34 protein-coding genes are annotated in these 40,759 nt (G+C 50.6%); 17 read left to right on the plus strand and 17 right to left on the minus strand.

Translation table 11 applies throughout. From position 1 onward, the window contains the following. Positions 1-261 precede the first annotated feature (261 nt). Positions 262-1,098, minus strand: coding sequence for an S-formylglutathione hydrolase (gene fghA / locus BZG14_RS06945; protein WP_077608340.1), 837 nt, complete (start codon positions 1,096-1,098; stop codon positions 262-264). Positions 1,099-1,136: 38 nt separating this feature from the next. Beyond that, positions 1,137-2,285, minus strand: coding sequence for an S-(hydroxymethyl)glutathione dehydrogenase/class III alcohol dehydrogenase (locus tag BZG14_RS06950; RefSeq protein WP_077608341.1), 1,149 nt, complete (start codon positions 2,283-2,285; stop codon positions 1,137-1,139). A gap of 142 nt (positions 2,286-2,427) precedes the next feature. On the opposite strand from BZG14_RS06950, the gene BZG14_RS06955 reads away from it, so the two are divergent. Next, positions 2,428-3,327 carry a LysR family transcriptional regulator gene (locus tag BZG14_RS06955; protein WP_077608342.1) on the plus strand — a complete coding sequence of 300 codons (900 nt, stop codon included), beginning with the start codon at positions 2,428-2,430 and terminating at the stop codon, positions 3,325-3,327. A 78-nt stretch (positions 3,328-3,405) separates the two neighbouring features. On the opposite strand, the gene BZG14_RS06960 is transcribed toward BZG14_RS06955, so the two are convergent. The 4 genes from BZG14_RS06960 to BZG14_RS06975 all read right to left on the minus strand — a co-directional run bounded on the left by BZG14_RS06960 (position 3,406) and on the right by BZG14_RS06975 (position 7,876). Then, positions 3,406-5,010, minus strand: coding sequence for a methyl-accepting chemotaxis protein (locus tag BZG14_RS06960; RefSeq protein ID WP_077608343.1), 1,605 nt, complete (start codon positions 5,008-5,010; stop codon positions 3,406-3,408). A gap of 257 nt (positions 5,011-5,267) precedes the next feature. Then, complete coding sequence (locus BZG14_RS06965) at positions 5,268-6,305, minus strand: DUF2955 domain-containing protein (protein ID WP_069362292.1); 1,038 nt, start codon at positions 6,303-6,305, stop codon at positions 5,268-5,270. 13 nt (positions 6,306-6,318) lie between these two features. Next, positions 6,319-7,377 (minus strand): HlyD family secretion protein, encoded by a 1,059-nt coding sequence (locus BZG14_RS06970; protein ID WP_077486760.1) that lies wholly within the window; start codon positions 7,375-7,377, stop codon positions 6,319-6,321. A gap of 25 nt (positions 7,378-7,402) precedes the next feature. After that, on the minus strand, positions 7,403-7,876 hold the full coding sequence (locus tag BZG14_RS06975) for a MarR family winged helix-turn-helix transcriptional regulator (protein WP_077486761.1): 474 nt from the start codon (positions 7,874-7,876) through the stop codon (positions 7,403-7,405). Between the two features lie 203 nt (positions 7,877-8,079). Here BZG14_RS06975 and BZG14_RS06980 point away from each other — a divergent pair, with 203 nt between their 5' ends. Together BZG14_RS06980 and clcA are read left to right on the plus strand one after the other, a co-directional pair. Beyond that, positions 8,080-9,369 carry an alpha/beta fold hydrolase gene (locus BZG14_RS06980; RefSeq protein ID WP_077608344.1) on the plus strand — a complete coding sequence of 430 codons (1,290 nt, stop codon included), beginning with the start codon at positions 8,080-8,082 and terminating at the stop codon, positions 9,367-9,369. Between the two features lie 417 nt (positions 9,370-9,786). Further along, a complete protein-coding gene (clcA, locus tag BZG14_RS06985; protein WP_077608345.1) occupies positions 9,787-11,181 on the plus strand; it encodes a H(+)/Cl(-) exchange transporter ClcA in 1,395 nt (464 codons plus the stop codon). Here clcA and BZG14_RS06990 read toward each other — a convergent pair. After that, the gene (locus tag BZG14_RS06990) at positions 11,175-11,861 is read right to left on the minus strand and encodes a substrate-binding periplasmic protein (protein ID WP_198532028.1); all 687 of its coding nucleotides are present in this window, start codon (positions 11,859-11,861) and stop codon (positions 11,175-11,177) included. The two genes, clcA and BZG14_RS06990, sit on opposite strands and share 7 nt — an antisense overlap. 80 nt (positions 11,862-11,941) lie before the next feature. After that, the gene (locus BZG14_RS06995) at positions 11,942-12,850 is read right to left on the minus strand and encodes a LysR family transcriptional regulator (RefSeq protein WP_077608347.1); all 909 of its coding nucleotides are present in this window, start codon (positions 12,848-12,850) and stop codon (positions 11,942-11,944) included. Positions 12,851-12,952: 102 nt separating this feature from the next. Here BZG14_RS06995 and BZG14_RS07000 point away from each other — a divergent pair, with 102 nt between their 5' ends. From BZG14_RS07000 to BZG14_RS07015, 4 genes are all read left to right on the plus strand, one after another. Continuing rightward, on the plus strand, positions 12,953-13,453 hold the full coding sequence (locus BZG14_RS07000) for a lactoylglutathione lyase family protein (RefSeq protein ID WP_077608348.1): 501 nt from the start codon (positions 12,953-12,955) through the stop codon (positions 13,451-13,453). A gap of 507 nt (positions 13,454-13,960) precedes the next feature. Next, complete coding sequence (locus BZG14_RS07005; protein WP_077608349.1) at positions 13,961-15,931, plus strand: PTS mannitol transporter subunit IICBA; 1,971 nt, start codon at positions 13,961-13,963, stop codon at positions 15,929-15,931. A 67-nt stretch (positions 15,932-15,998) separates the two neighbouring features. Next, complete coding sequence (locus BZG14_RS07010; RefSeq protein ID WP_077608350.1) at positions 15,999-17,147, plus strand: mannitol-1-phosphate 5-dehydrogenase; 1,149 nt, start codon at positions 15,999-16,001, stop codon at positions 17,145-17,147. A 61-nt stretch (positions 17,148-17,208) separates the two neighbouring features. Further along, the gene (locus BZG14_RS07015; RefSeq protein WP_069362281.1) at positions 17,209-17,739 is read left to right on the plus strand and encodes an MltR family transcriptional regulator; all 531 of its coding nucleotides are present in this window, start codon (positions 17,209-17,211) and stop codon (positions 17,737-17,739) included. Between the two features lie 303 nt (positions 17,740-18,042). Here BZG14_RS07015 and BZG14_RS07020 read toward each other — a convergent pair whose 3' ends face one another. The 3 genes from BZG14_RS07020 to BZG14_RS07030 form a co-directional block, all read right to left on the minus strand. Beyond that, the gene (locus BZG14_RS07020; RefSeq protein ID WP_077608351.1) at positions 18,043-19,230 is read right to left on the minus strand and encodes an acetate kinase; all 1,188 of its coding nucleotides are present in this window, start codon (positions 19,228-19,230) and stop codon (positions 18,043-18,045) included. Positions 19,231-19,376: 146 nt separating this feature from the next. Continuing rightward, positions 19,377-19,760, minus strand: coding sequence for a hypothetical protein (locus BZG14_RS07025; protein ID WP_077486837.1), 384 nt, complete (start codon positions 19,758-19,760; stop codon positions 19,377-19,379). A gap of 321 nt (positions 19,761-20,081) precedes the next feature. Next, the gene (locus tag BZG14_RS07030) at positions 20,082-20,564 is read right to left on the minus strand and encodes a TetR/AcrR family transcriptional regulator (protein ID WP_158074899.1); all 483 of its coding nucleotides are present in this window, start codon (positions 20,562-20,564) and stop codon (positions 20,082-20,084) included. Between the two features lie 363 nt (positions 20,565-20,927). Here BZG14_RS07030 and BZG14_RS07035 point away from each other — a divergent pair, with 363 nt between their 5' ends. Continuing rightward, complete coding sequence (locus tag BZG14_RS07035) at positions 20,928-22,583, plus strand: AMP-binding protein (protein ID WP_077608352.1); 1,656 nt, start codon at positions 20,928-20,930, stop codon at positions 22,581-22,583. Between the two features lie 245 nt (positions 22,584-22,828). After that, positions 22,829-23,125, plus strand: a complete 297-nt coding sequence (locus tag BZG14_RS07040) for a DUF406 family protein (protein ID WP_077486834.1) — start codon at positions 22,829-22,831, stop codon at positions 23,123-23,125. An 81-nt stretch (positions 23,126-23,206) separates the two neighbouring features. Here BZG14_RS07040 and BZG14_RS07045 read toward each other — a convergent pair whose 3' ends face one another. Then, on the minus strand, positions 23,207-23,821 hold the full coding sequence (locus tag BZG14_RS07045) for a DNA-J related domain-containing protein (RefSeq protein ID WP_077486833.1): 615 nt from the start codon (positions 23,819-23,821) through the stop codon (positions 23,207-23,209). Between the two features lie 397 nt (positions 23,822-24,218). On the opposite strand from BZG14_RS07045, the gene BZG14_RS07050 reads away from it, so the two are divergent. Continuing rightward, the gene (locus BZG14_RS07050) at positions 24,219-24,992 is read left to right on the plus strand and encodes an EAL domain-containing protein (protein ID WP_077608353.1); all 774 of its coding nucleotides are present in this window, start codon (positions 24,219-24,221) and stop codon (positions 24,990-24,992) included. Positions 24,993-25,120: 128 nt separating this feature from the next. Further along, complete coding sequence (locus BZG14_RS07055) at positions 25,121-26,521, plus strand: multicopper oxidase family protein (protein WP_077608354.1); 1,401 nt, start codon at positions 25,121-25,123, stop codon at positions 26,519-26,521. 77 nt (positions 26,522-26,598) lie between these two features. Here the strand turns inward: BZG14_RS07055 and BZG14_RS07060 are convergent, their stop codons facing one another. After that, positions 26,599-28,554: a methyl-accepting chemotaxis protein gene (locus tag BZG14_RS07060; RefSeq protein WP_077608355.1), complete on the minus strand. Its 1,956-nt coding sequence runs from the start codon at positions 28,552-28,554 to the stop codon at positions 26,599-26,601. A 240-nt stretch (positions 28,555-28,794) separates the two neighbouring features. Between BZG14_RS07060 and BZG14_RS07065 the strand changes: the two genes are divergently transcribed. Continuing rightward, the gene (locus BZG14_RS07065) at positions 28,795-29,142 is read left to right on the plus strand and encodes a carboxymuconolactone decarboxylase family protein (RefSeq protein WP_077457262.1); all 348 of its coding nucleotides are present in this window, start codon (positions 28,795-28,797) and stop codon (positions 29,140-29,142) included. A 94-nt stretch (positions 29,143-29,236) separates the two neighbouring features. On the opposite strand, the gene gcvT is transcribed toward BZG14_RS07065, so the two are convergent. Together gcvT and BZG14_RS07075 are read right to left on the minus strand one after the other, a co-directional pair. Continuing rightward, positions 29,237-30,364, minus strand: a complete 1,128-nt coding sequence (gcvT, locus tag BZG14_RS07070) for a glycine cleavage system aminomethyltransferase GcvT (protein ID WP_198532029.1) — start codon at positions 30,362-30,364, stop codon at positions 29,237-29,239. Between the two features lie 52 nt (positions 30,365-30,416). Further along, positions 30,417-31,019: a helix-turn-helix domain-containing protein gene (locus BZG14_RS07075; protein WP_077608357.1), complete on the minus strand. Its 603-nt coding sequence runs from the start codon at positions 31,017-31,019 to the stop codon at positions 30,417-30,419. Positions 31,020-31,599: 580 nt separating this feature from the next. On the opposite strand from BZG14_RS07075, the gene BZG14_RS07080 reads away from it, so the two are divergent. The 4 genes from BZG14_RS07080 (at position 31,600) to gcvP (ending at position 37,748) form a co-directional block, all read left to right on the plus strand. Further along, complete coding sequence (locus tag BZG14_RS07080) at positions 31,600-33,000, plus strand: L-serine ammonia-lyase (RefSeq protein ID WP_077608358.1); 1,401 nt, start codon at positions 31,600-31,602, stop codon at positions 32,998-33,000. Between the two features lie 26 nt (positions 33,001-33,026). After that, the gene (locus BZG14_RS07085) at positions 33,027-34,325 is read left to right on the plus strand and encodes a serine hydroxymethyltransferase (RefSeq protein ID WP_077608359.1); all 1,299 of its coding nucleotides are present in this window, start codon (positions 33,027-33,029) and stop codon (positions 34,323-34,325) included. A 165-nt stretch (positions 34,326-34,490) separates the two neighbouring features. Next, positions 34,491-34,868: a glycine cleavage system protein GcvH gene (gene gcvH / locus BZG14_RS07090; protein ID WP_069361007.1), complete on the plus strand. Its 378-nt coding sequence runs from the start codon at positions 34,491-34,493 to the stop codon at positions 34,866-34,868. Positions 34,869-34,883: 15 nt separating this feature from the next. Next, positions 34,884-37,748, plus strand: a complete 2,865-nt coding sequence (gene gcvP / locus BZG14_RS07095; protein ID WP_077608360.1) for an aminomethyl-transferring glycine dehydrogenase — start codon at positions 34,884-34,886, stop codon at positions 37,746-37,748. A gap of 203 nt (positions 37,749-37,951) precedes the next feature. Here the strand turns inward: gcvP and BZG14_RS07100 are convergent, their stop codons facing one another. After that, on the minus strand, positions 37,952-38,386 hold the full coding sequence (locus tag BZG14_RS07100) for a hypothetical protein (protein WP_077457274.1): 435 nt from the start codon (positions 38,384-38,386) through the stop codon (positions 37,952-37,954). A 196-nt stretch (positions 38,387-38,582) separates the two neighbouring features. On the opposite strand from BZG14_RS07100, the gene BZG14_RS15400 reads away from it, so the two are divergent. Then, positions 38,583-38,756 carry a DUF6435 family protein gene (locus BZG14_RS15400; RefSeq protein ID WP_106406585.1) on the plus strand — a complete coding sequence of 58 codons (174 nt, stop codon included), beginning with the start codon at positions 38,583-38,585 and terminating at the stop codon, positions 38,754-38,756. On the opposite strand, the gene BZG14_RS07105 is transcribed toward BZG14_RS15400, so the two are convergent. Then, the gene (locus tag BZG14_RS07105) at positions 38,753-40,564 is read right to left on the minus strand and encodes an ABC transporter transmembrane domain-containing protein (protein ID WP_077608361.1); all 1,812 of its coding nucleotides are present in this window, start codon (positions 40,562-40,564) and stop codon (positions 38,753-38,755) included. The two genes, BZG14_RS15400 and BZG14_RS07105, sit on opposite strands and share 4 nt — an antisense overlap. Positions 40,565-40,759 lie beyond the last annotated feature (195 nt).

Genomic DNA, 40,759 nt, shown 5'->3' on the forward strand with positions numbered 1-40,759 from the left:
CATTGTGACCTTGATAAATAACTGTTATAAAAAGAATTTATTACATATCATGCATGTCTCTTTTACGCGATAGTATGCATGCCGCCGATCAGTTGTCGGCACCCAACACGCCATATTATTGGCTATTTTGCGGGTAGTGTATCAAGCGCTGTTTCGCTTTTCGTGCGCTATTATCCAAAGTGTTAGCCAAACCATGTTTTGTGAGACGGGTACAAAAAAAGCGGCCTGGGTGGCCGCTTGGGGTCTCGACGTGGTTTGTGCCTACCGCGCAAAGCGGGTGGCGTGAAAGGCGAGGTGTTCATCAATAAAGGTACTGATGAAAAAGTAGCTGTGGTCGTAGCCGGGTTGCATGCGCAAGGTCAGCGGGGAGTTGTGTTTCTCGGCCGCTTGTTTCAGGGCTTGCGGGTTAAGCTGCTCGGCCAAAAAGCCGTCTTTGTCGCCTTGGTCCACCAGCATCGGCATGGCGGTGGGGCCTTGGGCGAGTAACACGGTGGCATCGTAGGCTTGCCACGTTTGTTCGTCATCGCCTAAATAGGCGCTAAAGGCCTGTTTGCCCCACGGGCACTCGGTGGGATGACAAATCGGGCTAAACGCCGAAATACTGCTGTAGCGCGATGGGTTACGCAAACCAATCACTAGCGCGCCGTGGCCGCCCATGCTGTGTCCGGCAATCGCGCGCTGGTTGTTGACCGCAAAGTGCGATTCAATCAGCTCCGGCAGTTCGTGAGCAACGTAGTCGTACATCTGGTAGTGCGACTGCCACGGTGCTTGGGTGGCATTAACATAAAACCCCGCCCCTTGGCCGAGATCGTATTGATTGGCGTCGGCCACGTCCTCGCCGCGTGGGCTGGTGTCCGGTGCCACAATCGCCATGCCCAAGGTGGCGGCTTGTTTAAACGCGCCGGCCTTTTGCATAAAGTTTTCGTCGGTGCAGGTCAGGCCCGAGAGCCAATAAAGCACCGGCACAGGTTGTTCTTTCGCTTTCTCTGGCAGAAAGATCGCAAACGTCACTTTGCCGTTGATGGCGCTCGAGTCATGCTGCCAACGTTGGTGCCAACCGCCTGCGACTTTGTTTTCGCTTATTTTTTCTAGTTGCATGGTTATCTTACCGCCGCGTTGCCACGGCGGCCGTCCTGTTATTGGTCCATGTGGATCACGCTGCGAATGCTTTTTCCTTCGTGCATCAATTCAAAGGCACGGTTCACTTCATCAAGGCCCATGGTGTAGCTGATAAATTCTTGCAGGCCAAACTCACCATCGAGGTAACGCTCGACAATACCGGGCAGCTCTGAGCGGCCTTTTACGCCACCAAACGCCGATCCTTTCCAGACGCGCCCTGTCACCAGCTGAAACGGACGGGTCGAAATCTCTTGGCCTGCACCGGCAACACCAATGATCACTGACTCGCCCCAGCCTTTGTGGCAGCACTCGAGCGCTTGGCGCATCACATCGACATTACCGATGCATTCGAATGAGTAATCGACGCCGCCGTCGGTCATCTCGACAATCACTTGCTGGATAGGTTTGTCGTAGTCTTTCGGGTTAATCACATCAGTGGCACCCAACTGCTTGGCAAGGGTGAACTTGCTTTGATTGATATCAATGCCGATGATGCGACTTGCGCCGGCCATACGGGCACCGATGATCGCTGACAGGCCAATGCCCCCCAAACCGAAAATCGCCACCGTGTCGCCTTTTTCTACTTTGGCAGTGTTCATGACTGCACCCATGCCGGTGGTCACGCCACAGCCGAGCAAGCAAACTTCTTCTAGCGGTGCGGCTTTGCTCACTTTCGCCAGTGAGATCTCTGGCAATACCGTGTATTCCGAGAAAGTCGAGCAGCCCATGTAGTGGAAAATGGTCTCGCCGTTGATAGAAAAGCGTGAGGTGCCGTCAGGCATCAAGCCTTTGCCTTGGGTTTCACGCACTGCGCCACACAGGTTGGTTTTGCCAGATTGGCAGAATTTACACTCGCCACATTCGGCGGTGTAAAGCGGGATCACATGGTCGCCCACGTCCACGCTGGTCACGCCCTCGCSGACCATTTCAACAATCCCACCGCCTTCATGGCCGAGAATGGAAGGAAATACCCCTTCAGGGTCGTCGCCCGATAAGGTGAACGCATCGGTATGGCACACACCGGTAGCGACGATTCTGACCAACACCTCTCCCGGCTTAGGCAGTTCAACGTCAACCTCTTCCATTTTCAGTGGTTGACCGGGTCCCCAGGCAACCGCGGCTTTAGATTTGATATGTGTTTGTCCTGTCTGGATTGAGAGTGCCATTGGAGGTTCCTTTCTGTGCTTGTTAATTGCGTACTTGGCTATGCTAACCAAGTTAGTTTTAGTTATAATCCCGTAAATTTGAAAATTATTATTTCACTCACGTAATAATGTGTATGGGTGAATAATGACAGGATAGACAGTCATGGCGCCCCATTGGGAAGGACTTAACGAATTTTTATCCGTCGCCGAGCATGGCAGTTTTACCCAAGCGGCCAATAAACTCGATACCACTGTGGTGTCAGTCAGTCGCCGGGTGGCTGCGCTCGAGGCGTATTTAGGGGTGAAGCTGTTTCATCGTACTACCCGCAAAGTGTCACTCACCGACGAGGGGGAGCTCTATTATCAACGCTGCCGACCGCTGATCGCGGCGTTGGTGGATGCCGAACAAACCATTACCCAGGCGCAGTCGTTACCCGCGGGGCAAATTCGTGTCACCGCACCGGTTAACTTTGGTGAGCAATATATCGCCCCACTGCTCGCACCATTTATGGTGGCGTATCCACAAGTGGCGGTGGATTTGCATCTAACCAACCGGCGAGTGGATATGACAGATACCGGCACCGATGTAGCGATCCGGATTGGCCACTTGCCGGACTCAAGCCTGAAAGCTAAGCGACTGGGGTCGCGACAATTAACCATCTGCGCCAGTCCAGGCTACTTGGCCTTAAATGGCCGCCCCGAGTCGCCCAGTACGCTCAGTCATCACAGCTGCTTAGTGGGATCGAACGAGCATTGGCACTACCAAAGCGGCGGCAAGGTGCGCACGTTAACCGTGTCAGGCCGATTGCGCTGCAATTCAGGCGTGGCGCTGCTCAATGCCGCCAAGCACGGTTTAGGATTGGCGCAACTGCCACATTATTACGTGCAATCCGCGTTGGTAAGCGGCGAGTTGGAAGAAGTATTAACCGATTATCGGGTGGACGATGAGGGCATTTGGGCGCTGTATCCAAGTGGGCGTCAATTGCAACCCAAGATAGCCGCCTGGCTGGCATATCTTGCCGAGCACTTACCCGCCCAGCAGCTACGAACCGGTGTTTACTAACCTCTGCTTTTTTGATGATTACGCAAAAAAATCGCCAGCACAGGGCTGGCGATAAAGGTGACTGGGGTACACGCTGAATTAGTCGCGCGCCGCCCGCAATGTGTTCTCGGTGGGTTTAATTGCCGAGATTTTGAATGCGCCAACATGGTGGTCCAAGGTGCGTGCCAAACCGGCCAAGTCTTGGCTGCTGGCCTCAAGGCTGTGGCTATCATCCAGCCCGGCTTGCGCCGCTTGGTTAACCGTATCCATATTAACGTTGATTTCATTGGCCACGCTCGATTGCTCTTCGGTCGCCGTCGCCACATGGGTGTTCATATCCAAGATGGTGCTGACTTGCGTGGCAATGCTTTCCAGTGCGGTCAGTGCTTGCTCAGTAGCACGGTTGCCCTCGGTAGTCAGCGCTTTGCTGGTATCCATGGCATCAACGGCGTTTTTCGCTTCTTGCTGAAGCTGATCAATGGTTGATTGAATTTCTTCGGTCGATTGCGAGGTTTTAGTCGCCAGGCTGCGCACTTCATCAGCCACCACCGCAAAGCCACGTCCCGCTTCGCCCGCACGTGCCGCTTCAATGGCTGCGTTTAGGGCAAGCAAGTTCGTTTGCTCAGAGATCCCGCGAATCACATCCAGAATCGAGACAATCGACTGAGTTCGCTCGGCCAACGAGGTGATCACCGTTGACATGTTATCCATCTCAGTGTCGAGTTGGTTAATCGTCGCGGTTGCCTCGGTCAAGGTTTGCTTGCCGGCTTCGGTTTCGCTGTTCGCCGATGAGGCCGAGTCCGCCGCGCTAGACGCACTTTGCGAGATCTCATTAATGGTGGCGATCATTTCGTTCATTGAGGTGACCACCAGCAAGGCTTGCTCGCTTTGTGACTCACCGCGCTTTAATGACTGCGCTGCTTTATCGCGCAATGATCCCGCCGAGCGGCCAAGCTCTTCACCGGTTTCGACCACGTTAGCAATGATTTGGTCGATTTTATCCACAAAGGTGTTAAACGCCTCTGAAATGTGGGTAATTTCGTTATTGCCGGTCACGGGCAAACGCACGGTAAGGTCACCATCGCCTTTGGAGATATCTGCCAGCGCATGTTCTAAGCCTTTTAGCGGCGCGAATAAACGGCCGAGTAGCCACACCAGTACCAAGGTACAGCCGATAAAAATCAAGCCAATCGCGGTAAGCTGGGCGATGGCGATACCATTGGCGGCAGCATCGACTTCGGTGATCGGGATGCCGACATCAAACGCGCCCCAAAGACGACCATCGACATACACCGGCATCATGATGTCGTACACCCATACATCTTGCACATCGGCGTACCAGCGCGAATGCTGGGGTTGCCCCTGGCCGGCACCGGCGACGGTATAATTATCGCTGTACACCTTATCAATTTTCTGTCTATCGCTATGAGCAATGGCTTTGATATTTTTATCAATCATCACTGCGTAGCTGATGTCGTCTCGACCTTTAAGATCGGACACCATGTCTTGCAGATCAGCGGTAGGCGTGGAGGAGTTTTCTAAGATGTATTCCGCACGGTCGGCAAGTAGCTCAGCCTGTGCTTGCGAACGTTTAAGAATAATGTTGTCTATCTCGTCATGCGAGATAAAGGTAGTGGCCGTGATGCTTGCAATGGCGGCCACCGCAAACATGGCACAGACCACGATCAAAATGAGTTTTTTCACTACGCTGCCTTGTTAAATGATGGGGAAGGACTAAAGCCGTCACAACCGGCGCGTAATGTGCCGAAAAATTCAGTGTCGAACAGTATGAGAGACGGCTGACTTCCTCTCTGTACATAATTGTTAAACAGAATCATAGCGACAGGTCGGAGGAGAAACAAGCGATACCTCGCAAAAGTCAAATTAGGATGAGATGTTTACCGCAAAAATAATCACTATTAATTGACTAAAGCGAGGAAGGTATTCGGTCGTTCATACGCTTACGCGGCACCAAACCGGGTCGCGGAAAAGCAGTTAAGCAGCTTATGCACCATAAAACACAACATCAAGGTGAGCACAATCGCTACCAGGTTACTACTCACTCTGTATAAGGCATCATACATAAAGTCTTGGTTGGGGCTTAAGTATTGCCCGAATAAGATCCCAAGCGTAGCCATGGCACCAAACCCCACACCTGAGCCCCCGGCCTCTTTTAAGTGCGCTTTGGCAAACAGCATGGTGCCTATCCATAACAGCGGGATCACTAAAATCAGCACGTTAAACCAATCATATAAAATGACTTGGCAGCCAATGCCGTAAGCGACGCCGAGCACTGTGCCTATCGCCCGTTTTCGGGCATAGCTGAGCGAGCCATTCCAGTGCATCGGAAACAGCAACAACACAGTGGTGGCTTGCGCTGAAATCGAATCGCGCAAATCAAATAACTGAAAGATGAAAAACGAGACCGTCGCCAAGGTCGCGCCCATTAGCGCTTCGTGGCGCATCCGGTGCGATTGTTTTCCCCCTGCCGGTGCAGCTGGTGGCTGACGCGGCGTCACATCGGGAATTAACCAGGTCACTAAATACGCCACCGCGACCGATAACACATTGGCGCCCAGGTTACCAAAGATTAAGGTGTTAATGGGTAAATCGGGATAGCTGGCAAAGTGCAGCATAATGCTGAGGCTTAAAACACTGTTGGCCCCAAAGAGGAAAAAGCGCCCTTTGGACATACAGGCAAACTTATAGGTGAAGAGCAAGAACACCAGCGGTGTCATTAACCCAGGATGCGCGCCAAACAATCCCCCTAGCAGCCCGACCTCTATCCCACTGATCACCGCCGAGGCGAGCAATTGCCGTGCCGCGCGACCGTTAATCACTGGGACAAGCCCAAGCAACAACATCGGCGTGACAGTAAAAAACACTCCGAAGCTAAAACCGAAAAACTTACACACCGCAAAACCGAGCGTCGCACCTGTGGCAATGCGCGCGCACTGGCGCACATCGTTATCGCTTAAGGGGTGATGCCATAACCTCATCGTCAGCTCCCCCTTAGTAGATGTAGTGCAGCATACTCAAAAAGCCGACTTGCGCGCTGGCCAGCCACTGCGTCACCGCGCTTTCAGGCATTATCTGAACCGTGGCGCGTGCGCCTGTTGGCAAGGCGTGATCAGGCCATTCGTCGAGTTGAATGTGTAGACGCATTCGCTGTGCATCACGCACCCAGCGGTTGGAGTTTGAAGGCGACGCCAGTTGGCCATTGGCGTCGATTTGTCCGGCACTGACTCCGGCATCAACACTGCTCACGTGTCCCGCGTACAGTTTGCCCGGCTCGCTATCAAATGTGACATTCACTGCGGTACCCGTCTGTACATCGCGCACACTTTTTTCACGAAAATCGGCAATCACATCGGCGCGCTCAGACACCAAGGCCATCAGCGGTTTGCCCGCACTGGCATACGCCCCCACATCCAGCTGCAAGTTCGTCACCACCCCATCATGGCTGGCTTTAACGGTAGTGTAGGATTGATTCAATTGCGCTTTCTTTAACTTACTCAGCGCCACTTGTTCAGCGATATTGCTCGCACCATCGCCACCGCGTTGGATCTGGAGGGCACTCACACGCGCTTTCGCCGCTTCCCATTTGGCGCGAGCGGTATTAGCGGCGCTGATCGCATCATCACGCTGCTGCTGAGAGACGCCATTTTTGGCAAACAAGGCTTTTAAACGTTTGGCTTCACGCGCTTTTTGTGCCAAGACCGATGCCAACGCTGAGACATCTTGCCGCGCAGCCATTAGTGAGGCATCCAACTGGGCGTTCGTTTGTCTCGCTTGGGCCAGGGCGAGCTTGGCTTGGTCGACGGCGATACGATAAGGCGCACGCTCAATTTTAAATAGTACATCGCCTTTTTGAACGCGCTGGTTGTTTTCTACTGCCAAGGCGCTAACCGGCCCACTGACTTGCGGGGCCACTTTAGTCACGGTGCGTGTCACCATCGCATGGGGCGTTAGTGGCATCAGGTTATCTGCCGCCAAAAAGTAGCCAAAGATCAACACAAAACTGAGGGCGGCCACTTTTACCCAACGCGCAAATTTTTCATCTGGTGTCATTCGTCTTTCTTACCTCTATTACTTATTATTCTGTGCCGTGGTCATCTGCGGTGGTGGCGGTATAGTCCATCGCATTTTGATTAATAGTGACTAACACCCGCTCCAAGGCATCAAAATCTTCAGCCGCGATACCCGAGAGCAAATGCTTGCGCACCCGCAATACCCGCGCTTCGATGCGAGACATGAGTTCACTGCCACTGGCGGTGACATGCACGGTACGGGTGCGCTTATCCTCGGGCGAGCAGCGCCGTGTGATCAGCCCCTGCGCTTCCAAATGCTTCAAGGTGCGCATTAACGAACCCAGTTCAATTTCCAGCGCCAGTGCCAATTCACTTTGGCTGATGCCATCTCCCAATCGACGCAACATCCAAAGCGCACTCCAGCGCGGATAGCTCAGCCCCAGAGGTTCAAGCTCTGAATTCGCCACACGGCGCCATAATCGCGCCGTGCGCCCTAAGTGCTCAGCGATAGACATGTGTTCGGGATTGGGCGATGTCATCGAGTTTTCCTTCCATCGTGAAAATACTTAGCAGGCTAAGTAATACCAGGCTGGTACTATAAAATAGTTAGCAGGCTAAGTAAATAGAAAGGTGATGTGCATCACAAAAAAGTGACAGGCTGGCTGAGGGAAACGTGCTCGCTGCTCCCCGCCATCTCTGGTAATCTATCGTGCGTCATCTTTTTGTTTGTAAAGGAATTACCATGCACGATTTGTGGGATCGCCACCTCCGTTATCGCAGCCATCATGTTGATGTACCGCTGGATCATAGTGACATTGATAGCCCCTCAATCTCGATTTTCGCCCGCGAAGTGGTTGATACACGTAAAAATGAACAAGACTTACCCTGGCTGGTGTATTTCCAAGGTGGTCCTGGCATGGAGTCACCCCGCCCTAATGGTGCGAGCGGCTGGTTAAAACGGGCACTAGACGATTACCGCGTGTTGTTGCTCGACCAACGCGGCACGGGCTTAAGCTCGCCGGTGAATCACCAAACGCTTGCCCACCTCACAGCCGCCGAACAAGCGGACTACCTGAGCCATTTTCGTGCCGATAGCATCGTGAAAGACGCCGAGTGTTTACGTGAGGCGTTAGGCATCAAGCAATGGGCGATCCTGGGTCAAAGCTTTGGTGGGTTTTGTGCGCTTACCTATTTGTCGTACTTTCCGCAATCGCTGTCGCGCGCGTTCGTCACTGGCGGCATTCCACCGCTCGAGGGACACGCCGATGCGGTGTATCAAAAAACCTATCAGCGCGTGGAGGACAAAAACCAGCAGTTTTTCGCCCAATTCCCGGACGTACAAGCCCGCTGTCACGAGATTGCCCAGTATTTGCAAAACAATGCGGTGACACTGCCAAACGGTCAGCCGTTTACGGTGGAGCAGTTCCAAACCATTGGCCTGAACCTAGGTCGCGGTCATGCCGGGCTGCCGCTTTACTATTTATTGGAACGAGCCTTTATTGAGGTGAATGGTGAGCGTGTGCTGAGCTATCCATTCCTTGATGCGATGCAGGCAGAACAAGGGTATTTAACCAATCCGTTCTACGCTATTTTGCATGAATCGATTTACTGCCAGCAGCAGGCGTCGCAGTGGTCAGCCCATCGGGTACGCGATCAGTTCCCGCAGTTCCACTACCAGCCCGACCAACCTTTCCGCTTTACCGGTGAAATGGTCTATCCATGGATGTTTGACCAACTCGCCACGCTCAAACCACTCAAAGACGCCGCCATGCTACTGGCGGGAAAAACCGATTGGCCGGCGCTTTATGATCTCGAGGTGCTCAAGCGCAACACAGTGCCGCTCGCCTGTGCCACCTATGTGGATGATATGTTTGTCGAGTTCGATTATTCCCGTCAAACCTTGGCGAAAATTGCTAACAGCCAAGCGTGGATGACTAACGAGTACGAGCACAATGGCATTGGCGTCGATGGCGAGCGTATTTTGGATCGATTAATCGATATCGGCGATAACCTAGCTGCCCTTCATGGTTAATGACGTCTTACTTTAGCGATAATGACGGCCATGCCTCAACGACTCAGGCATGGCCACACCGCTATCTACTCTTCGATCAGGTCAGAGCAGAAATTTTCAGCGCAACAAACTGTGATCTAATTCAAATCAATTATTGGCGCTGATAAAGCTGATACGCTAGTTGTTAATACGGTGCACACCGGTTAAACGTATAAAAATGTTCGCTTACGACTGTCTCATTAATGTATCGCTTACTCCCGCGGGTTTTGTCTTTATCACTGGGCAATGAAGCATCTGTCAAGCGCTTGCATGTTCCGTTAATTGGCGTAGTATAAATGCGTTCTCTCAGGGAACAGGACGTTCCCAGCACGATGTTGGCGTAGGAAGTCGTGCCACCGTACATCGTCACTTTTCTTTTCACACTTTGCGTTCACACAGATGAAAATTGTAAGTAAAACAGGCAAGAAGAGAGCCATCTTTTACAAATCTAGTGTTTTCTTTGATAAATTATGGTCTCGCGACAAAACGCCCGTTTCTATCCTTTTACTCGCGGTAGTCATTGGCTTTTTAGGCGGCGTGGTAGTCACCCTATTCGAGCTCGCCATCCACTCACTGTCTCAGTCCAGAACCGAATGGTTAGACAGTAACATCAACTCGATGATTCCATTGGGTGTGCTCGCGTTTTTTATTAGCGCGGGGCTCGCCTTACTCGGCTATTGGCTTGTTCATCGTTTTGCCCCTGAAGCGGCAGGCTCGGGGATCCCAGAGGTTGAGGGCGCGATGGAAGGCATCCGTCCCTCACGATGGTGGCGAGTTATTCCAGTGAAGTTTTTTGGTGGTTTAGGCGCGTTAGGTTCGGGGATGATTCTCGGCCGCGAAGGCCCAAGCGTGCAAATTGGTGCCAATATTGGCCGAATGGTCACCGATACCTGCCGCATCAAAGACAGAAACAGCAATCAAACACTGCTGGCCTCCGGTGCTGCAGCGGGGCTGGCGGCGGCTTTTAATGCTCCACTGGCGGCTATCATGTTTGTGGTTGAGGAAATGCGACCACAATTTCGCTATACCTTAATTTCAATTAAAGCGGTGATCATTGCTGCGATTATGGCCGATATCGTCTTTCGCTATATCAATGGCCAAGAGGCGGTAATTGTATTACCACAATACGAAACGCCGCCACTTATTTCGCTGTGGTTCTTTCTCGTTCTGGGCTGCTGTTTTGGGGTATTTGGCGTACTGTTTAATTTTCTGATTATGCGCTTTCAGGATTTTTTCCAACGCTTTTATCAGAAAAGCCAAAAACGGATCTGGTTAGTGGGTGCCACGTTAGGCGGCTTTTTTGGCTTACTACTTATCTACGCCCCTGAGCTGACCCATGGTGGCATTAATTTAGTGCCAGATTTCGTCACCCTCAATTATTCAATCAGTGCCCTGCTGTTTATCTTTATGGCACGCACATTACTGACAGTGATTTGCTTTAGCTCGGGTGCGCCTGGGGGCATTTTTGCGCCCATGCTGGCGCTAGGAACCTTGTTGGGCACAGTGTATGGGTTAGTGGTTGCCAATATGTACCCAGAGATGGGGATAGAGCCGGGTATGTTTGCGATTGCGGGCATGGGCGCTCTGTTCGCCGCGACCGTGCGCGCGCCGATTACCGGTATTTTGTTGGTGATTGAAATGACCAACAACTATTATCTGATTTTGCCGTTAATCATCACCACCCTCGGTGCCACCTTGGTCGCACAGTTGCTTGGTGGACAACCAATTTATACGGAGCTATTGCGTCGTAAAGTACGCGAGCAGAAACTTCGGATAGAAAATGCATCTCAATGAGGGATGCCGTGTTTTTCGAGTAGAGCGGTTATTTCTCCGCTCTTTTTCATTTTGCGTATACTAGCGTTCAGTGGCTCAATAAGAGCTTGATGCCGCTGATGAATCGCCAAATAAATGGGAATGGATTCGACAGGACTGTCTGCCATGCGTACGGTCGTCAGTTGCTCTTTTTCGAGCATACTTGCGATGCCCACATAGCCGACCATCGCCTGTGCACGATTACTATTCACCATGTTTAACGCAGCCCGTTCAGTTCTTACGAGCACCATATCCCACTGATATCTATCCGCAATCATCAGCGCCAATTGATCACCAATCACCCCCACCACACGTTGATAATCTTCAGGATTAAGCACATACGTGTGCCCAAACAAATAATAGTCAACGGAGAACAGTGATTCAGTGGGATAAAGCACCTGAGGCGTGTCTTGGTAGACCAACCGCGTGCGTCCAAAATCAATATCAATGATCCCTTTAGCCAGTGCATTCTCTGCCCGTGCTAACGGCATTTCTATCCAAGCGAGTTCGATTTGTGGGTCAACCGAGTCAAAAACCCGCTCGACGATCGCTTTGGTCGCGGATGACATTGCACCCGTATGATCGCGATATGCAACAGTGAGTGTGTTTGCCAGTCCACTCAACGGCAACCAGCAAACCATTAATATCCACCATCTCGTCACAGTGCCACCTCAAATCGTTTTCGCACTCTTAGAGATTAGAAGACAGGAGAAGCGTCGTCCATGCGCAGCACGTGATGCTGTCACTCTTTGCTTTTATCATGCATATCGATTGAATCAACCTGCTCTTTAATAACGTTAGCAACATTGATAGCGCGCTGGGGCAGCTGGCGTCCGGCAAAAGCGCAGAGATATAAAGTTTCACTGACCGGTATTGGTAAATAGTGAGCTTTGATGGCCGCTTGTTGAGCAAAAGCGGCGACGGCATTGGCGGGTAACACGGTAAAGCCGAGTCCGCGTGCAACGGGTAGTAAGATAAGACCAATTTGATTAGAAAAGCCAGATTGCTTGATGGGGCGCAACTGCGCCGTTTGGTATTGCTCGAAGTTCGCTCCAAGTAATAACTCGGCGTGATGCCTCGCATCTGGATGATCAATGAATCCTAGCTGGCAGAGTGTTTCCCAAGTCGGGGATTTAACATGGCGCGGTGTCACCAGCAACAAAGGCTCTTCCCCGATGGGTTCAGACTGAATATTTGGATTAACGGGACATGCGGTTGTCAGGCCAATATCAATGGTGTTGTTCAAGATGGCATTATGAATATCGCCATTTGGCGCAAAGCGATAGTTAATCGTAAGTGTCGGATACGTCACCTGGAGATCGAGCAAATGAGGATATAAACGGAGACCAACACTTCCCGGCGACATGATGCGCACCTCGCCTTCATAGCCGGGATCGTGACTGATGGTTACAGCAAGATTATCCAACGTTTGTAGCACGTCCTTCCCTTGACGGTAGAGTTGTTGGCCTGCTTCTGTCAGCACCACGCCTTTCTTTCCTCGAATGACCAATGTTGTAGATAACAAGTCCTCGAGCTTTCGCACGTGTTGGCTTACGCCTGATTGGGTCATAAAGCATTTGTCAGCGGCCTTGGTAAAACTGCCAACATCTACCAGCGTGCAAAAGGTTTTCAGCCAAACAGGGTTAACCATAACAAAGTGTCATCATAATCATTGAAATCCATAATTTAACATTATGGTTTTGATGCCTCATGCTTGCAAACACTGACAACGTAATCTTATGAGGAGCTATGCATGACAACCCCTTATCCACGTACATTTTCACACATTGGTATTTCCGTCCCTGACTTAGACAAAGCCGTTGAGTTTTACACGCAGGTGCTTGGTTGGTATCTCATCATGGCACCTACTGAGATTGTTGAAGACGATAGTGCAATTGGAGAGATGTGTACCGATGTGTTTGGTCAAGGTTGGGAACGCTTCCGCATTGCCCACTTATCGACAGGCGACCGCGTGGGTGTCGAGCTATTTGAATTCAAAGATCAGCAAAACCCTGACAACAATTTTGAGTATTGGAAAACGGGCGTCTTTCACTTCTGCGTGCAAGACCCAAATGTTGAAGCATTGGCTGAACGTATTGTTGAAGCTGGCGGTAAGAAACGCATGGAGAAACCACGCTATTACTATCCTGGAGAGAAGCCCTATCGCATGATCTATATGGAAGACCCATTTGGCAATATCTTGGAGATCTACAGCCACAGTTACGAGCTTATCTACAGCGCAGGAGCGTATTAACTCTCTTGTCTGTAATGGCTACCTTGGCATTTTAACTCACCAGGCTCAACGCGATTGAGCTTGGTTTCTACCTCACACGACACCGACCTTATTCGTAATAAAAATACAAGTGTGATCGTTATCACTTTATGAATCATTATTGACCAGACTGGTAGTGTGATATTTATCACTCTAGTTTTTTATTTCACTATTCTAAAAAAATAAAGAGTGATCTACATCACTATATATTTTATAAATCAAAAATCAAAAATGTGATATAAATCGCTATAGATTTTATTGACAATTTTGATCATTACGTTTTGTGCTAAATTTACATGTTATTTCTGTGACAGGTGTTGGACTAACATATAGTTGCGAAGTGAATAATGAGAGTTGAGTCAATAAATCCCCGTTATCAGTTCTCTCGAAAAAATATGTGGTAAATTGACTGGGTACTTACTAGCCAGACGGTTTTGGCGAACCGTTCTACCACACACGTTCAATGAGAACATCAAACGGGGTATTGTTATGATATCATCTGATACCAAGATCAAGATACAGAATTTTGGTCGCTTCCTCTCGAATATGGTGATGCCCAATATCGGCGCATTCATCGCGTGGGGGATTATTACTGCACTATTCATTCCGACCGGTTGGGTCSCCAATGAGACATTGGCGGCCATGGTCGGTCCCATGATTACCTACCTACTACCACTGCTGATCGGCTACACCGGCGGTAAACTTGTTGGCGGCGAACGCGGTGCAGTTGTCGGTGCGATTACCACCATGGGGGTGATTGTCGGGACTGACATTCCCATGTTTATGGGCGCGATGATGGTTGGTCCATTCGGCGGCTGGGCGATCAAAAAATTCGATGCTTATGTCGATGGCAAAGTGAGAAGCGGGTTTGAGATGTTAGTAAATAACTTCTCCGCCGGCATTATCGGTATGCTTTGCTCGATTATCGCATTCTTCCTTATCGGCCCGTTTGTTAAGCTCTTATCCAGTGGCCTCGCGGCAGGTGTGGAGTTTTTGGTCTCAGCACACCTGTTACCACTGACCTCTATCTTTGTTGAGCCCGCTAAGATTCTTTTCCTCAACAATGCGATCAACCACGGTATTTTCTCACCACTTGGGATCCAGCAAGCCTCAGAGGCTGGCCAGTCTATTTTCTTCCTCATTGAGGCAAACCCAGGTCCTGGTTTAGGCATCTTGCTTGCCTACATGGTGTTTGGAAAAGGCACCGCACGTCAAACCGCGGGCGGTGCATCCATTATTCACTTCTTCGGTGGTATTCACGAAATCTACTTCCCTTACATTCTGATGAATCCACGCCTTATTCTTGCCGCGATTGCGGGTGGTATGACAGGTGTATTCGTTCTCACTGTGTTTGATGCAGGTATTGTGTCGCCCGCCTCTCCTGGCTCTATTTTTGCTGTGCTGTTAATGACGCAAAAAGGCTCGATTGTCGGCGTCTTGGCGTCAATTATTGCCGCAGCCAGCGTGTCATTTGTGGTCGCCGCTTTACTGATGAAAACACAGAAAAGCACAGAGGGTGAAGGTGACGAGGCCTCACTTGATGAGGCAACCGCCAAAATGAAAAACATGAAATCAGGCGCTAAAGCAAGCACCTCCGCCCCCTCTTCTGCGCCTAAAGCCACAGTTAACTTTGCTGACGTAAAGCATATTTTAGTTGCCTGTGATGCTGGCATGGGCTCTAGTGCCATGGGTGCCAGCTTGCTGCGTAAAAAGGTGCAAAATGCAGGCTTAGATATTGGTGTCACGAATATTGCGGTCAATAGCCTGCCTGAGGATGCGCAGATTGTGATCACGCATAAAGATCTGACCGAGCGTGCACGCACTCACGCGCCAACCGCACACCATATTTCACTCAATAACTTTTTAGACGGCGATGTTTACGGCCAGTTGGTTACCCAAATTCTCGCCGCACAGTATCCCGCCGCCAACGATCCACAAGTGCTTCAAGTTCCGACGACGGCGGCAAATGACGACAGTTTTGAGCCAACCCCGGCACCTGCTTTTCAACTTCAGCGTAAAAACATTCATCTTGGCTTAACGGCCACAAACAAGGATGAAGCGATTCGATTTGCCGGTGAGCAACTTGTCAAACTTGGCTACGTAGCGCCTAATTATGTCGACGCGATGTTTGAGCGCGAGGCATTAACCCCCACTTACCTCGGGGAGTCGATCGCCGTTCCTCATGGCACCGTTAAAGCAAAAGACGGTGTCAAGCAAACCGGCATTGTGGTGTGTCAGTATCCATCGGGTGTGCAGTTCACCGACGACAAAGAGGATATCGCTAAGTTGGTGATTGGCATTGCCGCCAAAAACGATGAACATATTCAAGTAATTACCGCCATTACTAATGCGTTAGATGAGCCTGATGCAATAGATATTCTCACCAGTACTGACAGTATTGACGAGATCCTCAATCTATTGAGTGATGACAGCGTCACCTTTATGACGTCATCCCATTAATCAACCCAATAAGCAGGCCACCTCGGTGGCCTCTCATCACCACCGTTTTTAGTTTGAGGTAAATATTATGAAAAATGCTGTTCATTTTGGTGCCGGCAATATCGGCCGCGGCTTTATCGGAAAATTGCTCGCAGATGCCAATGTCGAGGTCACCTTTGCCGATGTCGATGCGCCCCTCATTGACCAACTCAGTCACAAACAAAGCTACAACGTCAAAGTGGTAGGTAACGACTGCCATATCGACACGGTTTCTCATATCACGGCAGTCAATTCGGCAAGTGATGATGTTATCGAAAAAATCGTAAAAACGGATTTAGTGACCACGGCTGTTGGCCCTAATGTGCTTGATATTATTGCCAAGACCATCGCCACCGGCATTGAAAAACGTTTCGCATCCGGCAATGAGGCCCCACTAAACATTATTGCCTGCGAAAACATGATCCGTGGTACGTCGCATCTCAAAGGCGAAGTCTATAAGCACCTTGACCCCGCATTCCATGAGAAAGCAGACGCACTGATTGGTTTCGTCGATTCCGCAGTTGATCGCATTGTGCCGCCGGCGGAAGCGGCGAACGATGCTCCCTTAGAGGTCACGGTAGAAAGCTTCAGCGAGTGGATTGTGGATGAACAACAGTTCAAAGGCGAAATCCCAGATATTGCAGGGATGGAGAAGACACAAAACCTCATGGCCTTCGTCGAGCGTAAGCTTTTCACCTTAAACACGGGCCATTGCATCACGGCGTATTTGGGTTGCTTGAGCGGCCACCGCACCATTCGTGAAGCCATTACCGATCCGAAAATCCGTGATTTGGTGAAAACAGCGATGCAAGAAAGCGGCGAAGTGCTTATCCAACGCTACGGATTTGACCGCGCCGCTCACCAAGCGTACATCGAGAAAATTTTGGGGCGTTTCTCAAACCCCTATTTGGTTGATGAGGTCGATCGTGTTGGTCGCCAGCCTATCCGAAAACTAAGTCAGAACGATAGGCTTATCAAGCCATTACTGGGTACAATAGAGTACGGCACAGATAACCGAGCCCTATTAAAAGGGATTGCCGCAGCATTGAAATACACCAATCACACCGATCCACAAGCTGAAGAGCTTCAAGCTTCATTGGCTGAGGTGGGCGTAAGAAAGACGCTGGCGACATACTCCGGCTTGGCAGAGGAAAGCCCTGAAGTTGAGGCAATTAACACCCTGTACCAGCAATTGTAAACCGCGCATTTTACAGGGGGAGTTTAGCTCCCCCGTTATAACAATAAGCAGTATTGAGTCTATGGCAGAAAATTTCGACGAAACAGACATCATTGAACGATTAAACCAAGCGCCAACCGTGCGTGGCTTTTTTGTTGCCGCGGTGGATACGTTTGAGACAGCTATTGATGGCTTAATCAAACGGGTTTTTCGCAAAGATAACTTTGCGGTGGAATCAGTGGTGGGGCCTTTACTGCACGACACTGGGCCGCTGGGGGATCTTTCTGTGCGATTGAAACTCTTGTTTGGWCTAGGCGTGTTATCAGATGACGCTTATCACGATATTGAACAAATCATTAAACTTAAAAACCAACTGAGTAACGATGCCGACGATTACCAATTTACCGATCCTAAGGTGCTCGATGCCGTCAAAAAGCTGCGCAAAGCGAATACGATGGGCATACTTTCGCTCGATATTGGCCCGCCGGAAGATGACGTAGATATCGAATTCTATCAGCTACAACTGCAGCGCCAACAGCAGGTGATCCGCTCAGGGTTGTCACTCGCCATCGTGGAAATCTGCAATGAATTAAGCAAAGAAAGCCCTTTTTAATGTGCCAACGTTCACCATCACTAATGAAGCAAATAGCCTGAAAGGGTTAACCACACCCCTAGCGCGAACGCGCCACCGAGAATCAGGGCTTCCAATAAATAAGCCTTAATCACACTATATAATTTCATACCTAACCAATCTTTTTTATCTTTCGGGTATCAAATCAAAAAACGATGCACTTTGTCCATCATTATATACAAAAAGCGCTATATCGGATCATATAAGGCTTGATAGAGATTGATTTTTAGGCATAAAAAAAGCGAGCCACGAAGCTCGCTTCATAAACAGAGGAAGAGGCGACAATCAGGCCATTGCCATGGCTTGTTGTGCAATCACCAGCTCTTCGTTGGTTGGGATCACCAGTGCTAGCGGTGACGCTTGGGTGGTGATTTGTCCTGCGGCACCAAAACGCGCGGCGGCGTTAGCCTCGGCATCGGCTTGATAGCCGAAAATCGCGAGTTCTTTTAGGATCATTTCCCGCACTGGCAGTGAGTTCTCGCCAATTCCGCCTGTGAAAACAATCGCATCCAAGCGAGATAAAGGCACCATGTAACTTGCGATGTATTTCGCAACGCGATAAGCAAACATTTCTAGCGCGAGTTGTGCGCCTTTGTGACCCTGCTCTGCCGCGTCGACCAAGCCTCGGCAATCGTTCGTTAATTCCGACACGCCGAGCAAACCGGCTTTATCGATCAGTTCATGATGGATTTCATCGGTACTCAGCCCTTTTTTGGAGAGAAACTCAAGAATAGATGGGTCGATATCGCCGCAGCGTGTGCCCATCATTAAGCCCGCCAATGGCGTAAAGCCCATGCTGGTATCGACACTTTGACCGTCTTTGACCGCACACAAAGAGGCTCCGTTGCCAAGGTGCACGGTGATTACGTTGGTTTGCTCAGGCGCTTGATTGAGCCATTTTGCCGCTTCACGACTCACGAAGTAGTGGCTGGTGCCGTGGAAGCCGTAGCGGCGAATACCATAATCGTTATAAAGCTGACGCGAGATCGCGTAATGATACGCTTTTTCCGGCATGGTTTGATGGAATGCGGTGTCGAAAACCGCCACTTGCGGCAAGCTTGGGAAGGCTTGGCGTGCCGCTTTAATGCCCACCACATGCGCGGGGTTATGCAAGGGCGCTAAGGCTTTTAGCGCATCAATTTGCCCCAAAACGGCATCGTCAATCAAGGTGGCCTGGCTGAAGGTTTCACCGCCATGTACCACGCGATGACCAACGGCCTGCAGCTTATCACTTAATTGGTTGTTTTCGATAAGGCCCACAATGATATCCATGGCCTCTTGATGGTGGTTGCTTCCTGCATTTAAGGTTTTCTCAGTTTTTTCGCCGTCGACTTTCCAGCTCATCCGCGCGTCATCGCGCCCAAAGCATTCTCCAGCGCCGGAAATCACCGCATCGCCAGTTTGCGCATCCATCAGGGCAAACTTTAACGACGAGCTACCTGAATTAATAACGAGTACCAGTGCATCACTCATAGGGTTACCTTATTGGCAGAATTAGGATAACGGCTCACTGCCGTCACCCCATTATTAAAATATTTTTGAACAATTCAACTGTCGTTATAGTGATAGCATACTTGCGCAACAATTTACTGCGTAAGATCAAGCTAAGTGCGCACGGACTAGACAAAAACAAAAACCGATAAATAGCTCACAGCGGCTACAGCTAACACTAATGACAAAAAAGCAAACAGTTTGGCGCGTCTCCGGTGGATCCAAGTCCCCACGCCCGTGTGTAGGCTGCGATGCGGGCGTATCATCCCTAGGCAGCGAGCATATTTATTGGCTAGACGCTGGTGGCCTTGCGCGTTTAACCGTTCAAGAAGCTGATGGACATGCGTCACCGAGCAGTGACCCAGCACGGCCATACACTCCTCGTGGGGCATGACTGTGAGCAGTTCAACTTGCTTGTTGAGATCATATTGTAAAAAGGCATTGCGAGCGGCCACAATCTCTGATGTTGAGAATGCAGTCGGTTCAGTAAAGGTGTTGTTCATTACCGTCATGGCGAATCTCCCGATTGGCAGTAGGTAACGACCATCAACAACATCGTGCCCATTTGGACAGCGTGATGTCTAACAGCGAGAGGAGAAAAACAAAGCAGGCAGGGCCAACTATCGACGACAGTTGGTAACGATGAAATGCAGCAATACCAACAGTCGCTATTTTTCTCCGTTAAGACTCGGAGGATGGTCGGTATTGTTCATGGTTGTCTCCAAATACATGTTTTGCTGATAAAGCGTGACAATGATAACAAGAAACGCAGGGGCTGTCTGTCAACAGACGGTCATCTCTCGCACCATAACCCAGGTTAAAAGGCGATGACATTAGGATTTCGCGTCAGCTCGCTGACGGCACAGCAACACACTGGCCCCTAACAGTTGCGAAAAGGCGACCGTTAAATCGGTTTGCATCTGCTGTTCACACTCTTGCTGCAGCGTTTTTAAACACCTGAATGCGGCGCCATTATCGGCTTTGCCGCTAATTAACACATAAAAGCAAAGCTTTAGCGTCGCCTTAAACTCGCCCTCGGCATGCATCGCTTGCATCCAGCTTTTCATAAATGCATTGATGGTGCCAGTCGTATCGAGGGGCGTACGCAGGCTCTCCACCAAAAAAGGCTCTAACGCGACCATAAAATCTTGCTTGCGAGGAAAGTGATGGCTAATCCCGGTGCGCGATACGCCTGTCGCTTCACTGAGCGTGGTATAAGACATTCCCTCATAACCGAGCGCCAACAGCTGTCGCTTCGCCTCTGCCAAGATCGTCTCAATGGTTTGTTGTGTTTGGGCTTTACTGCGTTTTGGCATGCGTAATCTGTTCTCCCCGTCAATCGCCGTCATTGGCGCTGTGATGACACGCGCGCCAGTCGGCTCGCGGCCAGGCTAACTCACGAAAAAGTCCCGCCCCTTTTAAAATAGTACAGACTCACCCACTCAGCCTGACACTAACCCTTTACCAAGACGCTGAAGCGGATCAAACTTCCAAAAACCTTATTGAGAAGAATATGAAAAAACTGAAAAATCCGTGACAAATCACTGCAAATAGTGCCATCAGTCATAATTTGAACACGTGTTTAAATGATTATCTTGCTTCTCGCCGCCCCCGATCACTAAATTAACATTATTATAACGTTTAAACGTATTCTTAGGTTGCGACAATGAGGAAGTCCAATGTCACATATCAAACCGAACGACCAGATCCTACGGTGGGCCGATGAACGTCCAAGTCATGTTTTTCTGCGCCAGATTCACGGCCGCCGCTTTCATGACTACACCTTTGCGGACGTGGCCGACCAAGCATTGCGCATGGTCACCGCASTACGGGACATGGGGCTGAAACCCGGTGATAAGGTCGCGCTCATCTCCAAAAACTGTGCTGAATGGTTTATTGCCGATTTAGCGATGATGATGGGCAGCTATATAAGCGTCCCGATATTTCCAACAGCCGGGACAGACACCATTGACCATGTGGTAACCCACAGTGAATCGAAAGCCATGTTTGTGGGCAAGCTTGATGACAGTAAAGCCTTGAGCGCCTCACTGGAAAACATGCCAGGCTTAAAGACCATCGCCTTTCCTTACCCCACCATTAGCTGCCATTACGAATGGCATGACTTGATCGCCAACCATGAAGCATCAGATGAGCGCCCTGTGCACCAAGACAGCGATGTAATGTCTTTAGTGTATACCTCGGGCACATCAGGCTTACCTAAAGGGGCAATTTTAAGTTATGGCGGCTACTGTTGGTCCGCTCAGCGATTAATTGATCATATTGGCATTGAACCTGATGATCGCTTGTTCTCTTATCTACCACTCGCGCATATTACTGAGCGGGTTTACATCATGGGCTCAGCGATTATGGGCGGGATCCCTACCGCGTTCCCTGAGTCACTCGATACCTTTATCGAAGATGTCAAAATGCATCGCCCCACCTTGTTCATTTCGGTCCCTCGGCTTTGGACACTATTCCAGCAACGCATTCAAGAAAAACTGCCAGACGGAAAACTTAACCTTCTCTTGCGCATTCCCTTGGTCAATAACCTGATCAAAAGCAAAATCGCAAAAAACCTTGGATTGGATCAGGCACGCGTGTTGGGATGCGGCTCAGCGCCTGTCGCGCCCGCATTACTGCAATGGTATGAAAAGCTCGGGTTACACATTACCGAGGCGTGGGGCATGACAGAAAGCTATGCCTACAGTACCCTCAACTATCCATTTAGAGCCGATAAAATTGGCACCGTGGGTAATGCAGGGCCTGGCGTGGAGATCAAAATTGCCGATGATCAGGAAATCCTAGTAAAAAGCGAAGGCTTATTCAGTGGTTACTACAAAAACGAAGAAGCCAGCGCAGAAACCTTGGCCGATGGCTGGTTGCACACGGGAGATTTAGGTGAACTGGATAGCGAGGGGTATCTGAGTATTTCTGGCCGCAAAAACGACACCTTTAAAACTGCCAAAGGTAAATTTGTCGCGCCCGTGCCGATTGAAAAGCGTTTGTTCGAGCTCTCTAATGCCGAGATGCTCTGTGTGATCGGTTCAGGCATGCCTGCCCCTATTCTACTCGCGCTGCCACATCACTTTCCCAACTTTGACCGCGCGCGTTATGAGCGTCGCGTGAAGAAGGTGATTGATACCATCAACGGGGAGCTGGAGTCTCACCAGCAAATCAAAGGCGTATTGATGATTAAAGAGCCGTGGAGCATTGAGAACGGCAAACTCACGCCGACGCTGAAAATTCGCCGTCACAAGCTAGAGCAAGAGTATCATGATGTCGGTACTCACTGGCCGAAGGGTACCTTAGTGCAATGGGAAGAAGATTTGCGCTGATCCTTTAACCCAATCAAATGATAATGCTCACCCACTATTGCACGTGTTGGCATAAACACGAATAGTGGGTGGTGTCTTTATCAGTATCTGTATTGCTGCCATCACTACAGCGTGCTACAAACACTGCAAAACCTGACCTGCCTCAATGTGCCACAACCCAGACTTTGCTAAAGATCATGTTATCGACTTACAGCAGGCCACCAGCACGTTTTTCACGCCTGCTGCTTTTAACGTAGGGAAATACCATGAAAGAGAATCAAACCGATACCTGTGATGCATGTGGTGTTAGCGCTGAAATAGGTTACATTATTTCTGAGGGCGACGAAGTGGCAGACGTCACCATTCAAGGCGAGAGCAAAGACGCGGTGCAAGCGCGCTTCGAGCAATACCTCGCCCTCGCAGAGAGCATTAATCCTGCCGTTAAGCATGACTTTGATCCGCAACAGTTTGATGGCAATGGCGCGCACATTAAATTGCAGTTTGAATGCAGTGCCGAAAAGCTGATCTTTGAATTGCGCAGTCGTGGGCTGAATAACGCGTAAGTATTACGCGAAAACCACAAGCATGTCAGCGGTTAAAGCAACAGGGTGCTTTCTCACACCCTGTTGCTTGCTGACAGCCATTTATAAGCGCAAGCTTTGCCAAGCTTCACACATCTCACGGAAAGTGGTTGCATCTCCTTCGGGCCGATCTGGGTGCCACTTGAGCGCCATTTTGCGCCACTGACGCCGAATTTCATGCTCACTAGCATTCTCATCCAAACCCAACACTTTTAACGCCTTATTGCGCTCCAACATCGCCTCGCCCGACGCCTCATTGCCGATATGACGCTGGTAGTGCTTCCAAAACGAAGACAACAGTTCTTTAACGTCATCTTGGCTGGCGTCATAGTTATTCCAGTCCATGTAGTAATCACGCAACGGATCCTGGTAATCAATTTCTTTGGCCACAAAGCCACTGTTGCCAACCCGCCATTGTAGCTGGATATCCATTGACTCAACCTGCAACCACTGCTGCGGCAACAACATTTCTTGTAGTTGATACAAGGCATTCATGATCAGGAAGTTGCGTTTAAATAAATCAAGGTGGGGGTCAGCATCAAGCTGGGCCATCATGGTGTCTTTTTGCAGCTCACCTAATAGATGGTGCACTTTCCAACTTTGTCGCGTTGATTCTAGAATACTGAGTATTGGCCAAATCAGGGGGTTGTCTATTTCATCCCGTTTTTCAGCAAGCATGACGTTCATCCTCTGTCACTGGCCAGCTACCTTGAACCGGCATCTCGTGGGGTTGGTTGTAAAGCCACCTTATTAAGGTATAAACCAATTCTGGCTATTTTGTAGCAAATATTGGTAAGTCCCTTTTCGCGGCACGCATTTTTAAGCGTGCTTTCCGCCATCATAATGACACTTCCAACATTGCCGGTTAAATATTAAGCATATCCGGTGCCAACTTATGACGAAAAAGAGACCGTTTTGGCCTATTTAAGCCCAGTCTGATCGGTTTATATAGAATGCTCACGACTAGGCCTGTACCTTAAACCGTGCAAACCCCATAATTTTTGTCATCTCATTCGCATTCTGCCCAGAACTCCATTAATCTCTCTACAAGGACAGACTAAATAACCACTTTTCTATGACAGCATCTTCAACACAATGTGAGGCCTGCAGGGATGCGCAGCCACTCGCATTCGATTTCACCATGGCATTCCAACCCATTATTCGGCTTTCCACGCATTCCATTTATGCTTACGAGGCGCTTGCCCGGGGCAAGGACGGTAGCGGCGCGGGCAGCGTGTTTAAGCATGTTAACGCAGAGAATCAGTATCAATTTGATCAAACCTGTCGGATCAAGGCAGTCAAACTCGCGGCCGAACTATCTATCCCTTGTTATCTCAGCATTAACTTTATGCCCAATGCCGTGTACGAGCCAGAGCGCTGTATCCGCACCACGCTGAAAGCCGCGAATGACTATAATTTCCCACTCGAACGGATTCTGTTTGAGTTCACCGAAGGGGAAGAAATCCTTGATTACAGTCATATTCAGCGCATTATTCGTTATTACCGCTCACAAGGCTTTTTAACTGCAATTGACGATTTCGGTGCCGGTTACTCCGGCCTTACCGCGCTTGCCAGCATTAACACCCATATGATTAAACTGGATATGACGCTTGTACGAGATATTRACACTGACGTCACCAAGCAAACCATTGTGCGCCACAGTGTCGCCATGTGCCACGAGCTAAGTCGTCAAATTATTGCYGAAGGTGTTGAAACAGAAGCCGAGCTTCAATGCCTGATTGATTTAGGCGTCGACTTCTTTCAAGGCTATTACATTGCCAAACCCGGGTTCGAGAGCTTACCGCCTATCAATCAAGTACCTGGGCTCGAAGCCTTCCACTGTCAATAAGCTGACGGCTCAGCGAGTCTTGGCACTCGCTGTTTTAACTGCCTCACAAACACAATTGATAATCTTTCTCATAAACCATTTTTCGAGGTACACTGTTACGCAATGACGGCGTTGAAAAGGTATTAAGAATGAATGGTGAATCACTGAACGCACGTGGCCTCTCCCGGCGTCAATTTTTACGAACGACCGCAGCGGTGGCAGCCCTTTCCACTTTGCCTGCTTGCTCCTTAGTCTCTGCCTCTCGGCAAAACGGGCAGTGGGAATACCATTTAAGCGCTGAGCCCAGTCAGGCTGAGTTGGTTCCTGAGCATCAGACCGATGTACTGGCCTTCAATGGCGAGACGCCAGCCCCCACTATACGCTGCCGCCAAGGTGAGCCAGTGACCATTCACTTCACCAATAACCTCAATGAACCCACCACCATTCACTGGCATGGGCTACGCATTCCCATTGAAATGGACGGTGTTCCTTTCTTATCCCAAGCGCCTATTCAGCCCGGTGAAACCTTTACCTATCGTTTTACCCCACCGGATGCCGGCACCTTTTGGTACCACCCGCATATGAACTCAGTGGTGCAGTTGGGTAAAGGGCTGGTCGGTGCGATTGTGGTCGAGGAAGCCACGCCGGTTGTGTTTGATGAAGAGCACACACTGACACTCAAACACTGGCACCTAGATCGTCAAGGTAACTGGAAAGATCTCTCTATCCCTCGCTATAGCGCGCGTATGGGCACCCCTGGCGAGTGGGGCACCGTGAATGGTATCCACCATCCTGAATACACACTGCAAGAAAAGGCAACCACACGATTGCGTTTAGCCAACGTGGACAATACACTCACCTATCCCATTCAAGTGCGCGGCGCAGAAGCCTGGATAATCGCCATCGATGGTAACCCGATTGTCACACCACGCCGCTTAGAAGCGCACAAGATAGCCCCAGGGATGCGGCTAGATATTGGTCTGATAGCACCCAATGCTGGTGAAAAAGTTGAAATAATGCACATGAAAGGTGACTTTCCTTTCTTGCTGGCAAGCTTTACCGCCACACCGTCAACGTTAACAGAGAAGCCCTTACCCACTCTGCCGCTCAATCCCGTTGCAAAACCAGATTTAGAGAATGCTGAAACCCGTCATTTTGTGTTTGAGTGGGCTGGCGCCATCACGCCTGCTGATAAGCAAGGGAAGGGAAAACACGAGTTTTGGTTGATGAATAAACGCGCCTGGGAAGGAATGAGTAAAGGTAATATTCCTGAGCCGATCGCCAAACTGGAACGCGGAAAGACCTATATCTTCGATTTAAAAAATGTCACCCAGTACCATCACCCTATTCACCTGCACGGACACACCTTTACTGTGCTGGAAATGGATGGCAAACCAGTCACACCATTTCACACTGACACCGTGTTGTTGGGTAAAAATGGCCACGCCAAGGCAGCGTTTGTGGCCGATAATCCGGGCCGATGGATGTACCATTGCCATGTTATTGAGCACATGAAAACGGGTCTGATGGGGTTTGTCGAGGTCACCTAACGAACAAATCACACACATGAAAAACGGCGAGCACTTGGCTCGCCGTTTTATGTCGCCCTTCAATTTTACCGGGGCAATTATCCGCCCTTCTCGGTTTTAAATCGGTTGACCAGCTCTGATAGCTCTGAGGCCACCATACGCAGCTCGGCAGCTGTGGCATTGGTTTGCTCTGCCGTTGATGCTGCACTGTTGGCACCTTCTAACACACTGGTCACATTCTGATTAATATCTTCCGATACTGAGTGCTGCTCCTCGGTGGCCGTGGCAATTTGTGCCGCCATGTCGTGAATTTGTCCTACCAAACTTTGGATGGTGTCAAAGACGCTCAAGGCCTCTTCCGTCGCCTCCGTGGTGGTTTGTGAGTGCTCAACACTGCCTTTCAGCTTCTCGGAAAGCTGATTCGTGCGCTGGGTTAAGGCCTGCAACAGCTCATCAATCTCTTCCGTTGATTTGGTGGTTTTTTGTGACAGCACCCGTACCTCGTCGGCCACCACGGCAAAGCCTCGCCCATGATCACCCGCACGCGCTGACTCAATCGCCGCATTAAGCGCAAGCAAATTGGTTTGTTCGGCAATGCCTCGAATGGTATCTAGCATGGCGGTGATATTATCGTTCTCTTTGGTCAGCTCAGCCATCGCGCTATCCGCTTCGTTTAGCGTGGTGGCCATTTCTTGCACCGCTGCGCGCGTATTATTCATCAAGGTCATGCCACGATCGACCTCCGACTGACACTGCTGGGCAGAATCCGCGGTCTGGTTACAGTTTTGCGAGACCTCGTTTGCCGTGGCCACCATTTGATGGAACGCAGTGGCAATTTGCTCTAACCCTGAGCGTTGTTGATGACTCGCACCGTCTAGCTGCTCGGCAAATTGGGTGGTGTTATCGGCATGAGATGACAGCTTAGTGGATCTGTCTTTGATACCAATGATCAGCTCTTGAATCACATCCACAAACTGATTAAAGGCACCCGCCGTTTTACCCAACTCATCCTGGCTGCGAACCGGTAAACGCTTGGTCAAATCACCATCACCGCTTGCCGCATCACTCAGCCCATCACTGACGGCAATGATAGATGCAGATATACGTTGAATCATAAAGTAACCAAGCACACCAAACACGACAACAAGGATCAGACTGATGGATAAAATAACGGTTTGCAGCCGGGTAACCTGGCCTAGAACTTCTTGCTGCGGCACAACCCCAATCAAACGCCAGCCACTTTCTGGTGCTTTGTATTGGTTGACAAAGTAATCTTCACCATCAAAAGAGACGGCGGTAAGTGACTCGCTAAAATTCCCACCGCTGTAAACACTGTCGACACTCTGGGCAGGTTCAAAGTTATTGTCTGGGTTGTTCGGGTCAGCAAGCACCGTGCCTGTGTCTTCCACTAGCACAATATACCCCGACTCGCCCAGGGTGACGTCGCCCAGCATGTTTGTCAGTGCTTCTAAGGTGACATCGACACCAATCACACCACTCAGGCCGTCTTGGGCTTGAAACTCCATTACATAATCAAGGAGGGGGGCCCCAGTATTCACATCTTGATACGCTGGTACACGAACTGGATTGTTGCCACTTCCCTGACCGGTTTGGTACCAAGGACGCTGACGAGGATCATAGTTGCCAGACTCCCCTTGCGGCCACTGAATGTACCCACCATCACTTAACCCAAGGAACACATACGCAAAATCTTCTCGTGACTCGCCCATCGCCTCTAGCAACCCATACGCCCGTGCCTCAGCAGGACTATTTTGCTTGGAGGTCATGGCTTTGGTCGATCCCATGTATTTGGTAACAGAGCTGTCTAAACGTTGAAGGGCGTCGCTGTTACCCAGAATCTTGGCGTTTGCCGCCAACCCTTCTAAGTAGAATTTAAACGCGTTGCCGATGTGCTGCATTTCTTTGTAGGAGCTTTGCTCATAGCTTTGCAACGTACTCGTTCGGAATTGATAGAGTGATACAATAGCGATGATAAGCGTGGGCAGGATAACGCCTGTCAGGACGACAACGAGTAAGCGCTTTTTAATACTCATACTGACCTCCGTCAGTGACAGCACATAGGAACATGTTGGTCAAAAGGTTAAGTGTGTTGTTTTAAATTAGAACAACCATTAATGACAATCTAATAAATAACGTATTTTCTCTCCCTTTTTCCACGAGACGGCATTGAGCTGATTGCTTTTTTAGACAAATGCAGTGGCTCGGCAGACACGGATTGCATGATGGCCAAAAAGCCATTACATTAGACAAGACTAAATTAAAAGGACAACTTCATGACCAAGAAAAACTATCAGGAAATCAATCAGCAACAACTGGCGCTCAATAAACAATTTAAAGCACACAGCAGTGACACCCTGTCCGCATTCGGACAGCTGCATCGGGCAGCAATGGCTGAAGGTGATCTCGATGTAAAAACCAAAGAGTTGATTGCACTAGGGATTGGTATTGCCGCGCGCTGCGATGGCTGTATCGGTGCCCACGTGGCCGCCGCCCTCAAACATGGCGCAACCAAACAAGAATGCGTAGAGGCCATTAACGTCGCGATCGTAATGGGTGGCGGCCCGTCATTGATATACGGCTCTCAGGCACTGGAGGCGGTCGAGCAACTGAGTGAGGCGTAGCGATTCATCGCCACCTATAAAGTGGACGTCGACTCATAAACAAAAACGCAGCCGTCTTTGGCTGCGTTTTTATCGACCTTCGCACTGACCGAGATCAGCCGCGATAATACCGCTGCGGTACAAAGGGCATTTTTTCGACTGTCATGGGCAGTTTTTTGCCACGTACTTCCGCGTATACCTCGGTGCCGGGGATAATAAACTCAGGTGGGAGGTAACCCATCGCCACGGGCATCTCTTTAGTAGGGCCAAAGGTGCCGCTGGTGACCACGCCAATTTCATTATCGTCTGCATCAAATAGCTTGCTGCCTTCACGCACAGGGGCTTTGCTTTGGCCCACCAGCCCAATGCGCTTGCGGCTCACCGCTTTGGTCGAAATTTGTTCAAGGATTATCGCCTCACCGGGGAAGCCACCCGCACGCTCACCATCCGCACGGCGCACTTTACTAATGGCCCAAATCAAGGTTGCTTCAACCGGCGTCGTGGTGGTATCCAGATCGTGCCCATACAGGCAAAGGCCGCACTCAAGGCGCAGTGAGTCACGCGCGCCGAGCCCAATCCATTCCACCTCATCGTGGGCTAACAGGGCTTTGGCGAGTGACTCTGCATGTTCGGCCGGTACAGACACTTCAAACCCATCTTCGCCGGTATAACCTGAACGACTCACCACGCAGTGAATGCCATCAATCTCAACAGGCTGAATGTCCATGAACACCATGTCATTCACCTTCGGGTTGAATGTCGCCAGCACTTGCGCCGCCTTCGGGCCTTGAAGTGCCAGTAAGGCGCGATCCTCAAGCACCTCGACGGAGACGTCTCCTGTCAAGTTATCGCGCAGGTGCTGAATATCCTGCGCTTTGCAGGCGGCATTCACGACTAAGAAAAGGTGATCGCCTAAGTTGGCAATCATTAAGTCATCCAAAATGCCGCCCTGCTCATTGGTGAATACGGCATAGCGTTGTTTACCTTGAGGGAGATCCAACACATCAACWGGGACGAGCGCTTCCAATGCTTTGGCCGCGTCTGCGCCATGAAGACGGATTTGCCCCATATGAGAAACATCAAACAACCCTGCATGCTCACGGCAATGAAGGTGCTCTTTGCGCACACCCAGCGGATACTGGACTGGCATGTCATAGCCAGCGAAAGGAACCATTTTTGCGCCCATATCAAGATGCAGGCTGTGTAACGGGGTCGTGAGTAACTCTGCCATTATTCTCTCCATATTGTGCCAGCGGGCATCTTGCCCACGTTAAGCAATGCGTTTATGTGGTTGGTTAAGACGCCGTTACCCATAAGATCAGTGCATCGTCATCACTGACGGAAGCTAGCATGTGTCCCATGGTGGCGTCGTAATATACGCTGTCACCCTCATTGAGCGTGATCGCTTCATAAAACTCAGAAAAAAATTGGATGCTGCCTTCCAGCACCAATAAAAACTCTTCACCGTCGTGTCGAATCCAGTCGCTATAWTCCTCAAAAGCACGTGCCCTGACCCGCGACTTAAACGGCATCATTTTTTTATTGCTTAGCTGTGTTGCCAACAATTCATGCTCGTACGTGCCAGTGGGATGCGCTTTACCCTGACCGGCAAACGTCACATCTCGCCGTCCCGTAGCTTGCCGTTTTTTGGGCGGGGCAAACAACTGCGGGATATCAATGTCCAATCCGTGCGCGAGTTTTTGCATGGCTTGAAAGGTGGGAGATATCTGCTCATTCTCAATTTTGGATAAGGTTGAACGCGCCAAGCCAGTGCGCTGGCTTGCCTCCTCAAGCGTCAGCCCAAGTCCGACCCTGACGGCTTTTAGACGCGGGCCCAGCCGCAATGGTGCAATGGGTTCGCGCGCGTCACCCTCGCGTTGCGATCGCTCAACCTGCATCGACGGGTACACATCCTGTGTTGATTGGTCTGTTGTCACCTGCTTTCGCCTCTATCGGTTGTCCCGCTGTATTTGCCGCTTTAACACTTTTAACAAAAAAGTTTCCTATCGGAAAATATCGATATCATAAACGTGACCTAGCCAGCGAATTGATCAAGGAAGCCAACCTGTCACTCTCACCCGGCACCTTGAGTTCATCATGATCTTACTCGTAAAAACAAGGCATTACAGAGATATTCATTAACCATTCACTTAATAAAAAGCGAGTATATTCCCCGGCGTTACTGGCATTGATTTGCAATTTACCCTCGCTTAGGATAAAAAGGCAAACGTTTGCTCCGTTGTTAGATAGTATCAACAGGAGGAGGTTTTGTCTCCAGGATCACAACATAGGTTTCTTATTGGAAATTTATTTTGCGGAAAAGTGAACGCTTAGGTACGTTAACAAAATGTTTAAATCAACAGTAAGCGCAATCATCGCCAATCTGTTGAATGCTACGTGAAGCAATGTCGGCATCGTCGATGTCAGGACAACAACAATCATGACAACAACGTACCTTACTGATTGAGGAGACAGGCCATGAGTCACAGCATGTTTGACCTGTTTAAGATAGGCGTCGGGCCATCTAGCTCACACACCGTTGGTCCGATGGTGGCCTGCGCACGCTTTAGCCACTATGCGGCGCAAACACTGTCCGTGACCGATATCGATCGTGTCAAAGTGGACTTATACGGCTCACTGGCGCTCACCGGGAAAGGCCATGCAACTGACGTGGCGTGTGTGATGGGGTTAATGGGCGAAATGCCTGCCACCATCGAGTCAGATGAAATCGATACCATGACCAAAATGGTCAAAAATGGTGGCGAGCTTCCTTTTGCGGGGCGCCACTATATTCGATTTAACTGGGAGGCAGATATTGCCTTTCACTATGACAAGGTGCTGCCCGAGCACCCCAATGGCATGACGGTAAGCGCCTTTAACAACGCAGGAGAGTGCCTTGTTCGCAAAACCTATTTCTCGGTAGGCGGTGGCTTTGTGGTGGAAGAAGGCGAAACCGATGCATTGGCAACAGATTTTGTCCCTCCTCACCCTTTTAATAGTGCGGCGGAGTTGCTTGACCAATGTGCAAAAACGGGCATGTCCATCAGTGAGCTGATGTTTACTAACGAAGTGGCACGCGCGCGATATCACGATAGTGGCGCCACACGTGACACGGTTAACCAGGGACTGGATCATATCTGGCAAGTGATGCGTGAGTGCATCGACAGAGGCATTAAACAAGGTGGCGTACTGCCAGGCGGTTTAAACATTAAGCGACGTGCCAAAGGCATGTACGACGCCATTCACGATAAACAAGCCCATGGGTTACCGACAGATACCAATGATTGGGTCAACCTCTTTGCGATGGCGGTTAATGAAGAGAATGCCGCCGGTGGCCGAGTGGTCACCGCTCCAACCAATGGCGCCGCGGGCGTGATCCCTGCCGTGCTTGCTTATTACGATAAGTTTGTCTCGCCCAAGAACCCAGATGGCATCCGTACCTTTATGGCGACCTCCGCGGCTATCGGCTCTTTATACAAGACCAATGCCTCTATTTCGGCCGCAGAAGTCGGTTGTCAGGGCGAGATTGGCGTGGCGTGCTCGATGGCAGCAGCCGGATTAGCCGCAGCCATGGGCGCAAGTAATCAACAAATTGAAAACGCGGCAGAAATCGGCATGGAGCATAATCTCGGCCTTACGTGTGACCCGATTGATGGCTTGGTGCAAGTCCCTTGCATAGAACGCAACACCATGGGCGCCGTAAAAGCGATTAACGCGACCCGGTTAGCCATGGGTGGCGACGGCGAGCATCACGTCTCGCTTGATAGCGTAATTAAAACCATGCATGAGACCGGGCTCGACATGATGAGTAAGTATAAAGAAACCTCACAGGGTGGCCTCGCCACCAATGTGATCCCGATTAATGTTGTGGCCTGTTAACCACCATCGCCAATAAGGAAAGCGCAATGAAACCGAGCTACCCAAATATAGAATTGGAGCAGTTTTTCTCCACTAACTTATCGGAGTCCGATGGTGCCGTGATGTCGGCCGTGCAGGCCGAGCACAAACGTCAACAACAGCAGATTGAGCTGATCGCCTCAGAAAACATCGTTTCGCAAGCGGTGATGCAAGCACAAGGCACTTGCTTGACCAATAAATACGCAGAAGGCTATCCAGGCCGTCGCTATTACGGCGGCTGCGAGCACGTCGATGAAGTCGAAGCCATCGCCCAGGCCCGTGCCAAACAGCTGTTTAGCTGCGAGTATGTCAATGTTCAGCCACACTCTGGCGCACAAGCCAACGGCGCGGTGATGCTTGCGCTGCTGCAACCTGGTGACACCATTTTAGGTATGTCACTCGATGCCGGCGGCCACCTCACTCACGGCGCGCGTCCTGCGCTATCGGGTAAGTGGTTTAATGCCGTACAGTACGGCGTGAGCAAAGATAGCTTAGAAATTGATTACGATGAGGTCGCGGTACTGGCCCGTGAACATCAACCTAAGATGATCATCGCTGGTGGCAGCGCGATCCCGCGTCCGATTGATTTTGCCCGTTTCCGCGCGATTGCCGATGAAGTCGGCGCGTACCTGATGGTTGATATGGCGCATATCGCTGGCTTGGTTGCTACTGGCGCCCATCGCTCGCCACTACCTCATGCGCATGTGGTCACTACTACCACCCATAAAACCCTGCGTGGCCCGCGCGGTGGCATGATCCTGACCAACCACGAAGACATCAACAAAAAGATCAACTCGGCCGTGTTCCCCGGCCTGCAAGGCGGTCCATTAATGCATGTGATTGCGGCTAAAGCCGTCGCATTCGGTGAGGCGTTAGAGCCTGAGTTTAAATTGTATATTGATCAAGTAGTTGCTAACGCCAAAGTCTTGGCCGAAGTACTACAAACACGTGGCTGCGACATCGTCACCGGCGGCACCGATACCCACTTGATGCTCGTTGACCTACGCCCCAAAGGCCTAAAAGGCAACCAAGCGGAGCAGGCGCTCGAGCGCGCTGGGATCACCTGTAACAAGAACGGCATCCCTTTCGATACCGAAAAACCCATGATCACCTCCGGCATTCGCCTCGGCACCCCCGCGGGCACTAGCCGCGGATTTGGTACCCAGGAGTTCCACCAAGTTGGTCAGTGGATTGGGGACGTGCTCGATGCCTTAGTCGAGGCACCAGAAGGCAACGCCGAGGTTGAGGCACGCGTGCGTAAAGAAGTACAGCAGCTGTGTGCCCGTTTCCCGCTTTATCGCCAATAAATGGCGGCCCGACGCCATAAACAGTCTTGCAACGACGTAGCCAATACCATTGCCACGTACGTAATTAACACACAGGAGGCGGTGTAATCGCCCAAACACCGCCTCATTTTACATTGTAAATCGCTCAACGATTGAGCAGCTCGTATTAAAGCAGGAGAGTAACAAATGGACGCGACACTAAAGTTTTCTGAAAGCCATGAGTGGGTCAAAGACAATGGCGATGGCACTGTCACTATGGGGATCACCGATCATGCCCAAGGCCTACTTGGCGATGTCGTGTTTGTCGATCTACCTGAGGTGGGTGACAGTACTGAAAAAGGTGAAGGCTTTTCATTGGTGGAGTCGGTAAAAGCCGCATCAGATATTTATGCGCCGGTTGATGGTGAAGTAGTCGCCATTAATGAAGATCTAGAAGATAGTCCAGAACTGGTCAACGAAGAACCTTTTGAGGGCGGCTGGATTGCCAAGATTAAGCTGGCAGACGACACCAACTTGGATCATCTGATGGACGCGGACGCCTATACCGCCGCAATCGACGACTAATTCAGGACGAATACCATGACGCAGACTCGTTTACTCGATAGCCTGGTGGCCGATAATGATTTTATCGCGCGCCATAATGGCCCAAATACCCAACAGCAAGATGCCATGCTGGCGGCGATCAATGCCACCAGCCTTGAGCATGTGATTGAAGAAACCGTTCCTGCGGATATCCGTTTGCCAAAGCCGCTTAATCTGAGCGCGCCGAAAAGCGAAACCCAGATGCTGGCGGAACTGAGCGACATTGCCGCGCAAAATACCATTAAGCGCAGCCTGATCGGCCAAGGTTACTATCACACACATACTCCACCGCCTATTTTACGCAATGTGTTGGAAAACCCGGGCTGGTATACCGCTTATACGCCCTATCAGCCCGAGATCTCGCAAGGCCGACTCGAATCCTTGCTGAACTTCCAGCAAATGGTGATGGACTTAACGGGGATGGATTTAGCCAACGCGTCGCTGCTCGACGAAGCCACCGCGGCTGCGGAAGCCATGACCCTGTGTAAGCGTGGCGGCAAGCACAAAGGCAACGCCTTTTTTGTTGCCAGCGACGTGCATCCACAAACCTTGGATGTGATTAAAACGCGCGCCAACTTCTTAGGCTTTGACATCATTGTTGATGACACGGACAAGCTGGATCAGCACGATGTATTTGGCGCCCTACTCCAATATCCCGGCACCACGGGTGAAGTGCGCGATCTCAGTGCGCTTATCGCGGAAGCGCAAAGCAAGAAGACGCTGGTCGCGGTTGCTACCGATCTGCTTTCACTCACTTTGCTTAAAGCGCCGGGTGAAATGGGCGCGGATGTGGTGATTGGCTCCGCACAACGCTTTGGTGTGCCTATGGGTTACGGTGGCCCACACGCGGCCTTTATGGCGACACGTGACAAGCTCAAGCGCACCATGCCAGGCCGCGTGATTGGCGTATCGGTCGATAGCAAAGGCAACCAAGCCTTGCGCATGGCGATGCAAACGCGCGAGCAACATATCCGTCGTGAAAAAGCGACTTCCAATATTTGTACCGCCCAAGCCTTGCTGGCCAACATGGCCGCTTTTTACGCGGTCTACCACGGTCCCGACGGTTTGAAGAAGATTGCCCGCCGTGTGCATCATCTGACCGCGCTGTTCGCCAAATCGGTACAAGCGGCCGGGTTGAGCCTTGCGCACGACAGCTTCTTCGATACCGTGACGTTTAACACGGGCGAGCAAACCGATGCCTTGTACCAACAAGCGCAAGATGCTGGTTTTAACTTGCGTAAACTGGATGGCCAACTTGCCGCGAGCTTTGATGAAGCGAGCACGCTGGCAGAAGTCAATCAATTGCTTACCGCACTCACCGGTCAAGGCAATGCAGAAGCCGTGGCGAGCGACATTGAAGCTGATGAATTGGCCGCGATCCCTGTCGTATGCCGCCGCAGTAGCGCGTACCTAACGCACCCTGTCTTTAACCGCTATCACAGTGAAACCAAGCTGATGCGGTATATGAAGGCGCTGGAAAACAAAGACTTTTCCCTCACCCACGGCATGATCCCGCTAGGTAGCTGTACCATGAAGCTAAACGCCGCGGCCGAGATGATCCCTGTCACTTGGCCAGAGTTTGGCGCCCTGCATCCGTTTGTGCCATTGGAGCAAGCCAAAGGCTATCAAACACTGGGCAAATCACTGCGTGACATGCTGTGTGAAATCACTGGCTACGACGAGATCTCCATGCAGCCCAACTCAGGCGCACAAGGTGAGTATGCGGGCTTAATCGCGATTCAGCGCTACCATGAAAGCCGTGGCGACAGTCACCGCAACGTAWGCTTGATCCCAAGCTCCGCGCACGGTACCAACCCTGCCTCCGCGGCCATGGTTTCGATGAAAGTGGTTGTTGTAGGCTGTGATGACGATGGCAATATCGACATTGACGATCTGAAAGCCAAGATCGACAAACACCGCGATGCGCTCTCTTGCATTATGATCACCTACCCATCGACACATGGTGTGTACGAAGAAACCGTGCAACAAGTGTGCGAGCTGGTGCACGAGGCAGGCGGCCAAGTTTACTTGGATGGCGCCAATATGAATGCGCAAGTGGGGCTGACCACGCCGGGTTACATTGGCTCAGACGTCTCGCATCTCAACCTGCACAAAACCTTCTGTATTCCACACGGTGGTGGTGGCCCAGGTATGGGGCCGATTGGGGTGAAATCGCACCTCGCGCCTTTCCTTCCCGGCCATGTGGAGCAAGGTGACGAATGTGCCGTGTCGGCCGCACCAATGGGCAGTGCCTCGATTCTTCCTATATCATGGGCGTACATTGCCATGATGGGTGAACAAGGCCTAACGCGCGCGACCGAGTTGGCGATTCTCAGTGCCAACTATGTGATGGAGCGTCTGCGTCCCTACTACCCCGTGCTTTATCGCGGCAAAAACGGACGCATTGCGCACGAATGTATTATCGACATTCGTCCGCTCAAAGAGGCATCCGGTATCAGCGAAGAAGACATCGCCAAACGCTTGATGGATTATGGCTTCCACGCGCCGACCATGTCGTTCCCGGTGGCGGGTACGCTGATGGTTGAGCCGACCGAAAGTGAAAGCCAAGAAGAATTGGATCGCTTTTGTGATGCCATGATTGCCATCCGCGAGGAAGTTGCCAAGGTGCAAGACGGTGAGTGGGCGCTGGAAGACAACCCATTGGTCAATGCGCCCCATACCCAAGCGGATCTGATGGCTGACGAGTGGTCTCACGCCTATTCCCGTGAGTTGGCTTGCTTCCCATCCGCTCATAGCAAAGCAAGCAAATACTGGCCATCGGTCAACCGTGTCGATAACGTCTACGGTGACCGCAACCTGATTTGCTCTTGCCCTAGCATTGAAAGCTATATGGATGAGTAATCCACTAATCACAGATAACCAAGTTAGAAACTAACTTAATAAACGAAAGGCGAGCCGCTCGGCTCGCCTTTTTCTTTTAGAGACGCGAAGCAAAGCTTACACTAGACCACATGGGACAGGAACGGGTGCGCATAACATTGACCTTGCGTTGATGAGTCAATCTCGGTCAGGTGCCGTGTTGCGCGATACAAGAAGGATCAAGACTAGAAGTTAAACACTCGTACGTCTTCGTTGCGCATAATCCGGCTGATCTGTGGTGGCTTAGCCACTGAAATCCCGGATCGCAATGCTGCTTTTCCTTTGTCGCTGTTAGGTAAAAATAATGCGCACACACTCACATTAGCGCCGCCTTGTTTCAGCTTCATCATTAGTTGTTCTGGGGTAACGTTTTTGGGCTTTAATGGCGCGTTTTCAGTATCTTTAAACGCTAATTCACCGGCTTTCCCACACAGCAACACATCAACATGCGTCCCTTGGGCCTGCATCGTATTCGCTAATACCATAGCCATTCCTTGTGTTTGCAATTCGCCACTGTTAACCATTACCAACGCTTGTTCCACCGAATCCGTCGATGCTTGAGCGGCCCCCGTGAGCAAACCTAGTCCAAATAGGCTGCCGATTATTCGTTTCTTGTTCATGATGCACTCCTTTTTATAACTCATCAAAACATTAGCACATTCTAATAATTGGCATCGTTTGAATCCAACATTGTGTTAACCCACTAGAAAAAGCGTGATGCTGAATGCAATCAATTTACATACAACCAATAAATCGGTCATCTAAGTGGAGGTTGACTTCGTACCGAGAACTATTATCTATCTATAGGGATCCACTATGCTCTCATTTTTAAAGCCGAATCCAGTTAAAAAGCTAAAAAAACAGTACGACGCTAAACAACAACAAGCCTTTGAGGCCCAGCGCAATGGCGATATCAGAGGTTACTCACTACTCACCGAAGAAGCGGAAAAGATTGACCAACAAATCAAAGAATTGGAAAACAACGCTTAGCCATTTGAGACATGGCTAAACTGCCGTTTTACCAAGCGTTGATACAGAGGGCAGCGCACCAGCAGGTCGGTATGGCTGCCTATATCCACCAGCTTACCTTGATCCATCACTACAATGTGGTCAGCATGCTGAATGGTCGATAAGCGGTGAGCGATAATCAAGGTGGTGCGATCCCGCATTAAAGCCGCCAAGCCTTGCTGCACCGCATGCTCACTTTCACTATCCAGCGCGCTGGTGGCTTCATCGAGCAATAAAATCCGTGGGTCCTTGAGAATTGCGCGGGCAATCGCAATTCGCTGCCGTTGGCCGCCCGAAAGCCGCACGCCTCGCTCACCTAAAAAGCTGTGATAACCATCCGGTAATTGCTGAATAAAGGCATCAGCGTGCGCTTGAACGGCCGCCTCTTTCACCGCTTGCTCACTGGCGTTTGGCCTGCCGTAGCGGATGTTTCCTATCACATTATCGCTAAACAATGCCGGTTGCTGCGGCACCAGAGCCATTTGTTGGCGCAAGGCTTGCGGGGACAAGAGGCGAATATCTTGCCCGCCTAGCATAATCGCGCCTGACTGCGGATCATAAAAGCGTTGCAGTAATTCAAATACGGTGGTTTTTCCCGCTCCCGACGGCCCCACTAACGCCACGACTTCGCCGGGCTGAATAGCAAGGTTCAGCGTATCAATCGCCGGCTGATAGGGCCGCGTGGGATAATGAAAGTGCACCGCTTCAAAGCGAATATCATTGCTCAGTGATTGGGCATCAACAATCGGTGAGGTAGCGGGAGTACGAATATGACTTTGCACGTGTAAAAGCTCCACCAAACGCTCTGTTGCGCCTGCCGCGCGCTGCAACTCCCCCATCACTTCCGACAAGGTGGCCATCGAAGAGGCAACCATGATGGCGAAAAATACAAAGGCGCCCAAATCGCCTGCCGACATGGTGCCTTGAATCACATCGCGCCCGCCGACCCATAACATGCCAGTAATGGCGCTGAACACAATCACGATCACCCCGGAAATAAGAATGGCTCGTTGTTTTACGCGCTCGCGTCCGATCTGATAGGCACGCTCCACCTCTTGCCCAAAGGCGGCTTTAGCGTGATCTTCTACCGCGAAGCTTTGCACGGTTTTAATATTGGTGATGGCTTCGCCGGCATAGCTGCCTACATCCGCCATCGAATCTTGGCTTTGCCGCGACAGCGCCCGCACACGACGGCCATAGATAAGTATTGGCACCAAAATAAAAGGCACGGAGGCCAACACAATCAACGTTAGTTTAATATTGGTGGCAAACAGCATGATGATCGCGCCCACACACATTAACGCACTGCGCATCGCCATGGAAAAAGAGGAGCCGATGATATTCTGCAGCAAGCTGGTATCTGTGGTGATCCGCGACATGATCTCGCCACTGCCGTGGGTTTCAAAATAACTCGGATGCAGATCAATCACATGATCAAACACCGCTTGGCGAATATCAGCACTGACCCGCTCACCCACTGATGACACCAGATAGAAGCGGAAAAAGGTGCCGATCGCGATTAATACCGTGATCAGCAAAATAAACTGTACCGCATTACCCAACTCAACCAGTGATTGCTGTGCAAAGCCTTGGTCGATCAAAAGCCGAACGCCGTGTCCGACCGAGAGTGTTAATGATGCGGTAAAAACCAAAGCCAGCAATGCCGCGCTCACTTGCCAACGGTAAGGGCGGATAAACGCAATCAGCTCCCACAAAACGGTCAGATTTTTACTGTTGCGACTTGAAGCAGATGGTGTCGAAGCGGTGTGTGTTGAAGCGGAATTGGCCATAAGCTCTACTTAGTGCTGTCCTTGCACATTTAGGGGCGGGTGAGCAAGATCATTAACTCGCTGCACCCTCACGTGTCAACAATTCACATATTCAGACGCACATTTGATATAACCAACCTCAATCATCGAATCAATAGGGGCAGACTTTGATCATACCGGATGGATAATATCAGTAAGTTAAGCGATATCTTTAGC

Origin of the sequence: Salinivibrio sp. IB282, from assembly GCF_001995685.1 — a bacterium.
GTDB lineage: Bacteria > Pseudomonadota > Gammaproteobacteria > Enterobacterales > Vibrionaceae > Salinivibrio > Salinivibrio kushneri.

Bases quoted from the DNA above. Each gene is read 5' to 3' on its own strand.
- fghA (WP_077608340.1), bottom strand. From the start codon at position 1,098: ATGCAACTAGAAAAAATAAGCGAAAACAAAGTCGCAGGCGGTTGGCAC.
- BZG14_RS06955 (WP_077608342.1), top strand. From the start codon at position 2,428: ATGGCGCCCCATTGGGAAGGACTTAACGAATTTTTATCCGTCGCCGAG.
- BZG14_RS06965 (WP_069362292.1), bottom strand. From the start codon at position 6,305: ATGAGGTTATGGCATCACCCCTTAAGCGATAACGATGTGCGCCAGTGC.
- BZG14_RS06970 (WP_077486760.1), bottom strand. From the start codon at position 7,377: ATGACACCAGATGAAAAATTTGCGCGTTGGGTAAAAGTGGCCGCCCTC.
- BZG14_RS06975 (WP_077486761.1), bottom strand. From the start codon at position 7,876: ATGACATCGCCCAATCCCGAACACATGTCTATCGCTGAGCACTTAGGG.
- BZG14_RS06980 (WP_077608344.1), top strand. From the start codon at position 8,080: ATGCACGATTTGTGGGATCGCCACCTCCGTTATCGCAGCCATCATGTT.
- clcA (WP_077608345.1), top strand. From the start codon at position 9,787: ATGAAAATTGTAAGTAAAACAGGCAAGAAGAGAGCCATCTTTTACAAA.
- BZG14_RS06995 (WP_077608347.1), bottom strand. From the start codon at position 12,850: ATGGTTAACCCTGTTTGGCTGAAAACCTTTTGCACGCTGGTAGATGTT.
- BZG14_RS07000 (WP_077608348.1), top strand. From the start codon at position 12,953: ATGACAACCCCTTATCCACGTACATTTTCACACATTGGTATTTCCGTC.
- BZG14_RS07010 (WP_077608350.1), top strand. From the start codon at position 15,999: ATGAAAAATGCTGTTCATTTTGGTGCCGGCAATATCGGCCGCGGCTTT.
- BZG14_RS07020 (WP_077608351.1), bottom strand. From the start codon at position 19,230: ATGAGTGATGCACTGGTACTCGTTATTAATTCAGGTAGCTCGTCGTTA.
- BZG14_RS07025 (WP_077486837.1), bottom strand. From the start codon at position 19,760: ATGACGGTAATGAACAACACCTTTACTGAACCGACTGCATTCTCAACA.
- BZG14_RS07030 (WP_158074899.1), bottom strand. From the start codon at position 20,564: ATGCCAAAACGCAGTAAAGCCCAAACACAACAAACCATTGAGACGATC.
- BZG14_RS07040 (WP_077486834.1), top strand. From the start codon at position 22,829: ATGAAAGAGAATCAAACCGATACCTGTGATGCATGTGGTGTTAGCGCT.
- BZG14_RS07045 (WP_077486833.1), bottom strand. From the start codon at position 23,821: ATGCTTGCTGAAAAACGGGATGAAATAGACAACCCCCTGATTTGGCCA.
- BZG14_RS07055 (WP_077608354.1), top strand. From the start codon at position 25,121: ATGAATGGTGAATCACTGAACGCACGTGGCCTCTCCCGGCGTCAATTT.
- BZG14_RS07060 (WP_077608355.1), bottom strand. From the start codon at position 28,554: ATGAGTATTAAAAAGCGCTTACTCGTTGTCGTCCTGACAGGCGTTATC.
- BZG14_RS07065 (WP_077457262.1), top strand. From the start codon at position 28,795: ATGACCAAGAAAAACTATCAGGAAATCAATCAGCAACAACTGGCGCTC.
- BZG14_RS07080 (WP_077608358.1), top strand. From the start codon at position 31,600: ATGAGTCACAGCATGTTTGACCTGTTTAAGATAGGCGTCGGGCCATCT.
- BZG14_RS07085 (WP_077608359.1), top strand. From the start codon at position 33,027: ATGAAACCGAGCTACCCAAATATAGAATTGGAGCAGTTTTTCTCCACT.
- gcvH (WP_069361007.1), top strand. From the start codon at position 34,491: ATGGACGCGACACTAAAGTTTTCTGAAAGCCATGAGTGGGTCAAAGAC.
- BZG14_RS07100 (WP_077457274.1), bottom strand. From the start codon at position 38,386: ATGAACAAGAAACGAATAATCGGCAGCCTATTTGGACTAGGTTTGCTC.
- BZG14_RS15400 (WP_106406585.1), top strand. From the start codon at position 38,583: ATGCTCTCATTTTTAAAGCCGAATCCAGTTAAAAAGCTAAAAAAACAG.
- BZG14_RS07105 (WP_077608361.1), bottom strand. From the start codon at position 40,564: ATGGCCAATTCCGCTTCAACACACACCGCTTCGACACCATCTGCTTCA.